Source organism: Alkalibacillus silvisoli, from assembly GCF_039521975.1.
Taxonomy (GTDB): domain Bacteria; phylum Bacillota; class Bacilli; order Bacillales; family Alkalibacillaceae; genus Alkalibacillus; species Alkalibacillus silvisoli.
Genome location: NZ_BAAACZ010000018.1, coordinates 1 through 57,671, shown reverse-complemented (window position 1 = coordinate 57,671; position 57,671 = coordinate 1). Strand labels below are relative to the sequence as shown.

At 37.4% G+C, this 57,671-nt stretch carries 61 protein-coding genes (1 of these 61 running past the window's edge); 24 read left to right on the top strand and 37 right to left on the bottom strand.

What is annotated here, in order from left to right; all coding sequences use genetic code 11:
* The 8 genes from ABDZ63_RS11080 to ABDZ63_RS11045 form a co-directional block, all read right to left on the bottom strand.
* Nucleotides 1-192, bottom strand: the 5' portion of a protein-coding gene (locus tag ABDZ63_RS11080) for a YtxH domain-containing protein (RefSeq protein ID WP_343783587.1). The gene continues 1,353 nt to the left of window position 1, outside the view; 192 of the gene's 1,545 nt are visible here — the first part of the coding sequence; the start codon lies at nt 190-192; its stop codon lies beyond the left edge, outside the window.
* Nucleotides 193-314: 122 nt separating this feature from the next.
* Nucleotides 315-1,727, bottom strand: coding sequence for a vWA domain-containing protein (locus tag ABDZ63_RS11075; protein ID WP_343783586.1), 1,413 nt, complete (start codon nt 1,725-1,727; stop codon nt 315-317).
* Between the two features lie 26 nt (nt 1,728-1,753).
* Nucleotides 1,754-1,957: a hypothetical protein gene (locus ABDZ63_RS11070; protein WP_343783585.1), complete on the bottom strand. Its 204-nt coding sequence runs from the start codon at nt 1,955-1,957 to the stop codon at nt 1,754-1,756.
* 19 nt (nt 1,958-1,976) lie between these two features.
* Nucleotides 1,977-2,912, bottom strand: coding sequence for a type II secretion system F family protein (locus ABDZ63_RS11065; RefSeq protein WP_343783584.1), 936 nt, complete (start codon nt 2,910-2,912; stop codon nt 1,977-1,979).
* Nucleotides 2,913-2,916: 4 nt separating this feature from the next.
* The gene (locus tag ABDZ63_RS11060) at nt 2,917-3,843 is read right to left on the bottom strand and encodes a type II secretion system F family protein (RefSeq protein WP_343783583.1); all 927 of its coding nucleotides are present in this window, start codon (nt 3,841-3,843) and stop codon (nt 2,917-2,919) included.
* Nucleotides 3,834-5,183, bottom strand: coding sequence for a TadA family conjugal transfer-associated ATPase (locus tag ABDZ63_RS11055; protein WP_343783582.1), 1,350 nt, complete (start codon nt 5,181-5,183; stop codon nt 3,834-3,836). Before ABDZ63_RS11055 ends, ABDZ63_RS11060 begins: the two co-directional genes overlap by 10 nt.
* A gap of 12 nt (nt 5,184-5,195) precedes the next feature.
* Nucleotides 5,196-6,344: a CpaE/TadZ family protein gene (locus ABDZ63_RS11050; protein ID WP_343783581.1), complete on the bottom strand. Its 1,149-nt coding sequence runs from the start codon at nt 6,342-6,344 to the stop codon at nt 5,196-5,198.
* Nucleotides 6,345-6,361: 17 nt separating this feature from the next.
* Nucleotides 6,362-7,045 (bottom strand): CpaB family protein, encoded by a 684-nt coding sequence (locus ABDZ63_RS11045; RefSeq protein WP_343783580.1) that lies wholly within the window; start codon nt 7,043-7,045, stop codon nt 6,362-6,364.
* Between the two features lie 431 nt (nt 7,046-7,476).
* On the opposite strand from ABDZ63_RS11045, the gene ABDZ63_RS11040 reads away from it, so the two are divergent.
* Entirely contained in the window at nt 7,477-7,806 is a 330-nt protein-coding gene (locus tag ABDZ63_RS11040; protein ID WP_343783579.1) for a TIGR04104 family putative zinc finger protein, read from the top strand.
* A 36-nt stretch (nt 7,807-7,842) separates the two neighbouring features.
* On the opposite strand, the gene ABDZ63_RS11035 is transcribed toward ABDZ63_RS11040, so the two are convergent.
* From ABDZ63_RS11035 to ABDZ63_RS11015, 5 genes are all read right to left on the bottom strand, one after another.
* Nucleotides 7,843-8,832, bottom strand: coding sequence for an ABC transporter ATP-binding protein (locus ABDZ63_RS11035; protein ID WP_343783578.1), 990 nt, complete (start codon nt 8,830-8,832; stop codon nt 7,843-7,845).
* Entirely contained in the window at nt 8,783-9,847 is a 1,065-nt protein-coding gene (locus tag ABDZ63_RS11030) for an ABC transporter ATP-binding protein (RefSeq protein WP_343783577.1), read from the bottom strand. The genes ABDZ63_RS11035 and ABDZ63_RS11030 overlap by 50 nt, the downstream gene beginning before the upstream one ends.
* A gap of 13 nt (nt 9,848-9,860) precedes the next feature.
* Nucleotides 9,861-10,754 carry an ABC transporter permease gene (locus tag ABDZ63_RS11025; protein WP_343783576.1) on the bottom strand — a complete coding sequence of 298 codons (894 nt, stop codon included), beginning with the start codon at nt 10,752-10,754 and terminating at the stop codon, nt 9,861-9,863.
* Entirely contained in the window at nt 10,754-11,710 is a 957-nt protein-coding gene (locus ABDZ63_RS11020; RefSeq protein WP_307067134.1) for an ABC transporter permease, read from the bottom strand. Before ABDZ63_RS11020 ends, ABDZ63_RS11025 begins: the two co-directional genes overlap by 1 nt.
* Nucleotides 11,711-11,782: 72 nt before the next feature.
* Nucleotides 11,783-13,354 (bottom strand): ABC transporter substrate-binding protein, encoded by a 1,572-nt coding sequence (locus ABDZ63_RS11015; protein ID WP_343783575.1) that lies wholly within the window; start codon nt 13,352-13,354, stop codon nt 11,783-11,785.
* Nucleotides 13,355-13,693: 339 nt separating this feature from the next.
* On the opposite strand from ABDZ63_RS11015, the gene ABDZ63_RS11010 reads away from it, so the two are divergent.
* Both ABDZ63_RS11010 and ABDZ63_RS11005 read left to right on the top strand, forming a co-directional pair.
* Nucleotides 13,694-14,785 (top strand): carbohydrate kinase, encoded by a 1,092-nt coding sequence (locus tag ABDZ63_RS11010; RefSeq protein ID WP_343783574.1) that lies wholly within the window; start codon nt 13,694-13,696, stop codon nt 14,783-14,785.
* A complete protein-coding gene (locus ABDZ63_RS11005) occupies nt 14,786-15,697 on the top strand; it encodes a pseudouridine-5'-phosphate glycosidase (protein ID WP_343783573.1) in 912 nt (303 codons plus the stop codon).
* Between the two features lie 78 nt (nt 15,698-15,775).
* On the opposite strand, the gene ABDZ63_RS11000 is transcribed toward ABDZ63_RS11005, so the two are convergent.
* From ABDZ63_RS11000 to ABDZ63_RS10985, 4 genes are all read right to left on the bottom strand, one after another.
* Nucleotides 15,776-16,387, bottom strand: coding sequence for a hypothetical protein (locus ABDZ63_RS11000; RefSeq protein ID WP_146813706.1), 612 nt, complete (start codon nt 16,385-16,387; stop codon nt 15,776-15,778).
* Between the two features lie 150 nt (nt 16,388-16,537).
* Nucleotides 16,538-17,104, bottom strand: a complete 567-nt coding sequence (locus ABDZ63_RS10995) for a DUF3231 family protein (RefSeq protein ID WP_343783572.1) — start codon at nt 17,102-17,104, stop codon at nt 16,538-16,540.
* Nucleotides 17,105-17,167: 63 nt separating this feature from the next.
* Entirely contained in the window at nt 17,168-18,253 is a 1,086-nt protein-coding gene (locus ABDZ63_RS10990; protein ID WP_343783571.1) for an alanine racemase, read from the bottom strand.
* Between the two features lie 20 nt (nt 18,254-18,273).
* Nucleotides 18,274-19,911, bottom strand: a complete 1,638-nt coding sequence (locus ABDZ63_RS10985; protein WP_343783570.1) for a CocE/NonD family hydrolase — start codon at nt 19,909-19,911, stop codon at nt 18,274-18,276.
* 137 nt (nt 19,912-20,048) lie between these two features.
* Between ABDZ63_RS10985 and ABDZ63_RS10980 the strand changes: the two genes are divergently transcribed.
* Genes ABDZ63_RS10980 through ABDZ63_RS10960 form a run of 5 tightly spaced genes read left to right on the top strand, consistent with a single transcriptional unit; the run spans nt 20,049 to nt 23,820 of the window.
* Nucleotides 20,049-20,696 (top strand): hypothetical protein, encoded by a 648-nt coding sequence (locus tag ABDZ63_RS10980; RefSeq protein WP_146813714.1) that lies wholly within the window; start codon nt 20,049-20,051, stop codon nt 20,694-20,696.
* The gene (locus ABDZ63_RS10975) at nt 20,693-21,436 is read left to right on the top strand and encodes a cytochrome c biogenesis CcdA family protein (RefSeq protein WP_017185798.1); all 744 of its coding nucleotides are present in this window, start codon (nt 20,693-20,695) and stop codon (nt 21,434-21,436) included. Before ABDZ63_RS10980 ends, ABDZ63_RS10975 begins: the two co-directional genes overlap by 4 nt.
* Nucleotides 21,437-21,457: 21 nt before the next feature.
* On the top strand, nt 21,458-22,033 hold the full coding sequence (locus tag ABDZ63_RS10970) for a peroxiredoxin family protein (protein ID WP_146813716.1): 576 nt from the start codon (nt 21,458-21,460) through the stop codon (nt 22,031-22,033).
* Nucleotides 22,034-22,076: 43 nt separating this feature from the next.
* Nucleotides 22,077-22,769, top strand: a complete 693-nt coding sequence (locus ABDZ63_RS10965) for a response regulator transcription factor (RefSeq protein WP_146813718.1) — start codon at nt 22,077-22,079, stop codon at nt 22,767-22,769.
* 31 nt (nt 22,770-22,800) lie between these two features.
* Complete coding sequence (locus ABDZ63_RS10960; RefSeq protein ID WP_343783569.1) at nt 22,801-23,820, top strand: sensor histidine kinase; 1,020 nt, start codon at nt 22,801-22,803, stop codon at nt 23,818-23,820.
* Nucleotides 23,821-23,872: 52 nt separating this feature from the next.
* Here ABDZ63_RS10960 and ABDZ63_RS10955 read toward each other — a convergent pair whose 3' ends face one another.
* From ABDZ63_RS10955 to ABDZ63_RS10925, 7 genes are all read right to left on the bottom strand, one after another.
* Entirely contained in the window at nt 23,873-24,331 is a 459-nt protein-coding gene (locus ABDZ63_RS10955) for a hypothetical protein (RefSeq protein ID WP_017187222.1), read from the bottom strand.
* 15 nt (nt 24,332-24,346) lie between these two features.
* Nucleotides 24,347-26,491: an MMPL family transporter gene (locus tag ABDZ63_RS10950; RefSeq protein WP_343783568.1), complete on the bottom strand. Its 2,145-nt coding sequence runs from the start codon at nt 26,489-26,491 to the stop codon at nt 24,347-24,349.
* A gap of 120 nt (nt 26,492-26,611) precedes the next feature.
* Complete coding sequence (locus ABDZ63_RS10945; protein ID WP_343783567.1) at nt 26,612-27,946, bottom strand: sensor histidine kinase; 1,335 nt, start codon at nt 27,944-27,946, stop codon at nt 26,612-26,614.
* Nucleotides 27,930-28,625 (bottom strand): response regulator transcription factor, encoded by a 696-nt coding sequence (locus tag ABDZ63_RS10940; protein ID WP_343783566.1) that lies wholly within the window; start codon nt 28,623-28,625, stop codon nt 27,930-27,932. Before ABDZ63_RS10940 ends, ABDZ63_RS10945 begins: the two co-directional genes overlap by 17 nt.
* Before the next feature lie 351 nt (nt 28,626-28,976).
* Nucleotides 28,977-30,239, bottom strand: a complete 1,263-nt coding sequence (locus ABDZ63_RS10935; protein WP_343783565.1) for a YeeE/YedE family protein — start codon at nt 30,237-30,239, stop codon at nt 28,977-28,979.
* A gap of 241 nt (nt 30,240-30,480) precedes the next feature.
* Complete coding sequence (locus ABDZ63_RS10930; protein WP_343783564.1) at nt 30,481-31,437, bottom strand: MBL fold metallo-hydrolase; 957 nt, start codon at nt 31,435-31,437, stop codon at nt 30,481-30,483.
* A 227-nt stretch (nt 31,438-31,664) separates the two neighbouring features.
* Nucleotides 31,665-32,153, bottom strand: a complete 489-nt coding sequence (locus ABDZ63_RS10925) for a GNAT family N-acetyltransferase (protein WP_343783563.1) — start codon at nt 32,151-32,153, stop codon at nt 31,665-31,667.
* A gap of 124 nt (nt 32,154-32,277) precedes the next feature.
* Here ABDZ63_RS10925 and ABDZ63_RS10920 point away from each other — a divergent pair, with 124 nt between their 5' ends.
* Nucleotides 32,278-32,664 carry a rhodanese-like domain-containing protein gene (locus ABDZ63_RS10920; protein ID WP_343783562.1) on the top strand — a complete coding sequence of 129 codons (387 nt, stop codon included), beginning with the start codon at nt 32,278-32,280 and terminating at the stop codon, nt 32,662-32,664.
* 146 nt (nt 32,665-32,810) lie between these two features.
* Nucleotides 32,811-33,305 (top strand): hypothetical protein, encoded by a 495-nt coding sequence (locus ABDZ63_RS10915; protein ID WP_343783561.1) that lies wholly within the window; start codon nt 32,811-32,813, stop codon nt 33,303-33,305.
* 17 nt (nt 33,306-33,322) lie between these two features.
* Here ABDZ63_RS10915 and ABDZ63_RS10910 read toward each other — a convergent pair whose 3' ends face one another.
* Complete coding sequence (locus ABDZ63_RS10910) at nt 33,323-33,586, bottom strand: hypothetical protein (protein ID WP_343783560.1); 264 nt, start codon at nt 33,584-33,586, stop codon at nt 33,323-33,325.
* Between the two features lie 233 nt (nt 33,587-33,819).
* Between ABDZ63_RS10910 and ABDZ63_RS10905 the strand changes: the two genes are divergently transcribed.
* Nucleotides 33,820-34,299: a hypothetical protein gene (locus ABDZ63_RS10905; RefSeq protein ID WP_343783559.1), complete on the top strand. Its 480-nt coding sequence runs from the start codon at nt 33,820-33,822 to the stop codon at nt 34,297-34,299.
* An 80-nt stretch (nt 34,300-34,379) separates the two neighbouring features.
* On the top strand, nt 34,380-35,018 hold the full coding sequence (locus ABDZ63_RS10900) for a GDSL-type esterase/lipase family protein (protein WP_343783558.1): 639 nt from the start codon (nt 34,380-34,382) through the stop codon (nt 35,016-35,018).
* 49 nt (nt 35,019-35,067) lie between these two features.
* Here the strand turns inward: ABDZ63_RS10900 and ABDZ63_RS10895 are convergent, their stop codons facing one another.
* From ABDZ63_RS10895 to ABDZ63_RS10880, 4 genes are all read right to left on the bottom strand, one after another.
* The gene (locus tag ABDZ63_RS10895; protein ID WP_343783557.1) at nt 35,068-35,772 is read right to left on the bottom strand and encodes a DsbA family oxidoreductase; all 705 of its coding nucleotides are present in this window, start codon (nt 35,770-35,772) and stop codon (nt 35,068-35,070) included.
* Between the two features lie 131 nt (nt 35,773-35,903).
* Nucleotides 35,904-36,266, bottom strand: coding sequence for a DUF779 domain-containing protein (locus tag ABDZ63_RS10890; protein ID WP_343783556.1), 363 nt, complete (start codon nt 36,264-36,266; stop codon nt 35,904-35,906).
* A gap of 26 nt (nt 36,267-36,292) precedes the next feature.
* Nucleotides 36,293-37,813 (bottom strand): acetaldehyde dehydrogenase ExaC, encoded by a 1,521-nt coding sequence (gene exaC, locus ABDZ63_RS10885; protein ID WP_343783555.1) that lies wholly within the window; start codon nt 37,811-37,813, stop codon nt 36,293-36,295.
* 203 nt (nt 37,814-38,016) lie between these two features.
* Complete coding sequence (locus ABDZ63_RS10880; protein WP_343783774.1) at nt 38,017-39,195, bottom strand: multidrug effflux MFS transporter; 1,179 nt, start codon at nt 39,193-39,195, stop codon at nt 38,017-38,019.
* 200 nt (nt 39,196-39,395) lie between these two features.
* On the opposite strand from ABDZ63_RS10880, the gene ABDZ63_RS10875 reads away from it, so the two are divergent.
* The 7 genes from ABDZ63_RS10875 to ABDZ63_RS10845 all read left to right on the top strand — a co-directional run bounded on the left by ABDZ63_RS10875 (nt 39,396) and on the right by ABDZ63_RS10845 (nt 45,250).
* A complete protein-coding gene (locus ABDZ63_RS10875; RefSeq protein ID WP_343783554.1) occupies nt 39,396-40,121 on the top strand; it encodes a hypothetical protein in 726 nt (241 codons plus the stop codon).
* Nucleotides 40,122-40,142: 21 nt separating this feature from the next.
* A complete protein-coding gene (locus tag ABDZ63_RS10870; protein WP_343783553.1) occupies nt 40,143-40,535 on the top strand; it encodes a GntR family transcriptional regulator in 393 nt (130 codons plus the stop codon).
* On the top strand, nt 40,532-41,386 hold the full coding sequence (locus tag ABDZ63_RS10865) for an ABC transporter ATP-binding protein (RefSeq protein WP_343783552.1): 855 nt from the start codon (nt 40,532-40,534) through the stop codon (nt 41,384-41,386). The genes ABDZ63_RS10870 and ABDZ63_RS10865 overlap by 4 nt, the downstream gene beginning before the upstream one ends.
* 18 nt (nt 41,387-41,404) lie before the next feature.
* Nucleotides 41,405-42,340 carry an ABC transporter ATP-binding protein gene (locus tag ABDZ63_RS10860; protein ID WP_343783551.1) on the top strand — a complete coding sequence of 312 codons (936 nt, stop codon included), beginning with the start codon at nt 41,405-41,407 and terminating at the stop codon, nt 42,338-42,340.
* Nucleotides 42,333-43,580, top strand: a complete 1,248-nt coding sequence (locus ABDZ63_RS10855) for an ABC transporter permease (protein ID WP_343783550.1) — start codon at nt 42,333-42,335, stop codon at nt 43,578-43,580. The genes ABDZ63_RS10860 and ABDZ63_RS10855 overlap by 8 nt, the downstream gene beginning before the upstream one ends.
* A gap of 116 nt (nt 43,581-43,696) precedes the next feature.
* A complete protein-coding gene (locus ABDZ63_RS10850; RefSeq protein ID WP_343783549.1) occupies nt 43,697-44,419 on the top strand; it encodes a DUF421 domain-containing protein in 723 nt (240 codons plus the stop codon).
* A gap of 66 nt (nt 44,420-44,485) precedes the next feature.
* Nucleotides 44,486-45,250, top strand: coding sequence for a YiiX/YebB-like N1pC/P60 family cysteine hydrolase (locus ABDZ63_RS10845; RefSeq protein WP_343783548.1), 765 nt, complete (start codon nt 44,486-44,488; stop codon nt 45,248-45,250).
* 197 nt (nt 45,251-45,447) lie between these two features.
* On the opposite strand, the gene ABDZ63_RS10840 is transcribed toward ABDZ63_RS10845, so the two are convergent.
* Nucleotides 45,448-45,840, bottom strand: a complete 393-nt coding sequence (locus ABDZ63_RS10840) for a DUF4870 domain-containing protein (RefSeq protein ID WP_343783547.1) — start codon at nt 45,838-45,840, stop codon at nt 45,448-45,450.
* Between the two features lie 414 nt (nt 45,841-46,254).
* Here ABDZ63_RS10840 and cudC point away from each other — a divergent pair, with 414 nt between their 5' ends.
* From cudC to ABDZ63_RS10815, 5 genes are all read left to right on the top strand, one after another.
* Entirely contained in the window at nt 46,255-46,818 is a 564-nt protein-coding gene (gene cudC, locus ABDZ63_RS10835) for a choline uptake/conversion transcriptional regulator CudC (RefSeq protein WP_343783546.1), read from the top strand.
* Between the two features lie 129 nt (nt 46,819-46,947).
* Nucleotides 46,948-47,133: an H-type small acid-soluble spore protein gene (locus ABDZ63_RS10830; RefSeq protein WP_343783545.1), complete on the top strand. Its 186-nt coding sequence runs from the start codon at nt 46,948-46,950 to the stop codon at nt 47,131-47,133.
* Between the two features lie 14 nt (nt 47,134-47,147).
* Complete coding sequence (locus tag ABDZ63_RS10825; RefSeq protein WP_343783544.1) at nt 47,148-47,330, top strand: H-type small acid-soluble spore protein; 183 nt, start codon at nt 47,148-47,150, stop codon at nt 47,328-47,330.
* A gap of 162 nt (nt 47,331-47,492) precedes the next feature.
* A complete protein-coding gene (locus ABDZ63_RS10820) occupies nt 47,493-48,644 on the top strand; it encodes a thiolase family protein (RefSeq protein WP_343783543.1) in 1,152 nt (383 codons plus the stop codon).
* Nucleotides 48,645-48,656: 12 nt separating this feature from the next.
* Nucleotides 48,657-49,424 carry a 3-hydroxyacyl-CoA dehydrogenase gene (locus tag ABDZ63_RS10815; RefSeq protein WP_343783542.1) on the top strand — a complete coding sequence of 256 codons (768 nt, stop codon included), beginning with the start codon at nt 48,657-48,659 and terminating at the stop codon, nt 49,422-49,424.
* A 201-nt stretch (nt 49,425-49,625) separates the two neighbouring features.
* On the opposite strand, the gene ABDZ63_RS10810 is transcribed toward ABDZ63_RS10815, so the two are convergent.
* The 7 genes from ABDZ63_RS10810 to ABDZ63_RS10780 form a co-directional block, all read right to left on the bottom strand.
* Nucleotides 49,626-51,236, bottom strand: a complete 1,611-nt coding sequence (locus tag ABDZ63_RS10810) for a long-chain fatty acid--CoA ligase (protein WP_343783541.1) — start codon at nt 51,234-51,236, stop codon at nt 49,626-49,628.
* A gap of 52 nt (nt 51,237-51,288) precedes the next feature.
* Nucleotides 51,289-52,359: a CaiB/BaiF CoA transferase family protein gene (locus tag ABDZ63_RS10805; protein WP_343783540.1), complete on the bottom strand. Its 1,071-nt coding sequence runs from the start codon at nt 52,357-52,359 to the stop codon at nt 51,289-51,291.
* Between the two features lie 2 nt (nt 52,360-52,361).
* On the bottom strand, nt 52,362-53,507 hold the full coding sequence (locus ABDZ63_RS10800) for an acyl-CoA dehydrogenase family protein (protein WP_343783539.1): 1,146 nt from the start codon (nt 53,505-53,507) through the stop codon (nt 52,362-52,364).
* 262 nt (nt 53,508-53,769) lie between these two features.
* Entirely contained in the window at nt 53,770-54,339 is a 570-nt protein-coding gene (locus ABDZ63_RS10795; protein ID WP_343783538.1) for a DUF4256 domain-containing protein, read from the bottom strand.
* Nucleotides 54,340-54,497: 158 nt separating this feature from the next.
* On the bottom strand, nt 54,498-55,217 hold the full coding sequence (locus ABDZ63_RS10790) for a hypothetical protein (RefSeq protein WP_343783537.1): 720 nt from the start codon (nt 55,215-55,217) through the stop codon (nt 54,498-54,500).
* A gap of 94 nt (nt 55,218-55,311) precedes the next feature.
* On the bottom strand, nt 55,312-56,388 hold the full coding sequence (rlmN, locus tag ABDZ63_RS10785; protein WP_343783536.1) for a dual-specificity RNA methyltransferase RlmN: 1,077 nt from the start codon (nt 56,386-56,388) through the stop codon (nt 55,312-55,314).
* Between the two features lie 98 nt (nt 56,389-56,486).
* Complete coding sequence (locus ABDZ63_RS10780) at nt 56,487-57,527, bottom strand: hypothetical protein (protein WP_343783535.1); 1,041 nt, start codon at nt 57,525-57,527, stop codon at nt 56,487-56,489.
* Nucleotides 57,528-57,671 lie beyond the last annotated feature (144 nt).

The window sequence follows — 57,671 nt, the reverse complement described above, 5'->3', positions numbered from 1 at the left end:
ACCTCCAGCTTCAATTCCTTCCCCGTAGTCATATACATCACCTGGAACAATAAACTCTCCTACTTCAATATGATCACCTGGAGTAATTGGGTCTCCAGGTTTAATCGGATCCCCTGGTGTAATTGGATCTCCAGGTGTAATGGGTTGACCAGCACTAGCAACAACTATGAAAGGGAAGAAAACCCATAACATCAAAGATGTGATTAAGAATATTGATATAACTCTCTTCAACCGAGTAAACCTCAATTTCTTCACACAATACTTCTCCTCTCAAATTAAATTACTTTCAGCCCAATCCCTTTTCACCATCAGTACTAATCGACATTGGATTCAAATATTTCTTCTAACTGTTCTACAGCCTCTTCATAAGATGCTTCATTTAATTCATGTAGTTCATCATTGATTCTTTCAATCTCATCTGTGAGCCACGTATGGAATTCACGATTTTTTTCTCTAAGATAGCTAAACGATTCACGGTCAATTAAATCCCGTTCAGAATAAACTGAAAGTACACTATTAATCAGGTGGCGTTGAGTTGTTCTTGAAACCCTGTTCTGTGTCGTATAACTGAAAATTTCAAAATAATTTGATGACCTTACGCTACTCACTTCATAGCCTTCATACCTTTTCCAATCATCCCATGCTCGCGCGATTTCACTTACTTTATTTAACTCATCAGCTAACTCACTCTCGTCATTCGCTGTTTCAAAGATTCCTTCTACGGTATCTGCTATTTCCTTGAGGTGATTTTGCCCTTCACCATCAACATCAAACCCTATTACATTAATGATTGGTGTAATATTAGAATGATATAGTTCATCTGCTGCTTCCACTGGGTTCGTGTCACATGTTTCAATACCATCACTCACGAGATATACGATATTGGTATTAGTTTCTCCGTCAAACGATGATAGGTCTTCTTGCGCCTCTTTTAACGCTAGACCAATTGGTGTCCAACCCGCCGGCTGAACACTGCCTAAGGACTGTTTAAAATCCGATTCATTATACTGGTCAAAACCATATACTAACTCAGTACTCTCACATGATAATTGTTGATCTGAACTACTTGAAGACCCTTCATGGCCATACACTCTTAAAGCAACATTGGTCTCTTCTGGCAAGTTCTTCATAAAATTGGTTATAGCATCTTTAGCAGCATCCATCTTCACTTTTCCACTTACTTCTGCTGCCATACTTCCAGATGCGTCCAACAAAATAATGACATTTAAATTCTCTTTAAACTCATATCGCGTATCTCCAATATCAGGGTTTCCAAAAGAGTGGAACTTGAATTGACTGAGAACTTCTTCTGGCCCCTTAAAATCAAATTGAGCCTTTCTCAATAACTCTCTATAGAAGTAATCCAATTCTTCCTCTGACGGGTCTTCACTTAATTCTGGTAAATCACTAAAATCTTCATAAATTTCCTGACGTCTCTCTTCCCAACTCTTTCCTAGCTCATTGTACTGCTTGGCATTTTCCCCAACTTCTTGAGCAACAAGCTCTTCAAATGTACTTGGTATCGGGTCAACTTCTATTTCCTCTTCTTCTGATTCTTGCTCGTTTGATTCCTTTTCATCATCATTTTCCTCTTTGTTGTCCTCCTCTTCTTCTGCCTCTGCTTCAATTTCTATCGACTCTAATTCTTCTCCAGAGTTACTCGATTGAAAGCATCCCGATAATAAATATAGACAAATTACTGTTATAGCTATTAATCTAATCTTCATCTGTTACTTACCACCCTATTTACTTATTAACCTATCATTTCAGAAATACTTTCTATGACACTTGTAATTATTTCAGTAATTCCACTTTCACTATTACTAATAGCAGTTGAGATTATACCAAGAACTAAAATGACTAAAGCTGCGATCCCTAGCCATTCTAATGATTGAGCTCCCCTTTCATTTTGAACTGGTAACATCATTTTCCAAAAAAAGTTTTTGATTTTTTCCATTTAAGCCCTCTCCTTTTAATTAATTTAAAAATAATTGAAATATATTACGATTTTGGCTAAACATATTGATGATCATAAGACCACCAATTAATACTAATGACGAAGGCAATACTATAAACGTCGTAATTAATGTTACTTTTGGTGATGCTTTTGCTGCTTTTTCTTTAATTAATTCCTTCTTTATTTTTCTCATCTCTTCTGCCTGCTGATGAAATGTTTGCGAGATCGGTACACCTAACCTCTCACCTTGTATTAATGACTTAATGAGAATTTGGAATTCTTTGCTATCATTTCGAGATTGTAGTGTCCTATAAGCCTCATGTCTCGGAACACCAACGCTTACCTCTTGTAAGAATCGACCAAACTCTTCTTGGATTGGACCTTCAAAGTAAGGAACAATATCTCTTAAGGCTTGATTAAGGTTGACACCAGCCTGTAGAGTCACACTCATCGTGTCTAAGAAATCAGGAAGTTGAAACGATAGTTCTTCTTGCCTTTTTTTTGCCTTATTTTTCATCCAAACTATAACAATTGCATAACTAATTAGTGGGTATAAGACAACGCCTATTTCAGAAAAAGGTAAACCTAATAGCAAACCTATTCCTGCGAAAATCAAACCGATAATCATAAATAGTATTTTTAACCCTTGAAATCTATCAACCGTTAACTTATAAGGATAACCGGCTTTCATTAACCACTTTTTCACATCGTGGTCTTCACTATAGAAATTTATCCTTTTGCCTATATGTGAAAAATCATCAGCATACTCAAACATTTGAGATAGTAGCCTTTCTCTTCTAGACATTCTTTTTTTCATAATGTTACGTTTAACCGTCTGATCTTTTAGGTCTCTTCTTAACTGTTGCTTATACACTAAGTACTTATAAAGATTGATAAAACCTAGCCCTAAAAAGAACATGGCCATGACTAACAAAATGACAAACATCCCATCCATAACTTCACACCCTAATATTAGTTATTCTTCGGACTAGAAAGGCAGTTAGACCTATACCAGCAATAAAAATGACTAATAAAACTATGCCTATCCATGTAAAAAGTGGATCTAAAAAGCCATCTACAATGTTATTCATCATCAAAACTAAAAAAATAGGAATAACAGGAACTAAGTATGCAATATACTTTTGCTCAGCTGTCATAGTTTTAATTTCTTGTTGTAAAACTTTACGATTTTCTAAAGTTTGCCCCATCTCATCTAGGATTGTAGATAAGTTTCCACCTGCTTTTTTCTGAATTTGTATCGTTGCTGTAAATAACTTAAACTCTCGGTTATCAATTCTTTCTTCCATTGACTCAATAGCCTTATTAAACTCAACTCCTAAACTCAACTCATGTGCTAATCGTTTAAACTCATCTCTAGCAGGTTCGTTTACTTCTTGAGCAACCACATGGATTGATTGGTTAAGTGTTAAGCCAGAACGAGTTGAATTAGCCAGTACACGGCATATCTCAGGTAACTGTTCTGCAAACCTTTCCTTCATTTTATTTTTCCTCAATAGGAAAAGGACTCTTTTGCTTACACCTAAAATGATTAATGATAGTAACAGACTTAGAGTGAAATTAACTTGAAACATATTGGATAAGATCAATACTAACCCCATGAATGTGACAATTTGTGCAGCTATGAATTCTGACGGGGTTAGAGGAATGTTAGCTGATTTTAGCTTTTCATTCATTGGTTTGGCCAAATCCGTTTTGTCAAAACGATCTCCTAATAAAACAATAAAGCTTCGTCTTTGTTCATCAGGTTGGTATAAATCCGTTGTATACTTTCTAATTTGTTTTCGCTCTTTGCGAAAATCTAGATAATACATAATGGATATTACAAACATAAATGTTGCTATGACCGAAAGAATAATTATTGCCAAATTGGCACCTCACCTTCAGTTCTAAAGGCACTCTCTGGTATTCCAAACCCAAAAACTTTAAGCCTCTCCAAACATTGAGGAACATACCCAGTTGAAGTATAATAACCTTCAATCTCACCATTTTCCTTCATCCCTGTGCGCTTAAATACAAATATATCTTTAACTTGAAAGCTTCCATCATTACTTTTTTTCAATTCTGATATGGATACTACTTTTCTAGTACCATCAGTTAGTCTTGTCACTTGAACAATAATATCCAAAGCACCAACAACATACTCTCGAATGATCTTTGGTGGCAGCTCCAGTCCCGCCATTACCACCATGGCTTCTACTCTTCTTAAAGCATCATCAGTCGAATTAGCGTGAATAGTAGTTATTGAACCCTCATGTCCTGTATTCATCGCTTGAAGCATGTCAAACGCTTCTCCACCACGAACTTCACCAACGATTATTCGGTCAGGTCTCATCCTTAAAGCATTTCTAACAAGCTCTCGTATGGTAATTTCCCCTCTGCCTTCAAGGTTCGCAGTACGCGCTTCCATACCAACAGCATTCTCTCTGTCGATTCGTAATTCTGCTGAATCTTCAATTGTAACTACTCGTTCAGAATATGAAATTTCTGTAGCTAAAACATTAAGCAATGTTGTTTTACCTGAACCCGTACCTCCAGAGATTAAAATGTTCATTTTAGAGTTAACTAATGCTTCTAAGAAAGCAGCCATCTGACTATTAACCGTATTGAAATTTATTAGGTCATTCATTTGAAAGGGTTCTTTTCTAAACTTCCTAATTGATACAAGAGTACCGTGAAGGCTGACTGGTGAAATTACAGCATTTACACGACTACCATCAGGCAACCTAGCATCCACCATAGGTGAACTTTCATCAATTCTTCTACCAATTGGAGCTACTATCCGATCAATGACATGCCTTACATGATCATCATCGCGAAAAGACACTTGGCTCTTTTCTAGTTTCCCAAAACGTTCTACAAACACTTCATCGTAGCCATTTATTAGAATCTCTGTTATCGTGTCATCGTTAATTAGCGGTTCTAGTGGACCAAAACCAACTGATTCATCCAAAATTCTTGTAATTAGTAGATCTTTGTCTTGCCTTGGAATAATGACCTTCTCTTCAGACATAAACTGTGAGACCAATTGTTCAATCTTCAATCGCTTCTCACCATCATTCAAACTTGTTAAAGCCTCTAAGTTGGTGTCCTTTAGCAGTCTATTTTTATAATGACTGACTAAGTCTTCTATAAAATGAGCGTTTTCTGTATTTCTATTAGGTTCTTGCCTGGCTCTTCCAGTTCGCTTGTCAAATAATGATGCCACTCAAACACCCCCTTACTTTAAAACTGCTCTTGAGAATTTCCTTACATCCCGTGCAAAAGGGATTAGCTTTTCCTTTTGTTTCTTCCTAATGGGCTCTCCCTTATTAATAAAAGATTGCAAACCTTTATAATCCTTGCGAATAGTAGCAACAACAGGAAACCTCATTAGCTCTTTCAAATCTTTTATCTTTAACTCATTAGCCTTCGATACTTGGTTAATAATAATTTCCATGTTCGATTCCAAATTAATTCCAAGCCGTTCACAAAGCTCTTCATAATGCTTCAAAACTTTTAAAGATGGTGTTTCAGGTGAAAGTACATAATATATATAATCTGACTCCTCTAAAGCTGTAGCTACTAAACTATTAATTTGAGACGGTAAATCAATGACACAAAGGTCAAAAGATCGTCTACATGTACGCAATAAACGGCTTATAAATTGATCGTCTAAGTAATCAGTAGCTTCAGCGTCCCTTGGGCTAATTAAGACCTCTAAATTAGAGTACTGCTCTGTCTGAGACACATTCCGTATGTGACTCTCATTCAACTCTTGAATAACTGGCTTCAAATCTAATAATGATCGGTTTGAATCAATGGACATAATTGTTTCAATACCGCCGTATTGGATATCAAAGTCTATTAGAATAACTTCCGCAACAGACTCTAACTTTACTGTCTGTGCAAAAGTCGAAGCCAACAATGATTTGCCACTCCCTCCTTTACCGCTATAAAATGAGTAAATGCTGCCATTACTCTTTCCGAAAATCATAGTCTCATTTTGTTCAGATTGTATTTTTATTTGATAATTTTTTATAATGGTTGGCATCCGACTGATAAAGAGTGAAAGTTCATCTGGGAGAATAAAAAACTCCTCAGCTCCAGCTCGCGTAATATTCCGTAAAGTACTTATATCTGTTTCCTGACTTAAATAAATCACCAAGGATTGTGAGCTAATGTTCTTAACATACTGAATATGCTCTACAACATACTCATTGTCCGAATGTACGAATATAACAATATGTCTCATTTGTCGGTTAACTTCTCTTGAAACATCTTCAGAGCGAATAACTGTTATGCTTACTTCATCACGTTCTAATGAGTTTAGAATTTGGTTTGTAACACCTTCATTTTCACTAACTAATAAGATGTCTAACTTTTCCATAAGGTCATTCTCCTTACTTATTGATCTCCTTCCAAATTGTCAGGATCGTTATGTTCATTCTCCTCACCGATTTCAGGGAGTTGTTCATTTACTCCTACATTCGCTTTTATAATCCTTATGTGCTCTGCATAATTTTGAGCATGTATTAAATCAGGAGCTTCCTCAAAACTAACCTCAACGGCTATTCCTGAAAAATTTTCATTAGAGCCTTGAGCAAAGACAACCGGGACATCTGTCATGAAGACTTCCGTTACTTTATCTCCATCATCATTTTCATTAGAGACAATGATATCAACACGGTCTAATGCATCGATAACTTGATCAAAATGGATATTTTCAGTTCGATGTATTGCAATTAATCTGTTTTCATCATTTTGTAAGTTGGACTGAGGCTTCAGTACATTTTTAGTTATAAGATCTCCATCCTCTAAAGGAACAACTGAAACCCTATTATGTAACTGTTCAGAACTAGTAATGTGGCTATCTGTAACAAAACGGTTGGGGAGCTCCATAACTTTATAATTGTTTTCTTGAATTAATAGACGAGAAGGTATGTTGCCATTAGCAACGTATACTTCGGTCATACCACCTAGCTCTGAATTTAAGGCTCTAACCTTATCATAGACAAAGTAACCAGCACTAAGTGCGAGTATAAAAGCCAATATAAGGAAAATCATCGCCCTTCTCTTTGTTTCCAACATAGATATTCCTCACCTTCTCTTAGGAAAAAACACTATTATTTATATGACTACTGCTAAGGTAAATAACTTTGAACTCAATGCCATTACTGTCCTGCATACTGCTCTAAAAACAGTTATATTGGATTAGTATTATATGACTATTAATTTTTCTAATAATCTAACAATCTATATATCTAAAGTGGCTTATTCAGTGTCACTGTTGTATATTTCTTTTAAATTCCTAATTTTGTTACAGTGATGACTATAAAAGCAATAAAAGTGAAACAACCTATATAATTCCAATTGTTTGACAAACATTGTAACAAAGTTAGAATATTTTTCCATAATACTTTTTGACTACTCACCTATACTCAAAATCAACATAGTACAAATTTCCTAATTCTTGTAATTGGGAATATGATATAATGAAACTCACTTTTATATAAAGGGAAGTGTGGTTTGTGCCGATTTGTCAGCAATGTGAAACAAAGTGGTCGTGGTGGGAGACGAATAAAGTTTCTACTAAATTAGACACAAGAATGGTATGCCTTCATTGTCATGCACACCAGTATGCCTCTAAAAAAACGCTGAAAGTAACGGGGGGATTAACTTTACTTATTCCATTTATTATTATTGTTCCATCTATGATTTTTAAGATGACCTTATTAGACGCCATTGGACTTTCTCTTGCAGTTATACTTTCATTCTCGATCGTTTACCCTTTCATTTTAAAGTTAAGCAGTACTGAAGAGCATTTAGTTAACTGGGGGAAAATGAAATAAAGCCAGCCGTCAATTATTTATGACGACTGGCTTTATTTATTGCGCGGTATAGTGACAGGCCGCTAAATGGTCCTCCTTCACTTCTTCTAAAGCTGGATCAACTTGTTTACAATATTCTGTTGCAAGGGGGCAACGTGTATGAAAACGACATCCAGAAGGTACATTTAACGGACTAGGAACATCACCTTTAAGCTGAATTCTTTCTTTATTATTCTCTGTTATATCAGGAATTGCTGAAAATAAAGCTTGTGTGTAAGGGTGCGCTGGTTTCTCATATATGGAGTTTTCATCAGCTAACTCGACCATTTTACCTAAATACATCACACCTACTCGGTCGCTAATATGCTTAACGACAGATAAATCATGAGAAATGAAAATATAAGTGAGTTGGTGTTTCCTTTTAAGCTTTTGTAATAAGTTCAATACTTGCGCTTGAACGGATACGTCTAATGCCGAGACCGCTTCATCACATATAATTAACTTAGGTTGTACAGCAAGTGCTCTTGCAATACTGACTCTCTGCCTTTGCCCACCGCTAAATTCATGTGGATACTTCCAATAAGCTTCAGCCTTTAACCCGACTTCTTCAAGTAAATTTTGAACGTAGCTTTGCCGTTCTTTTTTAGGGACGATTTCATGAGTTGCTACAATTTCAGTCAACATTGCTCCTACTGTCATTCTAGGGTTCAATGAAGCGAAGGGGTCCTGGAATATAATTTGTATATCTTTACGTAACTTCCGTAACTGCTTACCACTCAGTTGAGCAATATCTTGACCTTCGTAAAACACTTCACCTGACGTTGGTTTTTGTAGTTGAATTAGTGCACGTCCCATCGTTGACTTACCACAACCAGACTCACCGACAATACCTAACGTTTCACCTTTTTTAACGTTAAAGGTCAAGTCATCGACGGCTTTGACTTGTTGTTTTTGTTTAAATAAGCCACCACCGACTTCAAAGTATTTTTTTAACCCTTTAACCTCTAATAGGTTGTCGGTCGACTGCTTCACTTGAGCTGTTGTCATTAGACTCCCCTCCTTCAAATGGTGTCATCTGTTGCCACTCACCTGAATACATCCAACAACGAACGGGATGGTCTTCTGTTCCTACTTCTTCTGGAGACTGAACGAAACACTCCTGTTTTGCAAAAGCACACCTAGTCGAAAAGCGACAACCAGATGGCATTTCATCCGGGTTCGGTACAGACCCTTTAATGACTGGTAGTTCTTCTGTTTTCCCTTGTAGCTTTGGAATTGATTCGATCAACCCTTGTGTGTATGGGTGTTTTGGGTTTTCAAATAACGACTTTGAATCTGTATATTCAATTACTTCACCTGCATACATCACGAGCACTTGGTCAGCCATTTCTGAAACGACGCCTAAATCATGGGTAATCATGACAATCGACATGTCTAAATCGGCTTTCAACTCATTTAATAAGTCTAATATTTGAGCTTGGATCGTTACATCTAATGCGGTTGTTGGTTCATCGGCGATTAATAATTTGGGATTACAGGCAAGTGCCATCGCAATCATGACACGCTGACGCATTCCTCCACTCATTTCGTGGGGGTAGTTATGAACTCGCTCACGTGGAGAAGGAATACCAACTAATTCAAACATTTCAACAACGCGTTCATAGGCTTCTTTTTTCGTTACATTACGGTGAATTCGGACTGCTTCTGCAATTTGTTTCCCTACTGTATGAACGGGATTTAATGACGTCATTGGCTCTTGAAAAATCATTGAGATCTCATTGCCACGTATTTTACTCATTTCTTTCATGGATTGGTTCGTTAAGTCTTGACCTTCAAATCGAATCTCACCTGAACGAATTCCCCCTGATTCTGGTAGTAGTCCCATAATTGAAAGTGAAGTTAAACTTTTCCCGCAACCTGATTCGCCAACGATACATAGTGTTTCTCCTTTTTGCACGTTAAACGACACACCATTTAAGATTTGTGTGAAGTTCTTTTTATTATTAAATCCAACTTCTAAGCCGCGGACTTGTAATTGGTATTCTTCGCTCGTATTTTTCATGACGTGACACTCCTTACTTCATCTTCGGATCTAACATGTCGCGTATGCCATCGCCGAACAAGTTAATTGATATGACGGTAATGAAGATTAATGCCCCTGGAAATAAAGCGATCCACGGAGCCGAATCTAAATAACCTTGACCGGTTGCTAACATGGAACCCCAACTTGGATTAGGTGGCTGAGTTCCTAAACCTAAATAACTGAGTGAAGCTTCGACGATTATAGCTGCGGCAATAGCAAGCGTTGCTTGAACCATAATTGGCGCAATTGTATTCGGTAAAATATGCTTTAGAATGATACTAAAATCACTAATACCTGAGGCCTTCCCCGCTTCTACATATTCTTTTTCACGATGAGCCAAAACTTCACCACGAATTAAACGAACAAAGTTAGGGGTTAACACTAAACCAATCGCAATCATCGCATTAGTTAACCCGGCACCTAATACCGCGGCTAGAGCTAATGCTAATACTAAAGCTGGGATTGAAAGCATGGCATCTGTCATTCTCATAATGATGTACTCATCTATAAAACCGCGGTAATAACCAGAAATTAAACCAACCGGAACTCCAATAATTAACGCAATGCCAACTGAGATTAGACCTGCTTGTAACGACACTTGCGCTCCATATATAACTCGGCTAAAAATGTCACGGCCTAGATTATCTGTTCCAAACCAATACTCAATACTTGGTGCTTGTAGGACAGCACTATAATTTTGTTCAGTTGGATCATGCGGTGCTAACCACGGCGCAAAAATAGCTGTAAATATTAATAGGAATGTAACGAAACCACCGAAGACGGCTAATTTATTTTGCAATAACCGTTCTAGCATTGTTTTAAGCATTCGCAGGCGAGGGCTTTGAACTTTGGGCTTTTGTACTGATAGGTTTTGAGATTGCTCCATTATTGTGACCCTCCTGTTAGCTTAATGCGTGGATCTAAGATTGAATATAAAACATCTGTTAAGAAGTTGATTAATATCACAGCTAAAGCCATAAACATAACGGCCCCTTGTAATACAGGGAAATCTCGCGTTTGAATTGATGTGACTAATAGTTGGCCTAACCCTGGAATATTAAAGATCTCTTCTGTAATGACCGTTCCGCCTAAGAAAGCAGCAAACTGTAACGCACTAACTGTAATGACCGGTAAAATTGAATTCCTTAAGGCATGACCATATACAACAGCTCGTTCAAGTAACCCTTTGGCATAACCTGTTCTTATATAATCTGACCCTAATACCTCTAGTAAACTAGAACGAAGCATACGGGTTAGTTCTGCTGATAGCCTCACACCTAAAGCAACAGCAGGTAGTAACATGTACCATAAACTTTGGGCGACATTTTCTGTAATAGGTACATAACCTGATGGTGGAAACCAACCGAGCGTGACAGCAAAAATAAAGATTAATAGAATACCTAACCAAAAAGGTGGTAATGACACGCCTGATAGTGCAAATAAGGTGGCTGATGAATCCCATAGAGTCCCCTTTCTTGTCGCACTAATGACACCTGCTGGAATTGCAATTAAAACAGCAATCGCAAACGACATGACTGTTAGCTGTAGTGTGATCGGAATCTTTTCAGCTAATAGACTCGAAACTTCAGTATTATCTCGAAACGATTGACCAAAATCACCTTGCAATAAGTCACCAACCCAAGCAAAGTACTGCATAACTAGAGGGTCATTTAACCCCATATCCTCACGCAATGCTTCTAAAGATTCGTCTGTTGCTTCCTGCCCTAAAATCATTAACGCCGGATCACCAGGTAGGACATTAACTAGTGAGAACACGATAATACTAACGAAAAATAATATAACGATCATTAAGCCTGCACGGCGAAGTAGAAATGAGAGCACCTTCACCCCTCCTGATTGTCTAAATTAGTGTAAAGCAAGGTGCTGCAATTGGCTGCAGCACCTTACCAACTTTTATTCAAGTGTTAAATCTGCCGGTCGAATTAATCCGTCTGGTACGTGATTGAACCCTTGAACGTTGTCTTTCATCGGTTTATAGTCATTTTCGTGATATAAGAAAATGTAAGGCGTTTCATCCCATAGAATCTCTGCTGCTTCGTGGTACATCTCTTGTCTTTCACTTTGATCAACAGTTGTTCTAGCATCTATTAGCAATTCATCTAACTGTTCATTAGAACTTCCTGTAAAGTTATACGTTTCATCTGTGTGGAACCAGCTATATGCATTACCATCTGGGTCTACTCGACCACTCCATCCAAGTCGAGCTATATCAAAGTCACCTTCATACATACGGTCTAAAATAGCACCAAACTCAACTTGCTCAATTTCAACGTTAAACCCAACTTCATCTAGCATCGACTTTAACATTTCAGAAAGTTGTTGCTCTGCTGGTGATGGGCTAACAGTTAACGTGAATGATAAATCCTCAACCCCTGACTCTTCTAATAGCTCCTGTGCCTTTTCAACTTCACGATCAGGCACTTCTAAGTCTGGATTGTTTGCCCAACTTGACGGTGCAAATGGACTAACTGCTGGTTCAGCGCCATTATGAAAGACGACTTCAGTAATAGCTTCACGATCTACTGCATAATTCATAGCCTGTCTTACTTTTTGGTTATCAAATGGCTCTCGGTCTGTATTTAACATTAAACCTTGGAAGCCGATTCCATCTTCTTCAGACATATTGATTTCTGGATTCTCTTCTAGTTGCTCAAGGTCTTTGTGAGCCACGCGATTCACGATATCTAGATCACCTGATACTAAGTTTGTAATGCGCGTATCTTCGTTGGAAAACGCATGATACTCTAAGTACTGATAATCTGGTTGATCACCCCAGTAATCATCGTGACGCTCGAACTCTAAATGGCTTTGAGCTGTACGGTCAACGAACTGAAATGGTCCTGTACCAACGGGTTCGTTAGACAAATCAATTGACTCATCTTCAGCCGCTTCAGGCGAAACCATTTGACCTGCTCGGTGAGATAGTCCAGATAAGAAAGGAGCAAACGGTTCCTCTAGCTCAACGACAAATGTATACTCATCCTCTACTGACATTTCTTCAATTAACCTTAAGTCCGAAGCATTTGGCGAACCAAGATCTTCATCTAAAATTCGTTCAAAGTTATACTTTACTGCTTCAGCGTTAAAATCTGCTCCATCGTGGAAAGTGACACCTTCTTGTAAATAAAATGTATAAGTTAAACCATCCTCTGAGACATCCCAATCTTTAGCAAGTCCAGGGATAGGGTCTAAGTTTTCATCTACATTAATTAGCGTTTCATAAACAGCTTTGAAAATTTGACTCTCTACTTGTGCAGTGGATAAGTGAGGGTCTAACAACGGTGGATCATCATCTAAACCAACAACTAAAGTGTCTTCCGCATCGTTATTTGTTAAATCTTCTGGCTCTTCTTCTCCACCAGCTGCCTCATCATTTTGATCGTTACCACCACAAGCAGCTAGTACCATAAGTAAAGTTAATAATAGTGTTGTTAATAGCTTTTTAGAATACATTTGATCGTCCATATAAGTTCCTCCTAGGTTTTAATAAAGTCATAAGTCTGAAATAAAATCGCTAATGTCATTTTCCACACGTACCAACTCCTCTGAACTTTTGAAATAGTTAGATAATTTAAATTTAAAATCCATTTTACTTACTTAAACCACAAAGTCAATAACATTTTGATAGGTTTTTATATGTAATCGCTATCATTTTGTTGCTCATTTATGAAAACCCTTTCATATTGTTATTTTAGACCTAAGCATATTTGTCTATTAACCATTTACAAACAAAAGTTTAAGTGATAAACTTTTGTTATAATAAATTGATAGCGATTTCATTTATTGAAAGTGGAGGGTTCAAAAATGGAAAAAGAACAACAAATTTTAAATTTTATAAAATTAAACCCTTACATCTCACAACAAGAGTTAGCTGATGAAGTCGGTCTCTCGCGTCCAGCGGTTGCCAACTATATTAAGAGGTTAATTGCGTCTGGTGACATTAAAGGACGAGCCTATATTTTAAATGACCACAGTGGAGTTACATGCATTGGTGGAGCTAACGTTGACCGTAAGTCACATGCTTTGCAAGACGTTAGAATGGAGTCGTCTAACCCTGTTATAACTGACGAATCTCTTGGCGGTGTAGCAAGAAACGTCGCTGAAAACTTAGTCAGACTAGACTTAAAGCCGACTTTGGCTACTTTTGTAGGTCAAGATAAAGAAGGTGCTTGGTTAACGGAGTCAGCTTACAAAATCGGAATAGACACAAGCGAAGTTACTACCTTACCTCAAAGCCGTACAGGAACTTATACAGCGTTGATCGACCGAGATGGTGAACTCGTTGTATCTATGGCAGATATGGAGATTTACAACAAAGTATCTGAGCAGTTAATTGAGCAAAAATGGCAACAATACGCACGCTCTGATGTAATCTTTTTAGATACTAATATTTCTGAAAGTGCTATCCATGCAGTAATAAGACGTTCTAAAAGTAATCAGAAGCCATTATTTTTAGACCCTGTCTCCTCAATTAAAGCGAAAAAGCTACCTGAAGATTTATCAGGTGTGCACACGATTATTCCGAACAAGGAAGAAGCCGAGGAACTGTCAGGTATTACAATTAATAGTGCTAATGACTTGGGGAAAGCTTGCCATGAGTTACTGCGAAGAGGCGTTAAGCAAGTTGTCATCACTTTGGGTGAAGAGGGCATTTATTATTGTTCTAATGATGAAGAAGGTAGGGTTGAAGCTATTCGTACAGAAGTTGCTGACGTAACCGGAGCTGGTGATGCGTTCACTGCTGGTATTATTTATGGTTTTATAAATGGTCAGTCGTTGCAACAGGCTTGTCGTTTCGGACTAGCGTGCGCAACGTTAACACTTCAATCAAATCAGTCTTGTTCAGAAGACTTATCAACAGAGAAGATTAATACTTTATTAAAGGAGTTGTCGTAAATGGAACAATTTTTATCATACACAAAAGAAGTACAAGAGGCTTTACAAAATAAACAACCTGTCGTTGCTCTAGAATCAACGATTATCTCTCACGGGTTACCATACCCGCAAAACTTAGAAATGGCTCGTAAAGTTGAAGAAATAATCCGTGAACAAGGGGCAGTACCTGCTACGATCGGCATTATGGATGGCGAGATAAAAATCGGTTTAACAGAAGAAGAATTAAATGATTTTGCTACGAGTGAAAATGTTCATAAGGTGAGCCGTCGTGACTTCGCTCATGTTATTGCACAACGAGAGCTTGGGGCAACGACTGTTGCTGGGACGATGATTGCAGCTGAACTTGCAGGTATTAAAGTGTTTGCCACTGGTGGAATTGGTGGTGTCCATCGTGAAGGTGAAATCACTTGGGACGTTTCAGCAGACTTAACGGAATTAGCACAAACGAATGTCGCTGTCGTTTGCGCTGGTGCTAAGTCAATATTAGATATCGGTCGAACGTTAGAATATTTAGAGACGCATGGGGTTCCGGTTATTGGTTACAAAACAAACACATTCCCTTCATTCTATTCTCGAGTAAGTGAATTCGGTGTTGATTACCAAATCGATCAACCAGAAGCAGTTGCTAAGTCACTAAAAACTAAATGGGACTTAGGTCTTGAAGGTGGCGCTATAATTGCTAACCCAGTGCCTGAACACGCTGCATTAGACTATAATAAAATTGAAAATGTCATTCAAGAAGCGATCACAGAAGCGAAAAATAACAACATTACCGGTAAAGAAGTAACGCCGTTTATTTTAGATAAAGTGAAAAGTTTAACAGATGGCCAAAGCTTAGAAACGAACTTAGCTCTTGTTTATCATAACGCTGAAGTGGCTGGTTTAATCGCTAGTGCTTATCAAGAAAATTAATCAATCTTTCAATAATTTTATAAAACAAAAGTGAGTGAAAACCACATTAGGTTCACTCACTTTTGCATTTATAATTAATTATTGTACACTTAATGCTTCCCCATCTTCTGTCTCAAAGATAAACGATTTCCCTCTGAGATCTTCTTTGTTTACTTGTAAATACTGACGAGGCATTTCATAGTCTTCTGGGTCACGATAATCCTTAGGCTCATCGTGTATTCCAACAACAACACGAACAACATCATCATCTTCTAATACCATTCGTTGAGCACGCAAATCATAGCCTAAATATTCTTCATCCCCAATTTGATATAACAAGATATCATACTCATCAAAGTCAAACACATCTGTTACATCACTTGGATGGTCATCTTCTGTATATAACCAAACCCCTGCATTAGGTTGTCTTTCAGGTGAACCAAATGTAAACCAAACTCTTGTGAATTCTAATGTGTCTTCGATTTCAGAAGGTGCAACAGCTTGAGTTGAATTATCATCTTGATCTTTATCAGCTGTAGTTTCCTCTTCTTCATTCGTTTCTGAATCTATGTTGTCTTCATTTTCAGATACACCTTCACTTTCTTCTTGTGTATCTTCATCTGTTCCATCATCCGAGTCGCCTAGACAAGCTGTTAAAATAAATAAAAATAGGCAACTAAGTATTAAGTAAAACCATTTTTGTTTCCCCATATTAATCCCCACCTATTTATTTTTTCTATTAAAGAGTATACCACTGAACTTAATGTTGTAAATAGTTGGAAAGGCCTTTTTTTAACTGTATAGCAAAATAAACAAACGAATATCTTCCCTAGAAGATATTCGTTATTATGATCAGTGTACTTAATTATTTTCTGGATCTGGACTCCCAGGAGGTCTATACGCTGGCGGCACCTTTAGCCAACCGCGTTTTTTCATCATTTCTTTTGCACTAAATCCTAAAGAAAATTTATCTATTTGAAACTTTAAAAACATTAACCCTAAGTCTGTTCTTAAACATTGACTAGCTGAGGCTGCACACATATCCCCTGCATAAACGAAATTTATTGATAAAGTATTCATTAACTCTTCATCACTCATCCTCGCACCCACTGGTACACTTCTCGGATCTGATATGGGCTTATGAGCTGGTGATGAGGCTATTGGGATTCCTTCATTTCTCATAAGTGTCGTCATTTCTTTAATGTGTGAGTTTGCTACGTCATAAGCATCATTAATAAACTTTTTAACATCCTTATCCAATGTCATATTTAGCCCAACTTCTTCATAAGCAATAATACTTTCAACAAAAGCTAAGTATGTCCAACAAGCCATCGCTTCTCCAACATGAACAGGGCCTTTACTATTATCATTAAGTTCCTTTAACACTTTAACTGATGCTTCAATCCACTTACCATAACTACTTGCCAAAATATACACCCCCAAATTCTGTATTTATAGCTTGAGAATTTAGGGGTGATTTATTCGTTATTTTTATTTCAGACCACCACGCGCATCAACTGGCCAATTGTTTACCACTTCGTTTTCATTACAAACGACATACTCATGAAATAAGTTAGCTACTACGCAAGCATGGTTTGGGATGATTTCGACTGTATCATTAACTTCCAACTCACACTGTTCATCTATTGGAATGACACCATGCTCTTCAGACAGCCTTTCAATAACTAAACTTGGGTAACCAATGACATGACCAAACCCGACAACACTTTCGTTACCATGTGCTCCTTTTTCAAGTGACAATGATTTGCTTCCTGCATCAATCACTATACGATCAGAATGTTTAGCAACAACCGTGGCAAGTACAGTTAAAGCACAATCTTCAGGTTGAGCTACACCTAAACCAACTTGAACCATATCATAAAAGATCGCATTCCCTGGTCTAATTTCAGTTACACCCTTAACCTTACCTGCATCCATGAACGTTGGGGTAGCACCAACACTTCGATGCCGAATACGGATCCCTTCAACTTCACACGCTTTTGCACTCTTTACAACACTTTCTGCTTCATACTTGGCTATACTTTTCCGTTCTTCATTTGACTTAGCACCGTAAGAATGGCCAGCATGAGTATATAAACCAGTTAATTCAAGGCCTGGAAGTGCTGCTATATACTTGGCTAGGCTAACTGTCTCTTCACCTGGCTCGACACCACAACGGTTCAACCCAGAATTCACTTTAATCCATACTTCTAGCACTTCACCTTCAAATGTGTCACTTAAAGCTTTTGCGCCGACCTCAGAGTCAACGCTAGCAATTATATTAGCTCGTTTAGTTAACTCTTTTAAACGGTTTGCTTTTTGTTTATTAGTAATTGGATAGGCAATAAAAATATCTTCAATACCACCATCGATCATAACTTCAGCTTCATCCAGTTTAGCAACGGTTACCCCAACCGCTCCTTCTTCAACTTGCCTTTTAGCAATATGGACACTTTTATGTGTTTTAATGTGAGGGCGTAATGCAATGTGTTGTGATTGGGCAAAACCAACCATACTCATTAAGTTACGCTCCATTGTATCTTGTTGTATTAATAAACTTGGCGTATCTAAGTTCATCCTTCAATCACCTTTTCTGTTTATCTTTTAATAATCGGCAATACGACAGAAGATGGATACTGCTCCGAGTGGTAGACCGTTTGATTCGCCACTTTCACCTCAGTCGTTTTACCTAATTCATCTCCTGTATTTAAGTTGCAGTCATACTTCGGAAAAGCACTTGATGCGATTTCAATTCGGATTTGATGACCTTTTTTAAAGACGTGTGACGTATTCCAACAGTCGACTTCCACTTCGTAAACTTCACCTGGGGTCATTAGTTCAGGCTTGTCAGTGCCGTTACGGAAACGGCCGCGAACGAGCCCGTCTGTTAAACGTTGGGCAAAACCACTCGGCCTTACATCTAGTAATTTGACCGTAAAGTCAGTATCTTTCGCATCAGTTGATACGAATAAATTTGCTTTTACTGGCCCTGTCACCTCTAGATCGTCTTCTAATACGTCACTTGTATAAACTAGTACATCATCTCTTCTTTCAATTGAAGAGTAGTCATCTGGACCACCAATTTGGTGTGATACCATTTCAGTGATGAATGGTACCGGGTTGGCTGGGTCATAAGCGTACTGGTCATAATCCGCCTCACTCTTAGCTGGACCACTCGCACTTAAAACACCATCTCCAAAACGGCTATTTGCCTTGCCACCACTATGTAAGTAAAATTTGGTCCACTTCGTATTTGGTAGAGGCCACGTTTTTTCTTGTCTCCACTTATTTTCTCCCATTACGAAAATTTCGACGGGCTCCTTCTTAGTGAACCCTTGGTCAATTCCTTTTAAGTAGTAGTCAAAAAAGCTTCGCTGATAGTCATTCATATTAATTAGCGATTCTTCTCCAAAGTCTAGGTCACCTAGTTTGGTTGATTTGTTAAGTTGATGTGGCCAAGGACCCATTAACAAATGTTGATCAGACTTGCCTGCTTCAACCATGCCTTGGTAATTTAATGGCGTCCCGATTTGTTCATCATCATACCAACCTGAAATATTTAAGACTGGTACGTCAATTTCATCAAAACGGTGCTGATAAGCGATATGTTTCCAATAGTCATCAAAGTATGGATGCTCAATTTCTTCACGCCACTGCTCGGAATACCATCCTGTCGGTAAATCCATATCGACATAAGGTAACGTCCAGTAAACCTTTTGCCAATCAACTAAATTAATATTTTGCATAACACGACCTCGCGTCATATATAACCAACAAATATGCATCGGATTTGGTAATCCCGTTGGCCATTCAACAAAAGGATCTGACGGTGTTACTAGTGGAACCATCGCTTTAAGTGATGGAGGTTGCTCTAATGCGGTTAGCCACTGAATGCGTCCTAAGTATGAGCCTCCAAGAGTACCAACATTTCCGTCACACCACGTTTGGCTTGCGACCCATTCGATGACGTCATAACCGTCAACACCATCATTGCGGTAAGGGACGAACTCTCCTTCTGAATCTCCACGTCCTCTAACATCAACATTAATGACGTGATAGCCATGTTCAGCGAAGTACTCACCTTGCAAATGTTGCTGTTCTCGCGTTTTTCCATAAGGTGTTCTTACAACGATCGCTGGGTATACACCTTGTTCTTCTGGTTGATAATGATCTGCTGATAATAACACTTCGTCCCTTAAAGGGATCTTTATATCTCTTTTAACACGGTAACTCATCCAAACCCTCCTTATAAATTATATTTCGTTATTCGAATAAAATATCCTGCACAACTCTATTTGTTGGCAAGAAATATTTAACCTTTCATCAAACTTTCACATTGGAGGTTTAAGCTTAAGTTATAGGAGGGTGAAAATTGACAACGACGACTGCAATGATTCAGATCGCAATCATAATTGTGAGCTTTTTGTTAAGCTTTATTGTTTTTATGTTTATTAGCCCGTTAAATAAACAACTTAAAAAACAATACTTAGATGAAACCGTTTCTTTTATTATAAACATCGTTTTACTTATATGGCTTGGTAAAGTCGTGTTTAATCTTTCATTGATTTTAACTGACCCGATGGCTGTTTTAGCCTACCCGAGCGGGGCAAGAGAATTTTACTTTGGCATAACAGTAGCCGTTATAATTTTTATAGCAAAACATAAGAAAAAGGAAATTCGAATTATACCGTTTTTACACGCCTTTTTAACCATTTTCATATTCGCTTCATTTATTTACGAATTTATGGAACTTATTGTGCAAGGTCATACTTACTCGTTTAACTACTTAACTTTATTATTTATTGTTTTAATTACGTTTGTCATGATGAACTCTTTATCATTTGGGATTTCAAGTGGGGTTACTATTACGTTGTGGAGCTTGGGGCAACTTGCTTTAACAACAGTACAACCCTTTATAACCATTTTCTCTTATATGGTTTCCCCGTGGTTCATTATGATTGTGTTTATGGGCGGAATATCAATATTAATAACTAATATTAAGAAAGTTGGTGCAACATGATTGATGTAGCAGACCTAACAATATGGTTAGCTTTAGGCGCTGGAATGTTGTCGTTCTTATCTCCTTGTACTTTACCTCTTTTTCCAGCCTACCTTTCTTACATTACTGGGGTAAGTGTAAAAGAATTAGAAAACAACAAAGATATGAAAGTAAGGTCTAAATTACTTATTCACTCTGTTTTATTCCTATTCGGTGTATCGTTAATTTTTATCGGTTTAGGTGTTGGTGTATCTTTTATCGGACAATGGATTCAAAGCTTCCTAGCTGGCGAATCAGGTCAGTTTATTCAACGAATCGCTGGTATTTTCATTATCGTGATGGGACTTTTCGTAGGTGGATGGCTCAATATTAAAACGTTTATGAAGGAGAAGCGTTTTAACTTCGCGAGAAAGCCTGCCGGTTACTTAGGTACTGTCTTTGTTGGAATGGGGTTTGCCGCAGGGTGGACGCCATGTATTGGTCCAATTTTTGCAACAATCTTAGTTGCGGCAGCAAGTAACCCATCTCAAGGCGCTTTTTACACCATTTTTTACGTGATCGGTTTCGCTTTACCGTTCCTAATTCTAACGTTCTTTATCGGCAGAACGAGATGGATTGTAAAGTATAGCGGCATGATTATGAAAGTCGGTGGTGTCGTCATGATCATTATGGGGCTTCTTCTATTTACTGGCCAAATGACACGAATCTCGATCTTTTTATTAGAACTAATTGATGATACTTGGTTTTCAAATTTAGGTTAAACGAAAGGTGGAAAATATAATATGAAACGTCTTATTATTTTAGCCATCATTGTATTAATGTTTGGTTGGACGGTGTATGACCTTGTTATAAAAGAGGAAGAAACAAACGAACAAGGTACAGACGGTTTTATGGTAAGTGGTGAACCTGATGGCGGTGACCCCGAGGACCTTGAAGTTGGATTAGACATTGGTAGTACAGCTCCTGACTTTGAGCTTGAAACGTTAGAAGGAGATACTGTAAAACTGTCTGACTTCCGCGGGCAACGTGTTATGATTAATTTTTGGGCTACTTGGTGTCCACCTTGTCGTGCTGAAATGCCTGACATGCAACGTTTCTATGAAAATACAGATATTAAAATTTTAGCAATTGATTTAATTGAAACAGAAAGCTCTAAAGACGATGTGAGAGAGTTTGCTGATGATTTTGAATTAACGTTCCCTATTCTTTTTGATGAAGGCGAAGAAGTGTCAACACTGTATCACGTCTTACCTGTTCCAACGACGTATATGGTTGACTCAAATGGCATCATTCAATATAAAGCATTTGGTGCGATGAACTATGACATGATGATCCAAGAATATGAAAAGATGGATTAGGCTCTATAAATTATTTATAATGAATGGTTAAGAGGTGTTAGCCATGAACCAAACGATTTTAGTCGTTGAAGATGATCAAATGATTCGTCATCTTATTCGAGTTTATTTGGAGAAAGCCAATTATGAAGTCATTGAAGCTTCAGATGGTTTAGAAGCACAAGAGAAGTTTGTTAAGTACCAACCTTGTTTAATTATATTAGATTTAATGTTGCCTAAACTTAGTGGCGAAGATTTTTGCCAGTGGGTTCGTGACTATGAACAAGAAGAAGTTTCAATCATTATTTTATCTGCTAAAACACAAGTTCAAGATAAAGTCCATTTGCTTCGAATAGGTGCGGACGATTATTTAACTAAGCCTTTCGAACCTGAAGAGTTAATTGCTCATGTAGAGGCCGTCTTAAGGAGAACTGGTCGTTATTGTCAGAAGATCACTTATGATGGCCTATGCTTAAAGGTTAGAAAAGGAGAAGTATTACTAAATGGTGAAGAAATCAACTTAACTAAGCATGAATTCCATTTACTTTACTTCTTTATGCAAAACCCGAATACGGTTTTAACACGGGATCAGCTAATCGAGCAGTTGTACCCAGCAAGCGAAAATGTCGTTTATGATCGTACAATTGATGCTCACATAAAAAAGCTACGAGAGAAATTACATGATAAAGATGAACCTAAAAAAATCCAAACAGTAAGAGGAATGGGGTATAAGTTTGTTCCGAAAGAATCCATTTTTTAAAGGGTTATTGTTCAGACTAACTCTATTAAATATGTTGATTATTTCCGTAGCCATTATTTTAAGTAGCTTTGCGATTTATCAAACGGCATGTTTTCTCGTTGAGTCGATTAGTGGAGTAGATTCAAGTACTCAAAGTCGGTTTGAGGCATTATTGTTTGAGTATCTCGTCATTTTTACAATTGTCGCTATTTTAATTGCGGGAATTCTTCACTTTTACTTAACACGAAACTTAATACGCCCGATTAGACAATTAATTCAATCAACAAAAGAGTTGAAATCTGGACAAAACCCTAGTTTAGTTCAGTATGATTCAAACAATGAAGTTGGTGAATTAATTGAGCATTATAATGGACTGATTGATCAATTGAAACAACAAGACGAAGTGAGAAATAAGATGATTGCTGATTTATCACATGAATTACGCACGCCTGTTTCTAACCTAAATGGGTATTTGTATGCGATGAAATCTAGGGTTATCGAAGCAAGCGAAGAGACGTTACAAGCTTTACATTTAGAATCACAACGTTTAAAACAATTAATTGAACAAGTTGATCAGTTGAAAGAGTTAGACTATATTTCAGCCCAACAATTTATCAATCATACAGTACAAGACGTATCTGATGTGATTAAACAAAGTGTCTCTGTTTTTGAGTGGAGCTTTTCACAAGCTAGTATCCCTGTTCAAGTTGATGTTGAAGCTTGTATGGCTAAGTTCAATCAAGAAGGTATTCAACAAGTAATCAACAACTTATTAGATAATGCTTTAAGGTACCATGAGGGGGATCAGCCCGTTTTAGTTAGAGGATACAAAAATGATGGGAATTATTATGCTTCTGTTACAACGAGCGGCAAACCAATTCCAACTGATGAACAAGACAAGATTTTTGAACGATTTTACCGAGTCGATCACTCTCGTTCTAGAGAATCTGGCGGAAGTGGCCTCGGGTTATCTATTGCTAAAGAAATCATCGAAAAACATGACGGGACAATAGGTGTGAAAAGTTATAATCATTCAAATGAATTTTGGTTTGTAATTCCTATTAGAAGTTAACCCCAACTCGAGTTTAGAGTCGGGGTTTTTGTTTTTACTAGTTCTCATTCAGCTAAGCTAACCTCATCGCAACAATGACGACAACGACAATTGAAAGGATTGTTGAAATAAATAAGAAGTTCGTATACATTTTAGTAATCGCTGTTAAAGACTTATCTTTTTTTAGTTCAATGCCTTGTAGCTTCTTTTTAAGCTTCTTACTATACAGGGACACGACGATTACAGTTAGTAAAATAGCAACGCCACCGATTTCTTCCATCAACTTCAAGTACAGCGGCAACGTATCGCGGTTAAACTGTAAGATCATATACACACCTGTTAACATGACAACAATACCACTTGGTAGCACAACCCAATTAATCATGCGACGCAACTTCTCTATTACGAGCGAATGTTTCTTTAACTCTTCTTCAGATTTTGCCAATGACCTTAATAAAAGGCCGACAACAATAAATGCTCCAATCCATAATGCGACACCAACTATGTGTAAACTATACGATAATTCATACATGTTATAACACTCCCTTTATCTTTTTAAAATTGTCGCAATTGCTGGCACTAACATACCGCGTACTAAAAAGGCGTCTACTAAAATACCTAAACTCACGATGAAACCGAACATAAACAATTCTAAAATAGGCTGAGTCATTAATACGCCGAACGTCCCTGCAAGAATGATCCCTGCAGATGATATAACTCCTCCTGTTAAAGCAACTCCGCGCCTAACCGCTTCTTTCATTTCATACTCTTGGCGCTCTTCTCTTATGCGAGACATTAACATAATGTTGTAGTCAACGCCGAGTGCGACTAAAAAGACGAAAGCATAAAGCGGAATACGGTAACTCATACCTTCATAGCCGAGGAAGTTATCAAAGATAAACCAACTAATTCCTAAAGCTGAGAAATAAGAGATTAAAATTGTTGTCATCATATAAATCGGTGCGACAACCGAACGCAATTGCCACATTAGCATCGCTAAAATAACTAGCGTAACAATGGCGACAACGACAGCTGTATCTCGTTCATTATAAGCACGAATCTCACTTTGTTGTGCTGACTCTCCTGCAAAATATATCCCCGAAAAGCTAGTACCTTCAATGATTTTGTTATGTTCATTTATTAAATACTCGAGTGTGTCTAAAGATTCATGGTCATATGGATTTTGTGCTAACAATGCTTCAAGTTTCACAACCGTTTCATCTTCTGATATCGAGAACGTTTCTCCTTGAAGATCACCTTCTTTAAAAACATCATGAGATGGTAATGTCGTTTCACTTACCCCTTCATAATCCACAATGGCTGTATTAATTTCATTCAGCTCTTGCAGTTGTTCTTCAGAAAAAACGATCTCCTCTTCACTTTCTAAAACGATGACGACTGGGGCTAACTCACCAGGTGGAAACTGTTCTTCTAACTTTTCATAACCAACTCGCGAATCCATTTCTTCCGGGAAAGAGTTTAATAGATTAAATGAATAATTGATATTCATTACATTTAGTCCGTTTACTATTAAGAATACTAATACAATCCCAGCTGCAACAAATGGCTTCTTCGTCACCCAGTTCCCCATTTTACTCCAGAAGCGATTTTTCTCTAACGTATCTTCTCCTACTTTAGGCTTGTCAGGCCAAAACGCTCTTCGTCCAAACGCTGTGAACAAGGCTGGAACTAAGGTTAAACCTGCAATTAGTACAATGGCAATGGTAATTGAGAAAACAGGCGCAAAGTTTTGATAAGGTCCATAGACCGCTAAAAACAGTACAAGCATCGCTGCTAAAACCGTTCCACCACTGAAGAAAATCGGCCTAGCGACACCTGTTACAGCTCGAACCATTGCTTCATGTTTACTCTCAACTTGCCGTAACTCTTCTTTGAACCGTGAGAAAATAAATAAACTATAGTCTACAGTTGCACCGAAAAGTAAAATTGACACAATGGATAACGATTGAGTCTCAATATAAAACACGTCATTCGCAGCAAAAAGTCCTAACACTCGGTCTACCGTTTGATAAACAAATAAGGCTGCCAACAACGGAATTAAAGCAAGAAGGGGCGATCGATAAATAATAATTAGTAAAACTAATACTAAGCCAATCGTCGAAAACAGTAACACTAAATTAGCATTAGAAAAGATCGTAATCGTATCAGATGCAATTCCTGCAGGCCCTGTCACATTTACTTCTGCATTTAAGACTGTTTCACTTGCCTCACTATGAAGTTGCTCGACTTTCGCATTAATTTCATCCATTTCAAGCCCGTCTGGTAACGTAACAGGTAAAACTAACGTCGATTGATCATCCGAAACGAATTCTTCTTTTACATCCTCAGGGAAGAAGTGAAATGGAACAGACGATAACAAAGAATCTTCTTCAACCTGCTCCCACAATGACTCACTTAACTCACCAACTGATTCAAATGCATCTTCACTCCACTCAGAATCATGTTCTAAAACGAGTAAAGCAAGTAAACCACTTTCATCTGGAAAGTGTTCTTCGACTTTTTCAGATGCCACAACTGAATGAGCATCTGCCGGAAGATCAAACTCCCCCGTATTAATCGTATGTTGCTGGGCAGATGGTGCTGCGCTTAAAGCTCCAACTACTAAAATCCAAATAATAATGACAGCCCACATACGCTTTCTCGTTTTAATTAAACTCGATAACTTCTCCATTGGTCGACCCCTTTTCTTCTAGCAATCTATAAAAATAATAACAAGCCTATATGAACAGAACATGAACAACAGATTAAACATAAATAAACGACTGTAAAAATACAGTCGCTTATTGTCGAGTTATTTATTTGGTAAAGTAATTGAAAAGGTTGCTCCCTTACCTTGTTGCGATGTAACATCGACCTTTGCATCGTGAAGGTCTGCAATAGATTGGACGATTGATAAACCTATTCCTGTACCGACTTTTGATGATCTCGATGTATCAGATTTGTAAAACCTTTCAAATATCATTTTCAAATCTTCTTGCTTAATTCCTTCTCCTTCATCCGTAACAGAAATCGCGACACCATTTTCAATGATCTTAGTTTGTATTGTGATTGTTGTATTACGCTTTGAAAATTGAATCGCATTTTGTATTAAATTAACTAACAATTGATCTATTCGATCTTTATCAGCGTTAATTTCAACTTCTTCTAAACTAAGGTCAACCTCAAGCTCTTTCTCATTGAACTGTGGCTCCATTCTCGCAACGATTTGGCGGACTTGTTCTGAAATATTATATCTTGATTTATGAATGTTTACAGTACCGGATTGGAGTTGTGTCATATCTAATAGGTCATTAACTAACTTGATCAGTCGCTCTGTTTCATCCTTCATAATGTGGTAATAATGCGTTCGCTTATCATTTGGGATTGTGTCATCCAGTAAGGCGACAAGAAACCCTTTAATCGAAGTTAATGGTGAACGTAAATCGTGAGAAACATTGGCGATAAAATCACGACGCATATCTTCAAGGCTTTCAAGCTCTTCTGCCATATAGTTAAACGTTTCACCAAGTTGCGCAATTTCATCGTTTGATTTCGGTTTTGCCTTTTTAGAAAAGTCACCTTCTGCTAATTTTAATGCGACGTCATTTAGTTCTTTTAAAGGAGCTGTAATCTTTCTAGAAATTGCCCAAACGATAACTGTCATAATCATTAACGTAATGATAAAAGGCGTCAACAGCATTACAGCTAATTGAGTGTACTCGTGGTTTAAGTCATAAAACGCCATCAACATAACATCATCATCTTGAAACGGTGCTGCCACGACATGGACAAGCTCACCATCTTCTAACCACATACTGTCATGTGTGATTTCACCTGATTGTGCTTCTGTAAGCAGCCCTTCATTCCAATAAAAAGGCTCACAACTTGTACAATCACTATAAATTAACACTTCACTTTTACTTTGGGTTAACATTTCCTCAGCTAGCCGTTCATCTTCAACAGGCCACTGTTGTTCTAGATGCTCGTGGTGATAAGAAAACTCCTCTTCAAACTGATCATAAAGCTGCAGATGAAATAGAAAAATAAACACCCCAGCAAATAAAACGAAAGAAGCTAACATAATCCCCGCATAGCTTAAAAACAGTTTAATAAATATTTTGCCACGCAACTTACGAATGTACTTCAAACTTATACCCTACCCCTCTAACTGTTTTTAACGCCCAGGTTGCTTCGTTGTTAGTCGATATTTTCTCACGCAAACGTTTAATATGAACATCAACTGTTCTCGGATCGCCGTCAAAATCGAACCCCCAAATATGGTCAAGCAATTGCTGGCGGGTAAACACTTGGTTTTGATGAGACGCTAAATAGTACAATAGCTCGAGTTCCTTCGGTGGCAGTGTAATCGGCTCACCTTCTACTTTTACAATATATTCATTAAGATCAATTGAAAGGTTAGTAAACTCAAGTACTTCATACTGTTGGTCATATTGATGTGAACGTCTTAAAATGGCTTTAATTCGAGCTATTAATTCGTTAGGATCAAACGGTTTTACAACATAATCGTCAGCCCCGAGCTCCAAACCTTTAATTCGATCATAGCTTTCCCCTTTACCTGTAAGCATTAAAATCGGTATTTGCTTTTGGTCGTGACGTACTTCACGGCACACTTCCCACCCATCTAAATCAGGAAGCATAATATCTAACACAATAAAGTCGGGTTGCTCATCATAGTAAGCTGCTAACCCTGATTCACCATCATAACGAGCGATGACATCATGTCCCCATTTATTTATATATAATTTAATTAAATCACTAATGTGCGGATCATCTTCTACGACTAGAAACTTCAGCTGCTTTTTCATGCTTTAAGTCCCCTTTCTCCCTTTCCATTATACAGAAGAAATATGAACAGAGTATGAATGACGGTTGGTGGATTATTACCGAATGAGTGGGGATTATTACCGAATAGGACGATTTATTACCGAATAGGACAATTTATTACCGAATGAGTGGAGATTATTACCGAATAGGTGTACTTTATTACCGAATAAGCAGAAACTTTGTCGAATCTTGTATTCTATGAGCCAATATTTTACTTCTATGAGCTATTTTCTGTATTCTATGAGCCATTTTTCAAATTCTATGAGCTATTCCACAATTTCTATGAGCTATTCACATGAAAAAACCCTCATACGACTGTATGAGGGTTACATCTAACAGAATGAATCTTTTGATTTTGGTACGGATAAGCCAAAGAGCGGCCTTAAATATAAGGCGAGGAAGGTTCCACCTAAGGCTAGAATTCCCCAAATGTATCCGTGTAGGCTGAATGATGCGATCCCGCCGAAGTAAGCACCGATATTACAACCGAATGCTAGACGTGCACCATAACCCATTAGTAAACCACCAATAATGGATGCTGCTACATTACCTTTCGTTAATCTCGTAAACTTAAATAATCCACCTGCAGCTGATGCGATGAACGCACCAATAATAACACCGAAGTTCAGTACAGTTGTTGAATCTGTTAGAATTGAAGCTTCTAATGCGGCTGCACTTTCACCTTGCCAATAACCCCAGCTTGCAACATCAAAGCCGATCACGTCTGCTACTTTAGAGCCCCATAGCGCAAATGCTGAAGTTACTCCCCAAGGTTCACCACGCGTCATTAGAGTTAGAGCGTTTAACCCTGCTAACACAATAGCAGCTGCAAATAATGGCCAAGAGCCACGGAAGATTCTTTTCCATCCTTGTTCAGATGGTACTGGTGCCATTTTAGGTGCTTTTCTTTTTCTTTCAATGACTAATGTAATCCAAGCAATTAGACCAAACAAAGCAATTGAAATCATCCATGCTCCACCATAACCAAATCCTGTCGTTTCAGCTAATGATACAGGTTGGTATGCTGGCATTTCTTCTGTCCAGAATGGTAAATGATAAGCTCCAACCGTTGCACCAACAATGAAAAAGATCAATGTCACAAACATCACCGTACGACCGCCACCAACAGCGTATAACGTACCTGATGCACAGCCTCCACCTAATTGCATACCAATCCCGAACATAAAAGCACCAACTACTAAACTAATACCAATTGGAGCCACGTATCCAGATACACCTGTATCAAAAAACGAGATTCCAAATGCTAGTATTGGCGCAAAAAGGGTTACAGCAACAGCGAGCATGAGCATATGCGACCTCACCGCCTGCCCATTTCCGACTGATGCTAATCGACGGAATGCCGATGTGAAACCGAATCTAGCATGAAATAACGTATATCCTAAAAGAAGACCAATGATGAGCAGCAACGCCTGAACGCCATCATAAGATGTCATTAAATGAATCATTAAAACAGCAGTTACAGCTAAAGCACCAATGATCAACTTTGTTTGAGGTTTATTTAAACCAGTATCGCTCTTCTCAACAGATACCGGGTCTTTAACTTCATTAACCGGTTGTTCTACCTTAGTTGTCATGTTAATTCTCCTTTTCTGATAAACTTACTCGGAAATAATCCATGTATATTACTATATTCGCTATCACCTATTTCGTCAATCCCTTTATTCCACTTTTCCTTAAGGGGCTAATACATGTGGTAATAAGTGATCTTGAAAATAAAAAAAGCCGGCTGATAATTCAAGCCGACTTATAAAACTTATATTCACTTATTTAATAGGGCTACCACCGATTAAAAGCCTTTTACATAGTTAAACTCAATTACCTCTTAGTCTTGGCAATATAATCAACAATACCTAATCCACAAACATCAGCGTCCAGCTTAATAAACTGATATACCTTATGATCTTTTGGAACATTCAGGCTGTCTAAATGCTGAGCTATTAAATCAAAAAGTGCTTTTTGAACTGCTTCTGTCTGATCATCAAGGTTTGCTCCTTGATGGCTTTCTAAAGCCGCTTCACTTACCTCAAGAAAACGTGGTAACCACTCACGAATCTGTGCATAGACACGTTTAGGGTTTCTCGATTGGCCATAATGACCGAAATTAATCGCATCAACCTCAAGACTTTCAACGCGACCCAATGAATCTAGCATTATATCAGGGTCAAACTGGTTAGGTGAAGTTGACGGTAACACGAATTCCACATCAAACTCTAATAAATCAGGGTAATACACGCCAATTGTATCACCTGTAAAGATACTATTGCTTTTCGAATCATGAATGGAAAAATGATGCTTCGCATGACCTGGCGTATCGTAAAACGTTAAAGTGCGGTCGCCTAGGTTCAACTGACTACTATCATCTTGTTCTTGCAATCTTCCTTCTGGTACTGGGACAATGGGGTCAAATAATTCATCAAACTTCTCTCCATAAACTGCCTTAGCACCTTTAATAAGCTTTGATGGGTCCTTTAAATGCTGCTTGCCACGTGGATGTACATAAACAGTCGCATTAGGGCATTTCTCTAATAATAGTCCTACGCCACCAGCATGATCTAAATGGATATGCGTGACTATAATATGCTTAACGTCTTCAAGATTTAAGCCTAAATCATCTAGCCCTTTTAATAAATAAGGAACGGATGGACTGGCACTTGTCTCAACAATCGTCAATTCATCCCCTTCAATAACGTAAGCTCCCGTTCTTTTAGGTAACTCTAAATCATACAAATCGATTAATGAAATGCCATGACCTAAATCAACTGCCTTAGCCATAATACTCCCTCTTTCTTTTAATCTAGTTATGTCTTTATTTCGACTGGTTCATGACAATTCCCTGCTAAATCATCAATTTCCATATCATTTTAAGTTGATTTATGTAATCCTAGAAATAGATTAAAAAAGGAGGGCTTTCACTTGTTAGACTTTTTATTAGGCAATATGTTTTTAGTGTTTTGGATTGTTTTTTTCGTGATCATTTTCATCATTTTCCTTAAAAAAGGTTAGATCTGACCAATCATTCGAATAACCTTACCATCTACTTCAAGCCCTGATTCTTCCATACCTAACTTACGGTAAAAGGCTCTAGCTTGCTTATTAGTTGGTGATACACGTAAGTGGAATTCAGATACACCATGCTTCTTAAAGAAGCTTTCAGCATATTCTTGTAACTTCTCACCCAACCCTTTCCCACGTTTACTTGGTATGAGGTAGTATAAATGAACATACCCAATTTGGCGACCGTTATAATAACGAACCGACAACTCCAATTGACCGATTACCTCATCCTCATATTCCACTAAGACAAACCCAGCTGGGAACTTTTCCACTTTTTCATTTAAAAAGCTGAGGTATTCATCTAGATCTAAATTATGATCAGTCCCAAAACTCACCCTATAAGAATCACGCCGAAAGCGAATCACAATATCCCGATGTTTGTCTGGTTTAATAGGGATAAAATTAAGCTCAACACCATTCTGACTCTTATTCACCAAAGATTCCCCCTCATCTTAATCAATTTGTGTACATATTTATCTCATTATATCCTATGCTAAATAATGGGCACTTCCCCAATTATTTCTTTAAGATTAAAATAACATATTAAGGAGGATTTTAATGAAGAAATTAACTATTTTGATGGTTTTAGTTACGATTACGTTACTAATGGCTTGTAACGATACAAACGTTATGGCTGATTTTCAGACGATTGAGATTGATGAAGTATTAACTAAACAAGAAGAAGGTTTTACAATCGTCGATGTACGTGAAACTAATGATTATGAGAAAGGCCATATTGAAGGTGCTATTAATAAGCCTATTTCTGAAATTCAAGAGAGCAAATTTTCACCACTTGTTAAAGGTGAGCCTTATATTATAATTTGTGAAACAGGTAATCGCTCTCATGAAGCTAGCGAGATTCTTTCTAATGAAGGTTATGATGTGATTAACGTTTCAGAGGGGATGAGTAGCTGGGACGGGGAAGTTGTTGAATCAAGTAACTAAGCTAACAGAAGCTTTTAAAACGCAATTTTTAAACCCATTCTCCTCTCAAATTACTCATTTGCCTATTTTAAACAAAAATAGACTTAAAATTCCATATATTCATGGTATAATTGTCCCATATATTAATGTGCTTATAGGGGGAAAACATGAAACCATTAAATTTAAGGCCAGCATCAAATTCAGACTTAAATGTGATTGACCAGTTATGCCAATTGAGCTGGCATAATCAAAAACAGTGGGTTGGTTATCCAAGGGTTCAACATTTGGAAGAATTGCAGGGGGTAGTTAATGAGTTCGACAACCAATTTCATCACTGTATTATGGTGATTGAACTCGAGGGGCAAATCGTTGGGTTTACAGGGCTTCTTTATAAAGAGGGGGATCATGAAGCTCACATAGTCGGTCCGGTATTACTTGAGAAATACCATACAATAGCCTTTTATAAAATTGTTATTGAAGAAGTGGTATCAAAATGCTTAAACACATTTGAAACAGTCCATATAGAAGTTGCATTGATAAACAAAATACTATTAAAAGCTATTGATGAAAATAAGTGGACAACCGCAACGATCTCACCCTCTAATATGTCTATTGAAACTCAAACATTTTCATTAAACCTAGAACGCGCGCTGACTTTATAAAATCAACGCGCGTTCTTTTATTCTTCTCCATCACCTTCAGAGTCTTCTTCAGTTTCTTCATCCCCAGATTCTTCGTCCACATCTATCTCAATATTTAAATCCTCATCATCTTGTTCGTCATTCTGCTCACCATCTCCACCGAATAACGGAAATATAAAATAAACAATAAACATTAAAACAAGTACAGTAATAATAATTGCTGTTATTGATTTAATAGCTGCCTGACCTGTACGACCTGGTTCTTCTAAGCGTTCAATATTTTCCTTTTTCTCATCTACCATTTTAAAGCCTCCTAATTTGTAGGATTTAGTAATGATGTACCCGTGAGAAGTGAATAGTAAACAAGCGTCTAAGTTTCAGGATTTCAAAACGAGTTGATACACCCCTTATATGAGCTCTAGAGTTCGATTAGTTTTGCCTTTAATATATAACGCCCTATTCTCTTGTCCAAGACTTGTCACGTTTGCCTACAGACTGAATATGTTAGGGGTGAAGACTTTAAGGAGGTTGACAAATGGATAAAGGTTATAAACAACAACCACACATGATGCAGCCAATGGGGCATCATCAACATCAACACGGTCAGCAAAACTGGGGACATCAACATCAACACCCTCAACACCACTATGGGCATCAAGGCCATATGCACCAACAAAAAATGGATCCTAAACAGCACTTAAAAGGCATGTATGATACATGTGACAGACACCGCATGCACATGGTTCAAGTACAGTCTCATGATGGGCAGATCTATGATGGGATTATTGATGATGTTGGTGAAGATGGCGTCACGTTAATTATGCCATGGGGCGACGATGATTATGGATACGATCAAATGGATGAACGTTTCGGCCCAGGTGGCGGATTTGGTCATGGTGGCGGATTTGGCCATGGATATGGTCCAGGTCGATATCCAAGAAGATTCCGTCGATTTAGAAGGCACCGCTTCCCATTCAGTGGTTTATCACGAATTTTCTTCCCATTCTTTTTTTAAGACCGTTGAACTCACCCATACCTTTAAGCCGTCTTCTTCATTATATGTAGGAGATGGCTTATGAAGGGTGGGTTATTTTAATGGAAGATGAATTGTTTTACCGCGCTATAGGAGATTCACTTACAGCTGGTGTTGGAAGTTACTTCAGCAAAGGATTTGTCAGTCGCTACGGGCAAATGACTGTCGAATATTTAAACAGACCGGTACGCACCGAAGTATTCGCTCAAAATCGTATGACTAGCGGTCAACTAAGAGCAATGATTCACGACCAACACGTTCGCTCTCGTCTAATTAACTCTAATATGGTTACCATTACAATTGGTGGTAATGATTTAATCCAAGCCAACCGCATGTTTCTAAGAACATATAATCCTGTTGTTTTCGAACATGCAGAGCAACAACTATATAAAAATTTATTATACACCTTATATGAAATCCAAATTTTAAAATGGTTATACCCTACCCCTTATTTCATTCGATTAGTCGGATTGTATAACCCCTACCCACAATTAGGTTACAGTCAATTTTGGGTTAACCGCTTCAATGATGTCCTCCGCTCTCTACAAACCGATCACATCCGTTATGTTGATATTCTCCCACAATTCACAGATGGGGGGAGAAATTTATTAGCTTTTGGTAGTATCCACCCCAATAGAATTGGCTACAACTTAATTGCCCAACAACTTATGAATTCAGGATACCATCCCCTTACACCGTAAAAACACGCCAATGGTCAACAACGATAACCATTGGCGTGAACTATTTAGATTAACATGAATCTCCATCACAGTATTCTGTTTTCGTTTGATTGTTTAACATTTGTACTTGTGGTTTATTTTGCTCTTCTTTGTGTACTTTATTTAACACTTCTAGAAATGATTCGACTGGTTGAGCCCCTGAGACAGCATATTTCTCATTAAAAACAAAAAAAGGTACTCCTTGAACTCCGATTTGTGCTGCTTCTTGTTGGTCACGTCTAACATTGGATAAATAAGCTTTTGAATTTAAAACATTTTGTACCTCATCAAAATCAAGCCCAACTTGACTAGCTCGCTCAACTAAAACATCAAAGTCACTGACATCTTGCCCTTCTGTAAAATAAGCCTTCATGAGTACTTCCATTAACTCATAAAGCTTACCTTCCTGCTTAGCAAACTGACTTAAACGATGACAATCTTGTGTGTTAGTCGGAATGATCGAATCAACATCAAAGTCTAGACCAATTTCTTTTGCTTGGTTAGCCATTTGTTGATTCATCTCTTGTGCTTTTTCATAGGGAACTTGATATTTCTGAGCTAGCATACTATGAATATCATCGTACTGTCCTTTTTTAACTGTTGGGTCGAGTTGGTAGCTTTTAAACAAGACTTCCACTTCATCACTTTGTTCAAACTGGTCTAAAGCTTTTTCAAAACGACGTTTACCTATATAACAAAACGGACAAACAACATCCGACCAAATTTCAACTTTCATGGTTGTAACCTCCAAAAATCATTTATCAGTTCACATTATTCATGAAGCAGTCAGGAAAATCAAATCATCTGTTTTAATTGGTTAATAAAAAACCCCTTCAATTGTCTATAAAAGACAAGAAGGGGTTAAGTTTATAATTGTTCTTTAATTTGCTCATACTCTTCATTTGTAAAGGCTCTTGATCTTGTTAAAAAACGTTTACCATGAACACCTTCTAATGAGAACATGCCGCCTCGACCATCAACAACATCAATAATGAGCTGTGTATGCTTCCAATATTCATATTGGCTCTTATGAATATAAAAAGGTGTCTGACCAATTTCACCTAAGAAGACATCTTGGTCTCCTATCAATAACTCACCTTTTGGATAGCACATCGGGGAACTACCATCACAGCAACCTCCAGATTGGTGAAACATAAGTTCACCATGTTCTACTTTCAACTGATTAAGTAAATGAATCGCTTCTTCAGTTGCTGTTACCCGCTCAACCATGTCATTTTCACCCCTTCAATTAAATTTTAAAAGAATCCGAGCTTTTGAGGGCTGTAGCTAACGAGTAAGTTCTTCGTTTGTTGATAGTGATTTAACATCATTTGATGGTTTTCACGTCCAATCCCAGACATTTTATACCCACCAAATGCAGCATGTGCTGGATAATCGTGATAACAATTCGTCCATACCCGTCCTGCTTCGATTGCCCGGCCAAAACGATAAGCGGTGTTAATATTCCGTGTCCATACACCAGCACCTAGTCCATACAGTGTATCATTCGCGATTTGTAAGGCCTCTTCATCTGTTTTAAATGTCGTTACAGCTAGGACCGGCCCAAAGATCTCTTCTTGGAATATGCGCATACTATTGTCGCCTTTAAATACTGTTGGCTCGACATAATATCCATCAGTGAACTCTCCGTCCTTCTTATTTTGCTCACCACCAACTAAGCATTCAGCCCCTTCTTGCTTTCCAATATCTAAATAAGACAAAATCTTCTCTAATTGTTCATTTGAGGCTTGTGCACCCATCATCGTGTTCGGGTCTAATGGGTTACCAGTTGCGATTTCTTTAACACGTTTTAATGCTCGTTCCATAAATTCATCATATATATCCTCATGAATTAAGGCGCGTGATGGACAGGTACAAACTTCACCTTGGTTTAGCGCAAACATCACTAAACCTTCAATCGCTTTATCTAAAAAGTCATCATCTTCATCCATAACATCTTTAAAGAAGATATTAGGTGATTTACCACCTAACTCTAAAGTAACGGGTATTAAATTTTGTGATGCGTACTGCATAATCATACGGCCAGTAGTCGTCTCACCTGTGAAGGCTACTTTTCCTACACGATCACTAGAAGCAAGTGGTTTACCAGCCTCCAAACCAAAACCATTAACAATATTAACGACACCAGCAGGCAGTAAATCCTCAATTATCTCCATTAATAACAGGATAGTCACCGGTGTTTGTTCAGCTGGCTTTAACACAACACAGTTACCTGTTGCTAAGGCTGGCGCTAACTTCCATGTTGCCATCAGTAACGGGAAGTTCCACGGGATAATTTGTCCCACGACCCCAATCGGTTCGTTAAAGTGATAGGCTACCGTATCATTATTAATTTCACCAATTGTTCCTTCTTGTGAGCGAATTACCCCTGCAAAGTAACGGAAGTGGTCAACTGCAAGCGGCAGGTCAGCATTTAAAGTCTCTCTTACTGCTTTACCATTATCCCACGTTTCAGCTACAGCTAACATTTCTAAGTTTTCTTCTATTCGATCAGCAATTTTGTTTAAAATATTCGCCCGTGAAGAAATAGAAGTAGTCCCCCATGCATCTTTAGCAGCATGAGCAGCATCTAATGCTAAATCAACATCTTCCTTAGTTGAAGCTGGTACTTCACAAAATGTTTTACCCGTAACAGGTGTCACATTATCAAAGTACTTACCATTAACTGGAGCAACCCATTTACCTCCTATGTAGTTTTTATAGCGCGACTTAAAGTTAACAACTGCTCCTTCTGTGTTTGGAAATGCATACGTCATCAGCTTATTCCTCCCCTATTAATCTTCTACAAGACTGTATAACAAAGTTACACATCTCTCTTATATATATGCGCTTTATAAAGGTTGTATGAGTTTTATAGGATCGTGTAAAACCATTTTGTCCTAGGAGAGTGAGGTGGTTTAATATAAATTTGCTATACAAAAAAGGCTTTAGATCCGTCACTTGATCCAAAGCCTATAAACTAAAATTTACTTCTAACTAGTAATAAATAAGATAGCAATGCACAAATTTGACAAACTAAAATAATCATTGCAAGTGGTAAAACTGATTCTGTCCCTAAAAATCCAACAATCGGTGCAGCAACACCACCGAATATAAATTGGAATAACCCGAGTAAAGCAGCTGCACTACCCGCGTTATTTTCTTGTTTTTCCATCGCAAGTGACAAGCTAGTAGGGTTTAGTACACCTACACTTGAAATTATTAAAAACAAACCAAACATCACCGGCCAGAAATTAGCTCCATTAAGCGCCGCTAACAGTAACGTAACCCCACCAGTTAGAGCGATTATAAAGCCCATAATGAGTAGTCGCTCTTCTTTAACATAATCTACTAGTCTACCAGTCACTTGACTTAACGTAATAAATCCTAATGCATTAATTCCAAACACGATTCCATATGTTTGGGCAGACAAGCTAAATAGATCCTGTAATATAAACGAAGAACCCGATATATAAGAGAATAAAGCGGCAGCGACAAACCCTTGAATAAGTGCAAAACCGATAAAATTGCGCTGTTTAGCTAGTTTAATAAATACATTAGCTGTATTTTTTAAACCGCCAGCTGAACGCCTCTCTTCTGGAAGGGTTTCTTTAACCTTAAACAGACTCATTAAAACAGCTAAAGCTCCTGCAATAGCAAGGATCGTAAAAATACCTCGCCAAGATGTGAATATTAAAATTTGTCCTCCAATCACTGGTGCTAATATAGGTGCTAAGCCCATGACTAGAATGAGTAATGAGAACATTTTCGTCATATCAGAGCCTGAATATAAATCACGAATCATCGAACGGGAAAGGACAATCCCTGCTGCTCCTGTAAAACCTTGAATGAAACGACACACAATAAAAAACCAAATGTTTGGTGAAATAGCACATAGAAATGATGCTATTACGAATACTGATATCGCGAGTACTAGGGGTCTCTTTCGACCATATATATCACTCATCGAGCCAATGATCAGTTGACCAAATGCAATTCCTAGTAAGCTAGCAGTTAAGCTGATTTGTGTTAAAGAATTGGTTGTATTTAAATCTTCAGTTAAAGCCGGAAAAGCTGGCAAATACATATCGATCGTAAGCGGCACTAAAGCCGTTAATGCACCTAGCATAAGTAGTAACTTTAGTCGGCTTTCCTTCATCTTGTTGGTCACAAACAATACTCCTTTATCATCCTAAACATTCACAACAAACTAATCATAACACTAAACATTCACAACCTAAAGAATACGAACTAACATCATTTACGTTTTTAAAAATGTATTGCAAACTGTTCACAAAACACATATACTGTGTATATAGATATAATCACCATAACAGTTAGCCGTTTAGGAGGGTTAAGATGAACAGTTGGAAGGAAGGTTTATGGCTTGCACAACTCGAGCTTAAAGTGACAACCTTTAAACGAATCTATTCACAATTAATTATGATTGTACTATTTTCATTGTTTTTAGCCACAACGGTAGATGGTTATTTAGAAAATAACGCCGTTTTGTTTGATATATTCTTTATTTTAATTTTTGTATACTTAGGTCCATGGACTGTTCCAAAAGATTTTCAATATCAAAAAATAACACACAACCGTTTTGGTTCACCTTACTTCACCTTGCTCAACCAACTTCCAATCAATAGCGGTTCAGTGATTAAAAGTCGCTTTATCATATCTTTTGTAAATACAATTCCATCTCAATCGATTATTTTAATTGCTTTTTATTATTTCTCACCTATTATAAGTGAGACCTTATCTCCGTTTGAGTACTTAGCCTTTTCCATTCTTTGGATTGGAGTGGGGTTAACTTTAGGGTCCATTTTCCCAGCTTCTGATGTAGGCGATTATGCCGGTAAATTCAAAGTATCTTTTTATGGTGTGGCTCTTGTTATCGGTTTTGGTCTGGTTTTATTTTTATTCAGTACTTTCTCAAATGGGATTGTTCATGCGACGATTATAGCAGTCCAAGAATGGCCATTAATAAGCATCATCTTATCTATAATAATCGCCATTACTAGCATCATAGCTTGGATGAAATCTGCTATGAACAAAATGAATAAGATGGATTATTTTGTTTAAAGGACAGAAGGAGGGTCACTATTGAAGCTCCCAATCAGATTATCAAAACAATCAAGAGAACCTTATTATCATCAAATCGAAGAGCAAATTAAGGCCTTAATCGCAAGTGGCCAATTGACAACTGACACTCCTCTTCCCTCCATTCGTGCTTTATCTAAAGATTTAGAGGTGAGTGTCATTACAACTAGAAGAGCTTTTCAAAACTTAGAACATCAGGGGTTTATTTATACTACTCAAGGTAAAGGGACATTCGTTGCTAATGTAAACCAAAACACGATGCAAGAAGTTCAGCATAACACGGTGATTCAAGCGATGAGACGTGCGATTGAAAAAGCTAAACAACATAATTACTCCGATAAACAAATAAAGAAACTATTTAATGAAGCATTAACTGAACAGGAGGGGCGAAAATGAACTCAATCTTAAGTACAAAGCAATTAACTAAAAGGGTAGATGAGTTTACTCTTGGCCCGATTAATTTCGAACTTGAACCTAATACCATAACTGTTATTGTCGGGAATAACGGAGCTGGTAAAAGCACCATATTAAAATCCTTTTTAAATTTAGTGAAACCTAATCAAGGTGAGGTTCGTTTATTTAATCAGAGCCATACAATTTTACCACTCGAAACACAACAGCGTATTGCTTATCAACCACAACGTCTATTTGGTTGCGATTCATTTACAGGCGAACAATTAACTAAACTATTTTCAAAATGGTATTTGAAGTGGGATCACGATCTATTTCAAAACACTGTTCATGCATTTGATATTCCGTTAAATAAACCATACGATAAGTTATCCAAAGGCATGCAACAAAAGTTGAACTTTGCTTTAAATTTCGCTAAGAATGCCGATCTTATGATTTTAGATGAACCAACAGTTAGTATGGATATCCCGTCCAAACAACTCGTTATGGATCTTCTAACAGAATGGATGGAACGAGAAGGTAAAACATTATTAATTACAACACATCAAGTTGATGAAGTTCGTAAACTAGCCGATTATATTATGGTTTTAAAAGATGGAAAGCTCATCACCTACCGCGAGAAAGAGTCCTTCATCAATAGTTTTACATTATATTGGGTTCAAAGTGAGCTTCCTAACCAACAAATCCCAGGGGAAGTAAGCCGTAAAACCCGCCAAATCATTAGTAATAATGCAAAGGAAACTGAAGCTTTTTTACAAAGGGAACAAATTAATTGGGTGACAAGTGAACATCTTGAACTCGAAGAAACAATTTCAATGATGTTATCACGTCAATAGATAAAGGGAGAGAGGAATATGGAAACAATTTTAAGTGTCGAAGGGTTACAAAAATCATTTAAAGGCACAAAAGTTTTACACGATATATCCTTTGATGTTCACAAAGGGGAAATTATGGCGATTTTAGGACCAAACGGAGCGGGTAAATCAACAACGATCCGTAACATTATGGGAATTATGTATCCTGATTACGGGCAAGTCACCTTCCATAACCATGAAGGAAAAGACATCCCCCGTCATAAAATTGGTTATTTACCAGAAGAACGTGGACTATACAAAAACGTTAAAGTGATGGACATTATTCTATACTTCGCTGAGCTTAAAGATTATCCAATCAAAAAAGCAAGAGAAAGAGCACTAAGTTACTTAAAAAAGTTAGGGTTAGAAGGTAAAGAAAATGTCTCGGTTGAAGAATTATCAAAAGGCATGGGACAAAAGGTACAATTTATTGGCTCAATTATTCACGAACCAGAATTACTCATTTTAGATGAGCCATTTTCTGGTTTGGACCCTGTCAGCCAAGATATCTTTAAACAAGAAATTAAAGAACTTGCTAATAACAACGGGACGGCGATCTTATTAAGTTCACACCAAATGAACCTTGTTGAAGAAATGTGTGACCGATTATTTATGATCAATAAAGGACAGAAAGTGATTTACGGGCCACTTAAAGATGTCAAAGCTAAATATGCTAACTTTAAATGTTCCATATATGGTGATAACTCAGCTAGTCAACTAGAAGGATTAGACCATGTTACCCGTGTAGAGCAAGAAGGTTTAACATCGATTTTATATTTAGATCAGGATATTCAACTTCCATCGTGGTTACACACATTACCAAATAACTTAGATGTCCAAGAGCTTAAAGTAGATCGCATATCCTTACACGAAATATTTGTTGACGTAGCCTTAGGTCGATCTATTGCAGAGGAAGGAGGTAGCACTAATGCGTAACAGCTTAAAAGTTAGTAAATGGGAAATTAAACGTAACATAAAAAATAAATCATTTATTATTTCACTCTTCTTAACACCGTTAATCTTTGTGTTCTTTGCAACTGTCCCTAATTTACTTAGCGGTAATGGTGAAGAAGACTCAGGTACGACTGTTTATGTTCAAGATGACCTTGGTGTATATGAGTATATTGAGCCGGTTATTGATGCCAATGAACTCCTCAATTGGGAGCTAACTCAGACCAATGAAGACTTACCAGCTATTCAAGAGCAATTAAATGAGGAATCAAACGCGGCATTTATTCAAATTGATGAACACACTTTAGAAAATGGTGTTGTCACTTACGCGAAAGGTGACGATGTTAGTAACCAGTTTTCAAATCAATTGCATGTGATCGAACAACCTATTAAACATGTTCAGTTGCAAAATGCTAATTTATCTGAGGAGCAACTTGAATTAGTATCAACCCCTATTCATTTTGAAGCAGCAGGTGGAGATGACCAACCAGCGGAAACAGAGGAGGCAGCTAGTGAAGTTGGGGGCATGGCAGATCCATTTGAAAGAGGTATTCCTGCTTTATTCGCAGGTCTAGTCCTATTCTCAATCGTCATTACAGGTATGATGATTTTCCAAAGCGCTTCTCAAGAAAAGAAAGATAAAGTAGCTGAGATCATCTTATCTTCTGTCACTCCAAGTGAGTTAATGCAAGGTAAAATTATTGGTTACTTTGCTCTAGGTCTAATTCAAGTTGGAGTATGGATACTATTTGCCATACCGATTGGGATCTATCTATTAGATGACGTTCCTGTAATAGAGTACTTATTAGTTCCAGAACTTCTCATCTTAGTTTTAATTGCTGTATTAGGTTACTTATTATTTGCCTCACTCTTCGTTGGTTTAGGAGCAACGTTAGAAGACACGAGCTCTAGTAGCAACTTCCAAGGTATGGTGATGATGTTACCATTTATTCCAGTTGTTCTAGTCGGACCAATCGTTTCAGACCCTAGTGGTTTAGCTGCTCAAATTGGAAGTTATATACCATTCACTTCACCGACAGTGCTCATATTACGCCTAGCACTACTTGATGAGTGGCCATGGTTAGAGATTATTATTGGGATCGCTATTTTAATCGTAAGCATCTGGTTATTTATGAAGCTAGCAGGTAAGATTTTCAAAGTCGGTATTCTAATTTACGGTAAAAATGCAACACCACAAGAGATTTGGAAGTGGTTAAGAGCATAAAAAATGTAAAGCGGACTCCACGTGAGTTCGCTTTTTTGTTTTGTACCTCCAAGTTAGATAATTTTTACCCATGGTGGCAAAATAAAGCTAATTAACATATGTGGAGGGACATTTTAGTGGAAGAAACATTAAAAGATTCACTCATTGTTATTACCCGTGTAGTCACCATGCTTCCATTGCTGTTACTATTAACGATCTACATGGGTAAACGCACCATTGGAGAAATTCCTGTCTTTGACTTCTTAATCATTGTTTCACTAGGTTCAATTGTTGGAGCTGACTTAGCTGACCCATCAATTAGTCACATTTACACAGCGGTTGCGATTATTGCTGTCGCGTTACTACAAAAAATAATCACAAAAGCGAGTATTGCTAATAGAAAGTTTGGACGTTTAGTAACATTCGAACCAACTGTTGTTGTCCAAAACGGGCAACTTCTAAGAAAAAATATGAAGAACATTGACTACTCCATTGATAATATTTTACAGTTATTAAGAGAAAGTAATGTATTTGACTTAAATGAAGTTAAAACAGCCATTATTGAGCCGAGTGGTAAAATTAGTGTACTTAAAAAATCGTCACAAACTCCCGTGACGCGCTCAGACCTTAATATAACAATAACTACTGCTGATATCGCTTTACCAGTTGTTGTTGAAGGTAAAGTTTATAGCAATGTATTAGAAGACCTCGGCCTTAATCAGAATTGGCTTCAAAACCAATTGGATTTACGGGGAATTAATCAAATTGATGAGATTTTTTACGCAGCCGTCAATCATAAACATGAACTTCACATTTCTTTAAAAGAAAACAACCTTGATGTGCCTAGAATCTTACATTAAACAAGCACGATCCTCTTCAAACACCTATATCATATAGTAATGACATGATAATGAGGTGTTTTAGCAATGAAACCAATTGTAACTGGTTCATCAACTGACGACATAGTGACAATTGATTTGGACTTGAACCAACGTCCAATCAGTTACTTGAATGTTTACCGAAGCGAAGAGTTAGTAGGAATATTTGAACCTATTCGAAGCTTTCATTTGCGTAATGAAAACCTAGAACCGATTAATGTTGAATGTATATTTAGTGACGGCACTTACTACTCAACATTTTTAACATTTGAAGAAAACCGTCACATAAGAAGCCCGCAAGATTTTAGACCTGGTGATATTTTAGTGGCTAGTGATAACTTTGGCGATGTATTCCCTCCTGGTTACATAGGCCACTCTGCAATTGTTATAGATGACAATCACATTATTGAATCTGTAACATCACATCCACAAGTGCGTAAGGCACCTATTCAAAATTTCTTATCCATTCATACACAAGTGATGCATGCTCGTCCGAAAGATCCGAACATTGGTTTAGCAGCTGCGGAGTATGCTAAAGAATATTTAGAGGTTTATAATTCTAATATGAATCAAGAAAGACCTGTACCGGAGTTTTCTTTTACCACTAGAGTTCCTTTAAATGACCCTGATGATGCTATTTATTGTTCTAAATTAGTTTGGTTAAGCTATTATTACGGTGCTGATGTAGAGTTTCAAAACAACTTCTTCCTCTTTGCACCTGTTGATTTAAAAGCAAATATTGAAGATGATGACCGTTTTGAAGTGGTTTATCAGCATCCCGAATTTGATTTTAAAATTAACCTTAAACTATAAAGTAATGAAGCAGGGACAAAATTAGTTGTCATAACAGAAAATCCGAACGAGTTCGTTTATAATGAATCGTTCGGATTTTTGCAGTTCAACACCACTAAATCAAATGTGCGTATTCGTATTTAAACAAATTTTGATCCCATTCGTTTCAGACTCATGACTTTATAACCCCTAAAGGAAGCCAAACTTTCAAGGATAAATCAACTTTTAGGAGGTTTTATAATCTCAACAGTACCAACTAGCGGTAGTGGTGACTTTAGTCCTTTAGCTGCATTTAATATTCCGATTAACCATAAAATAAATATAAATAAGTTCCCTAACGGTAAAATGAATAACCACCCTATAATCGGAATGATCGAACCTAATACATTGATTACGAAGGCTGTAATCAACAGTAACAAACCTTGGTTCGCATGATAGGTTGCAAACGGTGAATCCTTTGCAATTATTAAAGGAACAAAGAATATAATATAAGCGACAATACCTAGCCCTTTATTTTCTTGTGCATCTTTGGCTTCTGCTTCTTCCTCTGCTGAGTCTTCCCTCTTCTCATCTTGATATTCTTTATATTCTTTATTTTTTTCATCAGTCATACACTCTACACCCTCCCACACGTTCTAATACACCTTAATAAATTTTATGAAGGGCAATATGTCTATATGACTGTGAGTGCAGCAGTTGATATAACGATTATTCTCATAATAAATTGCTGGCAAAGTTTATTTTCATAAGCTTTCATTAAACATGCGCATTTTAAAACTCATAATAAAAACCTATTTTTTTGTTAAATTATTTAATAATGAAATTTATATATTTGTTAAAGTATCCCTTCACAATCCTATAATACCACCAATCGATTTTCAAAAAATGATAATGGCTAAACCCTTTATCTGCCTAGGGATTATACCATTAATTTTAATTGCAAGCTTTTGACATTATTAAAAATTTAGTTATGATAGGAACTGTAAGAAAAAATTTAACAAACTTAACTGTAGGGAGGTTGTTAAATGAGCCAAAATGACAAAGAAGCAAAAGAAGCCGTCGATCAAGCTAAAGATATAGTCATTGAATCACTCGGTGAAACAATGGATCTTTATGGAGTGACCAGAAGTGTTGGAAACCTGTATGGAACCATGTATTTTGAGGATAGTATGACCTTAGATGAAATGCGCGAAAAACTTAAGATGAGTAAGCCCAGCATGAGTACAGGGGTTAAGAAGCTTCAAGAATTTGATATTGTAAAACAATCATTTCGTCGCGGATCGAGAAAGCAAACTTTTGTAGCTGAGAAAAACTTCTTTAGTTTTTTTAACAAGTTCTTCACTCAAAAATGGGAGAGGGAAGTCAAATTTAACCTTGAAGCCATTAAAGAAGCACAACCGATCCTTGAAGATGTCATAAACACTGAAGATGTTTCACAAGAAATACGTAATGAAGCGCAATCCATTAACGCTCAACTTGAGTATTCTAAAGCTTATTATTATTGGCTTGAACAACTTGTTGAAGGCATTAGAAGTGGTAAGATCTTTGAAGTATTCCCACCTGATCAAAACAAAAATCAAGATTACTAAATGAACCCCTTATCTCAAACGTACGAGGTAAGGGCTTTGTTTTATTTTGAGGTATTTTTAACCTTATTATCCATCGTATATTTTACTTTTGACAGAAAAAAATAAGGTTAAGAAAGGTAGGGAGAAACTATGGATAGAAAGCAAGCAGAAGAAATTGTAAATTCACTTATTATGATTAACGTGAAATACCGCGGTATTCCTGTTTACATTCAAACAGTTAATGATAACCAAACAGCCACTGTTTTCCCTTTAGATGAAATGCATCATGAACAAGAAGTGGACTTACAAGGGTTATACGAAGATGATCCAACTTAAAAGGAGGGATATTAATGGACCGATTACGTGCAGAGGAAATTTCTGTATCTCCAGAAATGAAAAATGTACAATACAATGGAGAAAACGTTTACATTCAAAACGTTAACGCGCAAAATAACACAGCCCATATTTACTATTTAGAAGAACCGTCGTATGAATTTGATGTTCAGTTATCCCACTTAAGAGAGAAAATGTAGCCGATAATTTATCAATATAAGTATTTTCCATCACCCTAATAGCAATTAACCTTTTTAAGTACTCGTGATTAAAATCACGGGTACTTTTTTATAAAAATTTATCTGATTATTAAAAATTTTGTTATAATAATTTTAGATCATAATTGAAGGGGGATTTAAACCTTGCGAGAAGTAGTTATTGTTGAAGCCGTCAGAACACCTGTCGGGCGCAGAAATGGATTATTAAGCTTAATTAGACCGGATGAGTTAGCTGCACTAACCTTAAAAGAGTTAACCGACCGAGCATTAATTGATCCAGCCGTTATTGAAGATGTCATTATGGGATGTGTCTCTCAAGTTGGTGAACAAGCAGCTGACATTGGACGTACAGCAGCTCTCATTGCGGGATATCCAATTGAAGTTCCTGGTACTACGATCGATCGTCAATGTGGTTCAAGCCAACAAGCGGTTCACTTCGCTTCACAAGCGATTTTAAGTGGAGATATGGATGTAGTGGTGGCTTCTGGTATTGAAAATATGTCCCGCGTTCCAATGTTTTCAAATATGCAAGGTGCTAAACTGAGCCCTAAATTAAATGAAAAATATGAAGTCATTAATCAGGGATTATCAGCTGAAAGAATTGCTGAGAAATGGGGGTACTCTCGGGAACAATTAGATGAATTTTCATACCAAAGTCATCAAAAAGCGATTAAAGCACAAGGTGAAGGACGTTTTAAAAAGGAAACTTTCTCAGTCGATGTTACTTTAGAAGATGGCTCAAAACAAACAATAACTCAAGATGAGGGACCTCGCCCGGGCACAACGCCTGAAAAGTTAGGTGAGCTTGAGTCTGTCTTTAAAAATGATGGCATTATTACAGCTGGAAATGCTAGTCAAATTAGCGACGGTTCGGCAGCCCTATTATTAATGACAAGGGAAAAAGCGAACGAATTAGGGTTGAAACCTCGATTTAAAATCTTGGCACGATCTGTTGTTGGTTCAGACCCAACCTTGATGTTAACTGGACCTATTCCAGCCACTGAAAAAGTATTAAACAAAGCTGGACTAACAATTGATGATATTGATTTATTTGAAGTCAATGAAGCTTTTGCACCTGTTCCATTAGCTTGGTTAGATGAAACTGGAGCAAAATTAAATAAATTAAATGTCAACGGTGGTGCGATTGCGCTTGGACACCCGCTTGGAGCGAGTGGTGCGAAATTAATGACGACACTCATTCATGAATTAGAGCGTACAGGTGGGCGTTATGGTTTATTAACTATGTGTGAAGGTCATGGTATGGCTAATGCCACAATTATAGAACGATTAGATTAGGGGGAGTTTTTAGTGAAGTTACAAAATAAAGTTGCTTTTGTAACAGGCGGTGCTTCCGGTTTAGGAGAAGCTACTGTACGAAATTTAGTTAGTAATGGGGTTAAAGTGGTTATTGCTGATCTACAAGAAGAAAAAGCACAAACTTTAATAAACGAACTCGGAAGTCAAAATGTTAAATTTGTTAAAACTGATGTAACAGATGATGCAAGCGTTCAAAATGCGTTAAAAGAAGCTCTAGATTTAGGTGGGTTACACGTCGTTGTTAACTGCGCAGGAATTGGAGCCGCTAAGAAAACGGTTAGTAGTAAAGGTGTCCATGACTTAGAGACTTTCCAAAAGGTTGTTCAAGTCAATCTCGTTGGGACATTTAACGTTATTAGGTTAGCATCTGAATTTATGAAAGATCTAGAGGTAAATGATGAAGGTGAGCGTGGTGTCATCATCAATACCGCTTCTGTTGCCGCATATGAAGGACAGATTGGGCAAGCTGCTTACAGTGCTTCAAAAGGGGGTATTGTTGGCATGACACTTCCTATCGCTCGTGATTTATCACCTTATGGTATTCGCGTTATGACGATTGCACCTGGATTATTTGACACACCACTATTCGCATCACTACCCGATCAAGCGCGAGAAGCATTAGGAGCTATGACACCCTTCCCTTCTCGATTAGGAGATCCAGCTGAATATGGGAAACTCGTTGAAAGTATTGTAGAAAACCCAATGCTAAATGGGGAAGTAATCCGATTAGATGGCGCTATTCGTATGCAACCTAAATAATTTTAAAGAAAGCGATGATGGATTGTTGTTGTTTTAGTAATTGAGCGAAAGTTAATTTTTATGATCGATTCTGGAAAAACGTTCGATTCTTCTTTTTTTAAGCGAAAAGCGAAATAATTAAGCGAACGCCTAATTAACCAGGCGTTCGCTTAATTGTGCACAGTTAGTTATCTTCTCTTCTACCACCGTCATTAACACGGTTTACACTAAATGCTCTTGCAGCTTCTCTCTTAATGCATTCTTTTGAAATTTACCAACTGACGTTTTTGGTAATTCATCCATAAAAATAATATCATCTGGAATCCACCATTTCGCAAATTGTGGTTTTAGATAGTCTAATAATTCTTCTTTTTCCACATTTTCATCTGGCTTTATTACGACTGCTGCAACAGGGCGTTCTTGCCACTCTGGATGAGGAACACCTACTACTGCCGCTTCAAAGACTGCATCATGAGCCATAATTGCATTTTCTAAATCAATTGTTGAAATCCATTCCCCACCACTTTTCACAAGGTCTTTAGTACGGTCTGTAATTTTAATCGTTCCTTCTTGATCAATTGTGACAATATCTCCTGTATAAAGCCATCCGTCTTTAAATGCACCCTCAGTACGCTCATCATTATAATACTCATCAGCTATCCATGGACCACGAACTAAAAGCTCACCCATATCCTTACCATTCCATTCGATTTCACCCTCATCGTTAATGGCTTTAATCTCAAGACCTGGGACAACAGAGCCTTGTTTTGCACGAATTTCCAATTTCTCTTCTGTCGATAAATCTTCTTGGTAACTCTTTAAGCGGGATAATGTCACAAGAGGTGTTGTTTCTGTCATACCATAAGCGTGGATAAATGGAATGTTATATTTCTCTTCAAACGCACGAATCATTCCCATTGGTGCTGCAGACCCACCACATAACACAGCACGCAATGAGCTCATGTCGTAACGGTCTTTATTGGCATCAAGCTCTTTTAATAAACCAAGCCAGATCGTTGGGACACCAGCTGTGCTTGTGACTTTTTCAGTCGTAATTAATTCAGCGAGTAATTCTGGTGTAAATAAAGGGCCTGGCATGACTTGTGTTGAGCCAAACCATGTTGATGCGAAAGGAAGACCCCAAGCATTTGCGTGAAACATCGGTACAACTGGCATGACAACATCAGACTCTGAAACCGCTCCAGAGTCAGCTAATCCTAAGCTTAAACTGTGAAGCGTAATACCACGATGCGAATAAACAACTCCTTTAGGTTTACCGGTCGTTGCTGATGTGAAACACATACCTGCAGGGTCATTTTCATCTAAGTCCTTTACAAACTCATAATCTGGATTTGCTTCTAATAATAAGTCTTCATAAGAATATACCGGGGTTAGAGGTGTATCAGGTAACTCATCATCATCTGTCATAACGACAAATGCACGTACTGTTGGAATATGGTCTTTAATGCCTTCTAAGATTGGTAAAAACATTGGATCAACTAATAACACTTTATCTTCTGCGTGATTGATGATGTGTATAATGTGTTCGGCTGACAAGCGAATATTAATTGTGTGTAGGACAGCTCCCATACCAGGAATAGCGAAGTAAGCTTCGAGGTGTCTATGATCATTCCACGCGAGAGTTGCGACTTTATCGCCTCTTTCAACTCCTAAGTTCTCTAAAGCACTGGAAAGACGTCTTGTTCTTTCTCCGATCTGTTGATAAGTGAACCGGTGTATGCCTGAACTCGTGCGTGAGATGACCTCCTTTTTTGGAAAAAGTTTTTCAGCCCTCTCAATCATTTGGCTGATGAGCAGTTTACCTTCCATCATTTGAACCCACTCCTTTAAAAATTATATATGACTCGCCAGTTGACGAGGTCGTTCATACTTTTGGGTTTTGACTTAAGAGGTGATCATGCTCGTTTAACTCAGCTACATGCTCGCTTTTATGAATATTATGATAATGAGTTTGAATAAATGGTTGACCATTATTGATCTGCACTAAACCTCGTTCTTTTACATATTCATTATTAATGACCTCATCAATCTCTAATACTGGGAATAAGCAACAATCATATTGCTTACCCATTTCAGTCCATTCTTGAAAGGTTTTAGTTAAAAATAGTTTTTCAACTTCTAAAATAGTGTCTTGTTCGATTAATTGTTCTGGGAAATTCTCTAGCCACTGTTCTTTTCCAACCGCTTCACAAAAATTCTTCCAAAACTTATATTCTAATGCCCCCATTGTCATAAAACGTTGGTCCTTCGTTTCATAGACCCGGTAATTGGCATAAGAACCGTTTAAAACGGGAATTCCTGATTCAATACCTGCAATAGAAGAAAACATCGCATGATTCCCCATCATTGATATAACAGCATCAGTCATAGCTAGGTCAATGTAAGACCCGTCTTTAGTTCGTTCGCGTTTAAATAACGCCGATAAAATAGCTTCACTCGCCGCCATCCCACCGACTAAATCGGCTAGCGTTTGAGTTGGCATGACTGGATGACCTATTTTATCTTTATATTGACTCAATAAACCACTCATCGCGACATAATTTAAATCGTGACTGCCTTGATGAGAATAAGAACTGTTTTGTCCAAAGCCTGTTAGGGATAGGTAGACGATATCAGGCTTGATATCTTTTATTAGTTCATAGCCATAACCTAACCGCTTCATCACGCCTGGACGAAAGCTTTCGATAACAACATCAATATCTTCTAGGAGCTTATAAATCTTTGATTGGTCATCTTTACTTTTGAGATCAACAGCTACACTCTTCTTCCCTCGATTATTGACTGCAAACAGAGCTTCATTAGCCATTTGTCTAGTCGGATCTCCAGCGGGGGCTTCGACTTTAATTACTTCAGCACCTCGGTCAACTAAACGTAACGTTGCAAAAGGACCCGGTAAGTATTGTGAAAAATCTAGTATTTTAACCCCTTCTAACATCGTTATAACCCCATATTCTTTGCAATTATATTTTTCATAATGTCATTTGTCCCAGCATAGATCGAAGCAACAGGGATATCTCGGTAACGCCTAGCGATCTCATACTCTTCCATATAGCCATAACCACCATGCAGTTGCATGCAAGTGGTCGAGGTCCTTCTTGCCATATCGGTAATCCACCATTTTGCCATAGACACTTCTGTCACAACGCTTTCATTATTCATATGGCGTTCGATCACATCATCTAAAAATGATCGACCAATCTTTACTTCCGTTGCCATTTCAGCGACCTTATGCTGAACTGTTTGGAGTTTTGAGATCGGTTGAGAAAAGGCTTTTCGTTCTTTAATATATCGTGTCGTCATCTCCAGCATTTCTTCTGCTGCCACTTGGCCACTAATTGCAACCGTTAAGCGTTCTTGTTGCAATTGAGCCATTAAGTAATAAAACCCTTTACCCTCTTCACCAAGTAAGTTTTCTTTTGGAACTTTTACATCCTCAAAAAACAATTCAGCTGTATCTTGGGAATGTAAACCTACTTTATCTAGCTTTCGGCCACGAGAGAATCCTTTCATATCTTTATCAACTACAAATAAGCTAATCCCTTTATGTGCCGGATTTGCATTAGGGTCTGTTTTAGCTACAACAACAACTAGGTCCGCGTGGATCCCATTTGTGATAAATGTTTTCTGCCCATTCAAAATGTAATGATCGCCTTTATTAATAGCTGTTGATTTAATACCAGCCAAGTCAGACCCAGCATCAGGCTCAGTCATCGCAATAGCCGTAATATACTCACCCGTGACACACTTTTTAAGCCAGCGCTCTTTTTGTTCATCAGTTCCATATGACTCAAAGTATGGAACGACAATATCATTATGTAATCCAAGTCCGACCAGTCCTGAGCCAACTCGCTCAATCTCTTCGTTAAACACAACCGAGTAACCAAAATCCGCATTAAGTCCGCCATAAGATTCATCAACCCACGGGCATAAGAAACCATTCTCCCCCATCTTAGTCCATAAATCTCGAGGAATTAAACGATCTTCCTCCCATTGATCATAATGAGGTCTTACTTCCTTTTCTAAAAATTTCTTTAAAGAGTCCCTGTATAAATCATGTACTTCATTTAAATACTTTTTCGCCACATTCTCCCCTCCCACCCATTGTTTAAATTTTCTTAATATTAAGATAACATAACGCAATTATTCGGTAAAGAAGATTTAAAGTTATTGATAAAGGCATTCTTTAATTAGATATGAATCATTGTATAGAGTTTATGAGAAGTTCTTTTAATTTATGGGACAAGAAAAATCGTGCGGTACCTGAGGGACAAACCTATGATTGGCTACTAGTAAATTAAAGACCTAGTTACAAAAGAAAAACCAGCCCTATTTTAAGGACTGGGTGCTATACCCTTAATGAACCACGGAAGCCTCTACTTTTGTAATAAGATTCAGCTCCATTATGGTAGGTGAATACATGCCCATATCGACGATCACAAAACAGGGCACCTCCATGCTTTCGAATATCTGAAGGAGTTTGGATCCAGCTAGATGTTTTTAAGTCAAATTCCTCTAGTTGTTGCAAAAATCGATACTCCTCTTCTGTTAAAATGTTGATACCTATATCCGTTGCCAAATTTAATGCGTTATTCTCAGGCTTATATTTTTTCCTAGACTCTAATGCTTCCTGGTCATAACATACACTTCTTCGTTCTTTTGGACTTTCCTTTGAACAATCAAAGAAGATGTATTCATTAGTTTTGTCATCATACATCACAACGTCTGGTTCTCCCCCAGTTTGTTCCATTTCATTTAATGAATGAAGTTTATCTTTATTAGCTAAAATTCTTTCTTCAACTGATTTCCAATTTTGACCTTGATGACGGTGCATATTCTTTTCAAACCGTTCTTTTAACAATTTAAGTAGTTCTTCGACTTGACCGGCTGATAGATCATTTATATTTGATGTTGCCACTGGAATCCCTCCTTTGTTTACTTATATTTTACCATACCGCTTCGATACTTTGATTGCAAAAAAGTGTAATCAACTAATTTAAGATACATTTTCCACATTACAGAACAACTTTGTTAAATAATCACAAGTATAATGTTTAATTCTCATTAAATTAAGCATTAATCATCATCTTTTTTCTTAACCATGAATGTCATTGGATTCTCCTTACCTGTCATAAGGTGATGGACATAGTTTGATGTTAAATTGTAGTGATCCTCAATCTTCTCAGATAAGTGGTGGCTACGTTCGTAAATGATTGACCTAAAGTTTGTTAACTGATGTAACATCTTCTCTATTAGCGCTTCTTGGTGTTCGATTTTCTTAGCCATCTCATTTTGCTTTTGTTCGTAGCTTAAAATTTGTTTAGATATTTTTCCTTGAACTTCTTGCATTTCACTAACCTGTTGCAATAACTCATCACTTGAATCATCTTGTTTCGTTAACTCATCGATTATTATTTGATTAGAGTCATGTATACTCTTAAGTTCTTTAACCAACTGCTCTTTTTGAAATTCTTCTTGTTTCATCCAATCCTCCACTTCCGTTTGTTTTTGATCAAACGACGATAATCGATTTTGGACTTGGTTTTGGAATTGATCATGAGAACGGTGGCTCTTTTCTAAACCTTCTAATTGATTAAGAATATGTTTTTGAGTCTTTTCTTGACGATTATAGAGCTGGTTTAGTGTGTTATAAGATCGGGTCAAATTTCGGGTGATTTTTTGTTGTTGTTTAACAAACTCATCAAAACGATCAACAACCGCTTGTTTTTGATTTGGTGCTTGAATGGGTTGTTTTGACCGGTAAACGTTTGAGTCATCATTGAAATAGATCGGCAAACTATCACATCCTTATACTCTGCTCTTATAACATATGCGTTCGCACAAAAAAAGAGTGCCTGTCTGACTAGTTATTGACAAGCACTCTTACACATTATGAGTTTATTTTTTTCTGTCTTTTAGCCTTTTCAATTTGTTTACTTCTTAATTGTCCACAAGCTGCGTCAATGTCACTTCCTTGTTCAACACGAACACCACAATTAATATTGTTTTCAAGTAACGTCTCATAGAACGTTAAAATGTTTTGCTTACTACTACGGTCGTAAGGGTTGTCCTCAACCGGGTTGTAAGGAATTAAATTCACATAAGAAAGGTGACGCTTATCCTTTAACAGTTCGACTAATTCTAAAGCTTCTTTCTTATGGTCATTTACATCATGAAGTAAAATATACTCAAACGTAATTCGACGATTCGTTTTTTCTAAATAATAATCTACTGCATCCATTAACTCTTCAATCGGATACGCTCGGTTAATCTTCATAATATCAGTTCTTAGCTTATTATTAGGTGCGTGTAGGGATAAAGCTAAGTTAATTTGGATATTCTCATCCGCAAAATCATACATCTTCGGCACAATACCACTGGTCGATACGGTAATATGCCTTGCACCTATTGAAAGACCCTTTTGATTATTTACAACACGAAGGAAGTCCAGCGTATGATCATAATTATCAAACGGCTCACCAATTCCCATTACAACGATATGACTGACACGTTCTTCTTTGCCGCGGTCATCTAAATGGTGCTGAACGTTCATAATTTGCTCAACGATTTCGCCACTTGTTAAATCACGGTTTTTACGTAAGATTCCGCTTGCGCAAAATGAACAACCAATATTACAGCCTACTTGAGTCGTTACACAAACAGATAAGCCATAATCAAAGCGCATCAGCACTGTTTCAATATGGTTTCCATCTGGTAGTTCAAATAAAAATTTGATTGTTCCATCTTTTGATTCTTGCTTGATTGTTTCAGTTAATGACTGTATTTGATAATGCTGTTCTAATAGTTCGATTGTTGCTTTATTCACGTTTTTCATTTCAGAGAACGACTTTACGCGTTTTTTATATAACCAATCCCAAACTTGCTCAGCACGGAAACGCTTTTCACCATTTTCCACTAACCAATTTTGTAATTGTTCTTGTGTTAATCCATATATAGATGGTTTCATATTAAACCCTCATTTCAAAACCTAAGTTACTTTGTTAATACTAATGGATTTAACACAATGTATCAAGTCATATAATATAATCAAATATGTTCCAAATTTTATGAGTCGACTTTTCTTGCTACAGACCTCATCACAATTAACATAAAAATAACACCTAATGAAACAGTAGCTAAAAACAACCATGTTAATTGAGACATTAATTGTTCCTCACTATCCAAATTCATAACCGTCACCATCACTCGTTCTTGTTCAAGTGGCTTATAAATTTTACGGTATTGTTCTTCTTCAAATATAAAGTCTTTAGTCTGCGCCTCATCATCTCTTAATACCGCTTCAATCATTTGCTCGTCTTCCCCTATACCCATTGTCATATGACCATATAAAACAGGGATATCTGTAGAAGGCTCAATTACTTCATGGTGGTCTCCTTCCAACCAGGCAGGACCATTAATGACCGCGATTTCTTCTATAACATCATTGTTCATCTCGATTTGTGAAATAATCTCAGACGGGCCAGAATCAAATGTAACATTATAAACCGCTTCATCTTCTATGTAAGCATTAACCATGTAATCCGTTGTACCATCATAGTAATAAGCAAACTTGTAATAAATATGATCAAAAAGTTCAGCACGTGAAATTGGTCCAACCCAGAAATTGTCTAACGCAAACCCTTCATCAACCGTAACAGGCTCTTCAGACATGAGCTGATCAAAAGCATTATACCAATAACCCCAGTCTTTTGACGGTAAACCTAACTGTGTATCATCTGTTGATTGAGTGATGACAATATCATCCTCTACTCTTTCCCATAATGAAATTTCTTGAACGTCCCAACTTTGCGCAACTTCTACTAGATCTTCTTGACTTATATCTTCTACATCATCCCCTCTTAGCTCTGTCATGATCCCTTTAGAAGCTGTATATAAGCGCATTTCAATCATATGTTCAATTGTATCTGCTGCTTTTTGTGTAGATTCCATTACAGTTTGCACAGTCCTTGTGGCTGATTCTGTTTGTTCTTCTTGATAAGTCTCGATTTGTGAACGGATTAACATAGTGCCAATTACAAAGGATAATATCGCAATCGCTGCAACAGCCAATCCAATTTTAATGACTATTTTATTCGTATTATTCAAAATCACTTAACCCCTTCCGACAATCCTCTACATTATTTTTCGATAACAAACTATGTACTTCCTCCTACAAAATAAGGTTCTAAGTCAAATGTTGGGGTGCTCTCTTAAGAGCACTCCTTATTTATGCCATTTGGCCTTGTATAT

Coding starts and splice junctions, on each gene's coding strand:
- ABDZ63_RS11075 (WP_343783586.1), bottom strand. CDS start 1,727: ATGAAGATTAGATTAATAGCTATAACAGTAATTTGTCTATATTTATTA.
- ABDZ63_RS11070 (WP_343783585.1), bottom strand. CDS start 1,957: ATGGAAAAAATCAAAAACTTTTTTTGGAAAATGATGTTACCAGTTCAA.
- ABDZ63_RS11065 (WP_343783584.1), bottom strand. CDS start 2,912: ATGGATGGGATGTTTGTCATTTTGTTAGTCATGGCCATGTTCTTTTTA.
- ABDZ63_RS11050 (WP_343783581.1), bottom strand. CDS start 6,344: ATGGAAAAGTTAGACATCTTATTAGTTAGTGAAAATGAAGGTGTTACA.
- ABDZ63_RS11045 (WP_343783580.1), bottom strand. CDS start 7,045: ATGTTGGAAACAAAGAGAAGGGCGATGATTTTCCTTATATTGGCTTTT.
- ABDZ63_RS11035 (WP_343783578.1), bottom strand. CDS start 8,832: ATGACAACAGCTCAAGTGAAGCAGTCGACCGACAACCTATTAGAGGTT.
- ABDZ63_RS11030 (WP_343783577.1), bottom strand. CDS start 9,847: ATGAAAAATACGAGCGAAGAATACCAATTACAAGTCCGCGGCTTAGAA.
- ABDZ63_RS11025 (WP_343783576.1), bottom strand. CDS start 10,754: ATGGAGCAATCTCAAAACCTATCAGTACAAAAGCCCAAAGTTCAAAGC.
- ABDZ63_RS11015 (WP_343783575.1), bottom strand. CDS start 13,354: ATGGACGATCAAATGTATTCTAAAAAGCTATTAACAACACTATTATTA.
- ABDZ63_RS11010 (WP_343783574.1), top strand. CDS start 13,694: ATGGAAAAAGAACAACAAATTTTAAATTTTATAAAATTAAACCCTTAC.
- ABDZ63_RS11005 (WP_343783573.1), top strand. CDS start 14,786: ATGGAACAATTTTTATCATACACAAAAGAAGTACAAGAGGCTTTACAA.
- ABDZ63_RS11000 (WP_146813706.1), bottom strand. CDS start 16,387: ATGGGGAAACAAAAATGGTTTTACTTAATACTTAGTTGCCTATTTTTA.
- ABDZ63_RS10990 (WP_343783571.1), bottom strand. CDS start 18,253: ATGAACTTAGATACGCCAAGTTTATTAATACAACAAGATACAATGGAG.
- ABDZ63_RS10985 (WP_343783570.1), bottom strand. CDS start 19,911: ATGAGTTACCGTGTTAAAAGAGATATAAAGATCCCTTTAAGGGACGAA.
- ABDZ63_RS10975 (WP_017185798.1), top strand. CDS start 20,693: ATGATTGATGTAGCAGACCTAACAATATGGTTAGCTTTAGGCGCTGGA.
- ABDZ63_RS10970 (WP_146813716.1), top strand. CDS start 21,458: ATGAAACGTCTTATTATTTTAGCCATCATTGTATTAATGTTTGGTTGG.
- ABDZ63_RS10965 (WP_146813718.1), top strand. CDS start 22,077: ATGAACCAAACGATTTTAGTCGTTGAAGATGATCAAATGATTCGTCAT.
- ABDZ63_RS10960 (WP_343783569.1), top strand. CDS start 22,801: ATGTTGATTATTTCCGTAGCCATTATTTTAAGTAGCTTTGCGATTTAT.
- ABDZ63_RS10955 (WP_017187222.1), bottom strand. CDS start 24,331: ATGTATGAATTATCGTATAGTTTACACATAGTTGGTGTCGCATTATGG.
- ABDZ63_RS10950 (WP_343783568.1), bottom strand. CDS start 26,491: ATGGAGAAGTTATCGAGTTTAATTAAAACGAGAAAGCGTATGTGGGCT.
- ABDZ63_RS10940 (WP_343783566.1), bottom strand. CDS start 28,625: ATGAAAAAGCAGCTGAAGTTTCTAGTCGTAGAAGATGATCCGCACATT.
- ABDZ63_RS10935 (WP_343783565.1), bottom strand. CDS start 30,239: ATGACAACTAAGGTAGAACAACCGGTTAATGAAGTTAAAGACCCGGTA.
- ABDZ63_RS10930 (WP_343783564.1), bottom strand. CDS start 31,437: ATGGCTAAGGCAGTTGATTTAGGTCATGGCATTTCATTAATCGATTTG.
- ABDZ63_RS10920 (WP_343783562.1), top strand. CDS start 32,278: ATGAAGAAATTAACTATTTTGATGGTTTTAGTTACGATTACGTTACTA.
- ABDZ63_RS10915 (WP_343783561.1), top strand. CDS start 32,811: ATGAAACCATTAAATTTAAGGCCAGCATCAAATTCAGACTTAAATGTG.
- ABDZ63_RS10910 (WP_343783560.1), bottom strand. CDS start 33,586: ATGGTAGATGAGAAAAAGGAAAATATTGAACGCTTAGAAGAACCAGGT.
- ABDZ63_RS10905 (WP_343783559.1), top strand. CDS start 33,820: ATGGATAAAGGTTATAAACAACAACCACACATGATGCAGCCAATGGGG.
- ABDZ63_RS10900 (WP_343783558.1), top strand. CDS start 34,380: ATGGAAGATGAATTGTTTTACCGCGCTATAGGAGATTCACTTACAGCT.
- ABDZ63_RS10895 (WP_343783557.1), bottom strand. CDS start 35,772: ATGAAAGTTGAAATTTGGTCGGATGTTGTTTGTCCGTTTTGTTATATA.
- ABDZ63_RS10890 (WP_343783556.1), bottom strand. CDS start 36,266: ATGGTTGAGCGGGTAACAGCAACTGAAGAAGCGATTCATTTACTTAAT.
- exaC (WP_343783555.1), bottom strand. CDS start 37,813: ATGACGTATGCATTTCCAAACACAGAAGGAGCAGTTGTTAACTTTAAG.
- ABDZ63_RS10880 (WP_343783774.1), bottom strand. CDS start 39,195: ATGAAGGAAAGCCGACTAAAGTTACTACTTATGCTAGGTGCATTAACG.
- ABDZ63_RS10875 (WP_343783554.1), top strand. CDS start 39,396: ATGAACAGTTGGAAGGAAGGTTTATGGCTTGCACAACTCGAGCTTAAA.
- ABDZ63_RS10865 (WP_343783552.1), top strand. CDS start 40,532: ATGAACTCAATCTTAAGTACAAAGCAATTAACTAAAAGGGTAGATGAG.
- ABDZ63_RS10860 (WP_343783551.1), top strand. CDS start 41,405: ATGGAAACAATTTTAAGTGTCGAAGGGTTACAAAAATCATTTAAAGGC.
- ABDZ63_RS10855 (WP_343783550.1), top strand. CDS start 42,333: ATGCGTAACAGCTTAAAAGTTAGTAAATGGGAAATTAAACGTAACATA.
- ABDZ63_RS10845 (WP_343783548.1), top strand. CDS start 44,486: ATGAAACCAATTGTAACTGGTTCATCAACTGACGACATAGTGACAATT.
- ABDZ63_RS10840 (WP_343783547.1), bottom strand. CDS start 45,840: ATGACTGATGAAAAAAATAAAGAATATAAAGAATATCAAGATGAGAAG.
- cudC (WP_343783546.1), top strand. CDS start 46,255: ATGAGCCAAAATGACAAAGAAGCAAAAGAAGCCGTCGATCAAGCTAAA.
- ABDZ63_RS10830 (WP_343783545.1), top strand. CDS start 46,948: ATGGATAGAAAGCAAGCAGAAGAAATTGTAAATTCACTTATTATGATT.
- ABDZ63_RS10825 (WP_343783544.1), top strand. CDS start 47,148: ATGGACCGATTACGTGCAGAGGAAATTTCTGTATCTCCAGAAATGAAA.
- ABDZ63_RS10810 (WP_343783541.1), bottom strand. CDS start 51,236: ATGATGGAAGGTAAACTGCTCATCAGCCAAATGATTGAGAGGGCTGAA.
- ABDZ63_RS10805 (WP_343783540.1), bottom strand. CDS start 52,359: ATGTTAGAAGGGGTTAAAATACTAGATTTTTCACAATACTTACCGGGT.
- rlmN (WP_343783536.1), bottom strand. CDS start 56,388: ATGAAACCATCTATATATGGATTAACACAAGAACAATTACAAAATTGG.